Genomic DNA, 55,736 nt, shown 5'->3' with positions numbered 1-55,736 from the left:
ATCACCAATGCGCTGCGCGAGCGCATCGTCAGCGGCGAGATCGGCGTCGGCGAACGACTGGTCGAAGGCAAGCTTTCGGAAGAGATGGGCGTGTCGCGCATGCCGGTGCGCGAGGCGCTGCGCGAGCTCGCCGCCGAGGGCATCGTCACCATCGAGCCGCGCCGCGGCGCATCCGTCACCGTTTTCACCGAAGAGCAGAAGCACGAACTGGTGGAAGTGCGCGCGACGCTCGAGGCGCTGAACGCCAAGCTTGCGGCCAAGCGCCATGACCCCGAGCAGATTGCCGCCCTGCAGAAGATCCTCGACGACGGCGCAAAGCTCGCCGACACCGATGATCCCGTTCTTCTGTCGCGCCAGAACACCGAATTCCACGAGGCGCTGGCGACTGTTGCCGCCAATTCGGTGCTGCAGGACATGGTGCGCTCGCTGCGCGACCGCACGGTGATGCTGTTTGCGCCTGTCAGCAAGCGCCGCGGCCGCCAGAACTGGGAAGAGCATGCCGGCATCCTGCGCGCCGTGATCGCCGGGGACAGCGAACTCGCGGCCTTGCTCGCCGCACGGCATGTCTACAATGCCGCGGAAATTCCGCAGGATTAGGCGGCAGCGACCATCGGTTTTGCCAACGGCAAATGAAGTCGGCGCCATAAGCACCTGCGCCGTCCCATAGATGGCGTGGGCCATCCCTTTGCACTGTCAAGTCGTTCCAAATTGACGACTTGACGTAAACGCCTTCTTATCCGTATTTCTTGATGCCTTCGGCATGTAGTCGCAAGAATTCACCTTTCCTGTATTTGGTGTATCCATGCGCAATGTCCACCTTTTCCTGACAGCAGGTCTTGGGTGCCTCATCTTGGCGGGCATGACGATGATTTCGCCTGCCACAATCGTCTTCGACTTCATGGATCCCGAGAGGAGCGAGTGCTCCAGCCTGCTGAAAGGCTACAGCGACAGCCGCAAATGGCCGCAACCGAGCACGGCCGAATATGCTCGCTACATGCAATGCTACATGATCATATGCGAGCCAAGTCCACGGTGGTGGTAGACACCGAAGCACTTGTCTGGACGACATCGCCAGTTCGATCCTTTAATATCAAGTTTTCCTGAAATACCTTTGCGATTGCAGGCAGCATTCAGTTCTGATCATTTCGAGAAAAATATTCAGAACATTTGGAATGTGTAAGAATGATTCGTTTGGCTGCGCTCCTCGGCATCTCCGTAATTCTCGCTGGTTGCACCACCATGTCTCAAGGCGAATACAAGACCGCCCAGACGACTCTGGCCGGCAGCCCTGCCCTCAAGCGCGAAACGATGAACAGCTGCATCAAGGACGAGAATGCCCGCTCGGCCAAGGACAAGGCCGAGATGGCCGCGGTGTTCAACATCGATCCGAAGAACTATGCGGCCACCTTCTGCAAGCGCCTGATCAACGGCATGGCCAGCAACCGCATCACCTACCAGGACTACGTCAATCTCGATTCCCGCACGGCGGACAACAGCAAGCTGATCCGGGTTTTGCAGGGTCGCTGACCGCTATCGCCGGCGGGGCCGCCTTGAGCCCGCCGCAATCGGACCTATAGCTCCGCACCATCATGACCTGTTCTTTTGAGTCCCGCTAAAGCCCCGCTTCACGCATTGCGTGGACCGGGGCCGTGTTCAGCCAAATCGGTGAGCCCACAGCTTGCCATAATGGATGACGCCCGGTGCCTGGTCGCCGGGATTGCGGACACTCAACATCATGAACATCTCGAAGAAGGAGCGCAAAGCGCTCGAAGTGCTGTCGTTCGGCGGCACGATCATCCTTGAAAAGGACGCCAGGAACCGACCTCTGGAAGCATCGTTCGTCACCCGCGAGGGCTGGTCCCTCGAGGGCGCCGGCCTCGCCGAGTTCAAGGTGCTGAAAGCCAAGCGGCTGGTCGTGTCCCGAAATGGCGGCAACTACACGATCTCCAGGGACGGAGTGGTCAGCCTGCAGCAGGCTCGACAGGCCGCGAAGAAAGGGTAGAGGCAGACGATCGGCGCAGGCGCAATTTCAGAGGCGATGGCGCAGATTGTCGTCGTCCCAGCATGACTGCTGGACGACGGCTTGACCTGGGTCAAGGTCGGCCTCCATGCGCGGGCATAAATGGCCGAGAGCTTCACGCAGCCATGGATACCCCGATGTCAGTCCTGTCGTTTGTCGCCGCATCCCTGGCCATCCTGCTGACGCCGGGGCCGACCAACACCATCCTGGCCGCATCGGGCGCGGCGATGGGATTGCGCAAGGCGCTCCACCTGCCTCTGGCCGAGGCGCTGGGCTATGCACTTGCCGTCAGCCTGTTCCTGGTGCTCCAGGAGCAGTTTCACGGCACGCCAGTGGCGCTCGCCGTCATGAGGGCCATCGCGTCGGCCTGGCTGCTGGTTTCGGCGGCCAGGCTGTGGCGGCAGCCGGTCGTGCCCGACATCAAGGCGAGGCAGGGTGCATTCTGGCGCGTGATCGTGACGACTATGCTGAACCCCAAGGCGATGCTGGTCGGCACCATCGTCATCCCGGGTCTGATGGCAGACAGTCAGCCGGCCGGCGTGGCCTGCTTCGTGCTGCTTTCCTCGCTGGCCGGCATCGGCTGGACGGCACTGGGCGCGGCACTTCCGGCGGCGCTCCGCCGGCACTCCTACCGGGCGGCGGCCCTGATCGTCGGCGGCTTCTCGGTGGCCGCTGCCATCAGCGCGGCCCACGCCTGACGTCCACGGCTAGCCGCCGACGATCCGCCGATAAGCCAATCCGGCCAACGCGATGTCCTGCAAGCCGACACCGACGGACTTGTAGATGGTGATCTCGTCCGCGCTGGTGCGGCCGCGTGCTTTGCCGGCAAGGATCTCGCCGAGTTCGACGATCTTGTCCGGCGTGAGCGCCGCGGAATCTGCCAGCACGAGATCGCCGGCCTCGCGCAGGCTCTGTTCGCGCCATTCGACGGCGACAAGCGAAGCACGGGCCATTGCCCGGTCGTCGAGCTCGCGCGTGTTGGGCAGGCTCGAACCGACGGCGGCGATGAAAGACCCGGGCTTGAGCAGGTCACCGGAAAACAGCGCTGATGGCGAGCGCGAGGCGGTGATCAGAATGTCGACCTCTGACGCCGCCTGTTCTGCTGTGGCCAGTCGCGTAGGGACGCCGCAGGCAGCTTCCAACCCGGCCGCCAGGGCAGGATCGGACGAGCGGCTGACCAACAGCACACGCTTGAGCGGGAAGACTTCGGCCATCTGGATGGCATGTGCCCGGCCGAGCGGACCGGAGCCAAAGACCGCGAGCGTCGCAGCTTCCGGACGGGCAAGTTGCTGTGCTGCGATGACAGAGCAGCCGGCGGTGCGCAGCCTTGTGATGGCGCCGGCATCGAAGGTGGCGAGCGCGCGGCCGTCGACCGAGGAAAACAGCAGGATGATGAAGGAGAATTGGCCCTTGATGGTGGTGTAGACCTTGGCGCCAACCACGTCCTGACCGGGGATGACCGCGCCCAGGGTCGACAACTTGATGCCAGCGGCCTCGCTGCGGATGCGTGGCTGCATCGCCGCTTCCTCACGCCCGAAACGTTGGAAGGCATCGGCCAGCGTCGCGCGTGCATCGGCGGCGGAGACGGCTGCCTCGACCAGTTCATCCGTGATGTGAGGCAGGCTCATTGGACAACCGTCCTCGCGAGAATGCCAAGCGCACCGAGCCCGGACATGGTGAGCAGAAGCAAACGAACACCACGCGGCGAAAAATAGCGATGGAACCGGCCGGAGACGAAGAAGCCACCGAGCATCAGCGGGAACAACAGGATGCCGAGCCAGAGCTGCGGCAGTGTGAAACGGTCGACGTAAGCGAGCATCAGCAGCGACAGGATGGCGCCGGCGAAGAAGACACAGCTGATGGTCGCCCGCATCTGACGCGGCGGCACATATTGCATGACAATGGCGAAGGGCGGCGCGCCCGACGAGGTTATGGTGCCCATCAGCCCCGAGGCGAGGCCGGCGATCGCCATGTTGGGGTGAGATGCCCTGACCTTCCAGCCGGCGAAGCTGAGGCCGACGCCCGCGAGGATCAACAGAGCAAAGACGATCGAGAATGCATTGGTGGGCAAGGCCGCGAGCGTCGCGCCCGCAAGCAGCGTGCCGCCGGCACGCCCGACCATCAGCGTGGTGACGCTCGGCCAGTCGACGGCATCGAAATCGCGGAGCAGGCCAAGCAGCGCCAGGCCGGCACCGAGCACCAGCAGCGGCCCGGGCGCCATTTCGGGAAAGAACAGCACTGCAAGCGGCGCCGAAACCATGGCAAAGCCAAGACCGCCTATGCCCTGCAGCAAGGCGGCGACGAAGACCATGGCGCCCATGCCGAACAGATGGCCCGGCACGAAGTCGCCGGGCATCAGCTCAGTCAGGCGCTGGAGCATGTCAGGCCCCAAGATAGACGCTCTTGATGCGACTGTAGAAGTCCATGACGTTGGCGCCGCCCTGCTCCTTGGCCGCCTGGTTGCTCGAATGTTTGAGGCCGCCGAACGGCGCGTTGAGCGAGACGCCAGTCGTTGGGCTGTTGACCTTGACGATGCCGTGCTGGGTCTCGCGGGCGAAACGCAGCACCGACGGCAGATCGCCGGTCACCAGCGAGACGGCGAGGCCGTATTCGGTATCGTCGGCCAGCCTGATCGCCTCGTCTAGGCTGTCGATGGGACGGATGGCGACTACCGGTCCAAAAATCTCCTCACGCCAAAGGCGACTGGTCTCCGGCAGATCGGAGACGACGGCGGGGCGAACGAAATAGCCATGCGCAAGGCTCTGGTCGGCCTCGCGCAAAGCATCGCCACCGACGACGCGGCCGCCCTCCTCGCGGGCGATGCCGACATAGGCCAAAACCTTGTCGTATTGCGCCCGGGTGGCAAGCGGGCCCATCTGCACGCCGTCTGCCGTGCCCGGCCCGACCTTGATGGCGGCAACAGACTTTTCGAGCCGCGCCACCAGTTCGGCATAGAGCGGGCGAGCGACGAGCACACGGCTGGTGCCGGTGCAGGCCTGTCCGGTGAGGCCGAAGGCGCCGCGCTCGATGGTGGCGACGGCCTTGTCGATGCTGGCGTCTGAAAGCACGACGGTCGCGTTCTTGCCACCCATCTCGAGCTGGACGCGGGTGTCGGTGGAGAGCGACGCTGCGATCTGCTTGCCGACCGCATAGGAGCCGGTAAAGGTCAGCGCATCGACGCCTGCGCTCGCGGTGATCGCCTGGCCGACCTTGGCGCCCTTGCCCTGGACGAGCGCCACAAGCTTGGGCGGCAGGCCGGCCTCAAGAAGCACCTCGACGAGGCGCTGGCCCATCAGGGGCGTGACCTCGGACGGCTTGAAGACGACGCCGTTGCCGGCGGCAAGGGCCGGGCCAAGCTTGCGGGCGGCCATCGACAGCGGGAAGTTCCACGGGGTGATGACGGCGACCACGCCGACCGGCTGGCGCAGAGACAGCACCAGCTGGGCGCTTTCGCTCGGATAGGTCTCGCCATTGAGGCGCAGCGCCTCGCCGGCATAGAGGCGGAAGTTGGCGGCGATGCGCCTTGCCTCGTTGCGCGCCTCGTTAAGCGTCTTGCCTTCCTCGCGGGTCAGCTCTGCGGCGATCTCGTCGGCACGACGGGCCATGATGTCGGCGGCACGGAACAGCACGTCGGCGCGAACCTCCGGCGACTGCGCCGCCCAGGCCGGCCAGGCCGTTGAGACGCTGGCAACGGCGGCGGAAACATCGACGGTATCCGAATCCGGGAACAGGCCGATGAGGTCGCGCTCGTCGGCCGGATTGCGGTCCTCGAAAGTGGCGCCGCCGAAAGCGGGCTGCCACTCGCCGGCGATGTAGTTCAGGTGTCGCTCAGTCATTGGTCGTTTGCTTTCGGAAGTCGTTCTGCGTTCGAAGGCGCGTCAGCGTCCTTTTGGCACCCAGGAGACGGCGACGTCGCCGAGCACGAAGGTCTGGCAGGCCATGCGGAAGCCGGCGGCGAGATCGTCTGCCGTCAGGTGGTTGCGTTCCTTGGGCTTGACGGCATCGGTGTTCTCGATGCCGGTCTCGATCCGGCACTTGCAGGTGCCGCACAGCCCGCCGCCGCATTTGAAGGGGATGCCCCCCTTCTCGCGCAGCGACACGCGCAGCAGATTGCTGTTTTCGGGCGCGGACACCTGCTTGTTGTCGTTGGTGATGAAGGTGATGTTGATCATCGGCGCGTTCGATGCTGTTGGCCGGTCAGACCAGCTTGAGCTGGATGTCCATGCTGCCGTAGGTGGTCAGCGTCTTGAGCTCGTGGCGGGCTTCCTCGACGGACGAGAATTTCTCGAACAGCTTGCAGGGCACGTTGTTCTCGATCTGCGGCGGCTCGTCCTCGACGATGCGGATGCGCGTCTGGTCCTGATCGGTCAGCTTGGCGATGGTGAAGCTGGCGCGCTTGCGGCCGTAGAAGATGTAGTCATAGGTCTCGACCGGCTGTACGCCGGGGCTCATCTCGGTCCGGAATTCGCCCGGCTTGGTCGTCAGAACCACATACATTGTCCACCTCGTGCTGATTGCTGATCACGCCGACGCCACCGAAGCATTGCCGGCAAAATTGTTCGGGAAGTGCCGCGCCTTCCGGCTCGGCTGGCTCTGCTTTGCGCAATTCCGGACGGAAACCGCTGCGCACTTTTCCTGGAATTGCGCTAGGCCTGCTCCGTCACCTTCTCCTGGCGGAGCTCGATGTCGTTCTTGATCCACAGCTGGCAGACGAGCCGAAAACCCTCGTCGAGCTTGTCGCCGAGCTGTTTCTTCTCCTTCCAGTTGGGCGGCGGCAGGTGCTCGGCGCCGGCCAGGATGCGGCTGGCGCAGGTGCCGCATTTTCCCATGCCGCATTTGTAGGCGAGGTGCGGATAGGGAAACTGCTTGATGCCGGCGCGGACGACGAGGTTGGTGTCGTCCTTGACCTCACCTGTGAAGGCTTCACCGTTTTTGTGGATCACGACTGTCGGCATGTGCGAGCCTCAAACCCCGCCGATACCGGCAAGCTCCGGCTCCATGGGTGCGACGCGGCCGAGCTTCACATCCTCGGCGACATAGTCGTTGTAGAGTGCGGTGGTGTAGAGCAGGCGCATCTGGGCGCCGACCTCGCAGATCTTCAGGCAACGTTCCTGCATCTCGACCGTGCGGGCATGCTCCAGCACGATCTGGTAGCCGCGTTCGCCGTGGATTTCGTCGGAGACGATGTGCAGGTCGAAGAACTCGACTTCCTCGTCGGTAAAGCCGTAGCTGTCGCGCAACGTCGGCGTCTGCTTGCGGTAGATCGACGGCACCTGGGATTCGAGGCCGACGACAAGCCCGGCAACGGCGACGATCGGGTCCTCGCGCATCGCCACCGCGTAACACCAGCTCTGCAGGCCGCGCGTCGTCGGCGACATGTTTTCCGGGTCGGTCATGCGCTCACGAGATGTGCCGCAAGCCTCGCCGAAACGTATCAGCAGATCGGTGTGGCGGTCGCCGCCGATCTCTTCCTCATACATGTTGGCGAGCAGGAAATCCTTGGCCTCGACATACTGCTCGGGCATGCGGGAATAGATGTAACCGAGGTAATCCGCGAACGGCCCCACATAGTGGTAGTGGTTCTCGGCCCAGCGCGAGAGATGGTCGCGGCTCAGCTTGCCGCTGGCCCAGGCCATCGAGAACGGCGATTTGTTGGCGCTCTTGCCCTTGATGGCGTTTTCCAGCGCAGTGCGAAATTCATCCGGGTTCATCGGCACAGTCATCGGGTTCCCCTGTCGGCTGAATGGCTTTTTCAAATCTGATTTGGAATACTGTATACCAAATTGACATTGACGCAAGCCGCATTCTACAGTCGCTTCGTCCGCATGTTTCAAGCATGCGCATACAGTATGTCGTAGCTCGAATGACCGGAGCGAGGAAAGGAATGGCTGAGATGAACGATCCGGCGAACGGCGTACGTGGCCAGAACGCGATGGTGGCGACAGGCCATCCGCTGGCGGCGCGCACGGCAATCGACATGCTGGCGGCCGGCGGCTCGGCGGTCGATGCGGCGATCGCGGCCGACGCCATCCTCGGGGTGGTCGAGCCGATGGCAACAGGCATCGGCGGCGACCTCTTGGCCATGCTGGTCGAGCCCGATGGCCGTGGCACAAGCTACAACGGCACCGGCCGGGCGCCGGCGGCGCTGACCGCCGATATCTTGGAGCGGCTGCCCAACCGGCGCATCCCCGAACGACACGCCCTGTCAGTGACCGTACCAGGTGCCGTGCGCGGCTGGTTCGACCTGCATATGCGCCACGGCCGGTTGCCGATGGCGCAGCTGCTGGCGCCTGCCGTCGCGCTTGCCGCCGGCGGCTTCGAGGTGCTGCCCATTGCGGCGCGCGAATGGGCGCTGTTCGAACCGATCATCAAGGGCGATGCGGCCGCGGCCGCCATGTACAGTTCAGGCAACGCGCCGCGCGCGGGCGAACGCTTCGCCAATCCCGAACTGGCGAAAGTCCTGCAGGCTATCGCAGCCGACGGACCCGATACCTTCTATCTCGGCGACGCGGCGCAGCGCGCAGCTGCCGCCAATCAGGCATGCGGCGGCGTGCTGTCCGCAGGAGACTTCGCCGCCCATCGCGGCGATTTCGGCGAGCCGCTGCGTCGGAGCTTTCGCGGGCTGACCATGCTTGAATGCCCGCCCAACACCCATGGCGTGGCAGTGCTTGACGCGCTGGAGGAACTGGACGCCCTGCCGCTGGAACGTGACGACCCCGGCACCACGCTTGCCATGGTGCAGGCGGTGGGCCGGGCGCTGGCGCATGCCAAGGAGACGGTGGCCGATCCAGCCGGGAATACAGTGTGCACCGTGGTCGTCGACAGCGACGGCCTGGCGGTGACGCTGATGAGCAGCATCTTCAAACGCTTCGGCTCAGGCATCGGCGTGCCGGGTCATGGCTTCGTGCTTCAGAACCGTGGCTTTGGCTTTTCGGAACCGGGACATATCAACGGGCCGGGACCGTCGAAGCGCGCCTATCATACGGTCGTGCCGGCGGCAGCGCTGAAGGACGGCCGTTTCCACTGCGGCTTCGGCGTGGTGGGAGGGGCAATGCAGCCGCAGGGCCATGTGCAGATGATGGTGCGGCTGGCGGCCTGGAACGAGAAGCTCCAGGCGGCAATCGATGCGCCGCGCTGGCGGCTGGAAGGCGCGAAGCAACTGGCGATCGAGCCGGGCACGCCCGACAGGATCGCACGCGCCCTGCGCGACGCCGGCTACACCGACCCGGAAGGTGCTGGCGAGCTTGGTGGGCGCAGCGATTTCGGCGGCGCGCAGTTCGTGCTGCGCGACGCGGACGGCAGCTTGCTCGGCGGTTCGGACAAACGCAAAGACGGGCTAGCTCTGGGCGCGTGAGCCGTCAGCCTCTAGACATATTTCTCAACAGAACGGGGACAGGGATTTGGCCAGGACATTCGATCGCATCGTGCTCATCACCGGGGCGGCCAGCGGTATCGGCGCCGAGACGGCGCGGCGGCTTTCGGCGCCGGGCGTCGGCCTGGTGCTGCACACGCGCAAGAACGCCGAAGGTCTGGGCGAAGTGGCCGAGATCTGCGGGCGGAAAGGTGCCGTGGTGGACATGGTCGTCGGCGATCTGGCCGACCCCGACGTGCCGGCCAGGATGGTGGCGGCGGCACGCGAGCGCTTCGGCCGCGTCGACCAGATCGTCAGCAACGCCGCCCAGGCGGCGCGCTCGACGCTGGGCGAAGTGCAGCCCCAGGATCTGGAGCAGGCCTTCGCCACGATGCCAACGGCGCTGCTCAGGCTGGTCAATGCGGCCATGGCCGATCTCGATGCCTCCGAATGGGGCCGCGTCGTGGTGGTGAGTTCCTTCGTCGCCCATATCTTCGGCACCGCCGACATCCACTTCCCGGCGACCTCGGCCGGCAAGGGTGCGCTGGAGGCCCTGGCGAAATCGATGGCGGTCCAGCTCGCGCCCAAGGGCGTGACGGTGAACTGCGTGGTGCCCGGCTTCACCCGCAAGGACCCAAAGGGGCATTTCGCGGCCACCAGTTCGGCGCTGGAAAAGGCCATCGCGGTGACACCGACGGGCCAGCTGACCGAACCGGCCGATGTGGCCGCGGCGATCCAGTTCCTGTTGTCGCGGGAGGCGAGCCAGATCACCGGCCAGGCACTGCATGTCGACGGCGGGCTGACGTTGCCGTGAGCCGGTTTGCCATGGGTTGCCTAGCCGCCAAAGCGGGCCGGCGAAAAAGCCTCGACCGGCAGCGGCGGCTTCTGGCTCGCGACCAGGCTGGCAACGATAGCCCCTGTGGCCGGACCGTTTGCGAAGCCGATATGGCCGTGGCCGAAGGCGAAGACCAGGTGTGGATGGCGCGCGGCGCGACCGATAACCGGCAGCCCGTCAGGCGTCGACGGGCGGCTGCCCAGCCACGGCGTGTCCTCGACCGGCTGCGTGAAGGCCAGCGTCCTGCGCGCATCGGGCTCGACAGCCTCTATCTGGACGTGGTCAGGCGGATCGTCGGGCCGCGCCAGCTCGACGCCGCTGAGCAGCCTGACCTTGCCGTTCATCGGCGACAGTACATAACCGCCGGCAGCGTCATAGACCGGACGGCGCAGCTCGACACCGTCGGGCAACTCAAAATGTCGGTGGTAGCCGCGTTCGGCCGCCAGCGGGAAACGATAGCCGAGGGTTGCGGCAAGCGTTGCCGAACGTGCTCCGGCTGCCAGCACAACATGACGTCCCTCGATGCGGCGGTTGCCTGCCCGAACGGCCATTCCCCCCTCGGCCTCGATGATTGCATCGGCCGCTCCGGCGACGAAGGCGGCGCCCCGCGCCTCGGCGGCAGCGCGATACAGTTCGACCAGTTCGCCCGGGCTCTCGACCGAGCCGGTGTCGGGAAAGAAGATGCCGTGGGTGAAGCGGTGGGCAAGATGCGGTTCGAGCTGGCGGATCTCGTCCTCGTCGAGGCAGTGGAAGCTGACGCGCTGCTGGGCAAGCACCTCACGTTCGAGCCTGCTGCCGGCGAGCCCCTCGGCGTTGCGGTAGAGCCTCAACCAGCCATTGCGCTTGATGAGATGGCGGCCGCCGACCAGTTCGGCCATCGCGACATGACGGTCGAAGGCTTGCGCCACCATCGGGTCGAGAGCGGCGGCCGCGCGGCGCCAGGCGCCTTCCTCCGCAGCAACCAGGAAACGCGTCAGCCAGGGCAACAGATGTGGCAGCGAGCGCAAGCGGGCGCGGACGGCAATGTCGCGTCCAAGCGCATAACGCGGCAAACGGGAGCGGATGCCGGGCGCAGCCATCGGGAAGATCGAGCCACGGCTGAGCACCCCAGCATTGCCGTAGGACGCTCGGTCGGTGACCACGCCTGGATCGACTATGGCTGCCGAGAGACCGTGCGACTGGACTTCCAGAGCTACCGAAAGGCCGACAATGCCACCGCCAACCACCACGACGTCAAAGCGCTTTTCCAACAAATCCAATCTCTCTCCCTACATCCTCTAAATGCAGAATGCACATCAGATGTATACTGATCAATTCCAAATTTGCCTCGATGTGGAGGAACCATGCGTGAAGTGACCACGCCTCCCACGCCGACGCCGGCGGGCCCGGCGATCTCGTTGCCTCAGGAAGCATCTGCTGCCGAGGTCGCCGACTTCGCCCGCGGCACAGCCATCCTCGACCGGCTGGCCAGGCGCGTGGCCGAGCTGCTCGCCGAGCACGACAAGGGTGTCGGACGATGACGCCGTTCGAGCGCATGCCGATCGCACAGATCGCTTCAGGGGTGGCGCAGCGGGAGATTTCCGCGGTGGAGGTAACAGCCCATTTCCTCGACCGCATCGCGCGTTTCGACGGCGCGTTGTCAGGCTACGTCCATGTCGCGACTGATGCGGCGCTGACGGAGGCAAGGGCGCTCGACGCGCGGATCGCGGCCGGCGAGAAGGTCGGCCCGTTGGCCGGTGTGCCGGTCTCGGTCAAGGATATTGTCGATGTCGCCGGCATGCCCAACACCGGCGCTTCGCATTCGCGGCTCAGCAGGAAGCCAAAGGCCGACGCGCCAGTCGTGAGCCGCCTCCGAGCGTCAGGCGCCATCGTCATCGGCAAGGCCAATTGCCATGAGCTCGCCTTCGGAGGACCGTCTTTTGACCTGCCGTTTCCGCCGGCGCGCAACCCCTGGAATACCGAGATGTTTCCCGGAGGATCGTCGAGCGGCTCGGGCGTGACCGTCGCCGGCGGGCTGTGCAAGGGCTCGGTTGCAACCGACACGGCCGGCTCGATCCGCCTGCCCTCGACCATGTGCGGCATGGTCGGCCTGAAGCCGGGCTTCGGCGTCGTGCCGGTCGACGGCGTCGACACGCTTGCCCGCTCGATGGACCATTGCGGCCCAATCGCGGCACGGGTCGAGGACTGCCGCATCCTGCATGCCGTGATGTCGGGCACAAAATGGACGCGGCCGCCCTATGCCGACGAGCCGGGCTTCGCCGGCATGCGGCTCGGCATATCGCCAGACGGCTGGGGGCTTAGCGACAAGCTGAGGCCCGAGATGGCGGCGGCAATGGCCAAGACGCTTGAGCTTTTCGCCAGCCATGGCGGCGAGATCGTCGAAGTCGACCTGCCGCCGCTGGAGACCTTCCACGCGCCCGGCGCCATCGTGATGATGGCCGAGATCGCCACCCAATACGGCACCGAGGTGCGCAGCAATTTTTCCGCCTTCGGCGAAATGTTCCGCGGCCGCTCGCTGGCGGGTGAATGCCTTGCCGCAACCGACCTCGTGGCAGCCGAACGGCTGCGCGGCATCCTTAGGCACAAGCTCGATACGCAGCTGGCGCGGGTCGATGCCCTGCTGATGCCGGGGGCGCTCGCCTCGGCCGGACCGCTCAGGACAGTCGACAAGTTCTACTTTCTTGAGGAGCCAATCCCCAACATCCTGGCCAACCTGACCGGACACCCGGCACTTGCCTTTCCTTTCGGCAAGGCGGCAAGCGGTATGCCGGCAGGCGTGCAGATTCTGGGCGCAAGCGGGTCCGAGAACCGGCTGTTCGACATGGCTGCGGTGTTCGAGCGGTTGAACCCGGATGCCGTGCACCTGCCGCCGCGCTATTTCAGCCAGGCGTGACACCCGCGCCTAAAGAGGCGGGGAACAGCGCATTTCGAGCTGACCGGCGGCGACAAGCAGCGCATAGTCGCCGAGCAGGTAACCGACAAATTGGACGCCAAGCGGAATCTTGGTCAGTCAATATCCCAACTCGACCGGCGAAGCCCGATGCCAGGCATGATCCAAATGCCTGGTAGCCCTCGGTTCGCGAATTGCGATAGCAGCTGACGAAAGTCCGGAAGATTTATTGCCAGAATGAGGCGCGTCATCACCAATGACGTCAGCAACACGCATCCGAGAATAAAGTCGTCCCGGTAGACACGATAATACGAAACTGTGTCTGGTTGCATCGAAAACTCTTGATGCCAGGGTCGGTCCCGCGCTCTACTGGCACTCGGTCTTCCCCCTGGAAACAGCCATAACAGCGTCCCGTCTGGCCATTTCGTGGCCATTTTTGGTATACTATATGCAAGAAATGACCAGAAAGCTGGCTATCGCGATCTGCGCAGCTGCTATTCATGAACGAAATTTCAGCAATCGCGTTCTAAATTTTGAGCAATTTCAACTATTTGATTGATGTTTCAGGGCACCTTCAGTTGACTGCATCATGCCAGGCCAAAAGTTGATCAACATTCGCTTGACAGTCGATTGCATACAATCCACTCTTCTTGCCGAGGGATGTGGCGACCCGCGATATCAGCGCAGCTCAAGACTGCGCACTTCGCTCGCTTTTATTGTCATAGCTAATGGGTGGACCGATGAACTTATTGACGAGACTGGCAAGCAGTGCCGCCTTGGCGGCCATCATGGCGCTTTCGCCGCTGACGGCGGAGGCAGCAGACATCACCATCGCAATTGGCTCCGAGCCGTCGACACTCGATCCGCAGGTGCGCGACGACGGCGGCGAGCGCGCGATCAATGACAACGTCTATGAAACGCTGATGGCGCGCACGCCCGAGGGCGAGCTGGTCGCGGGCCTCGCGGCTGCGGCCCCGACGCAGGTCGACGCCAAGACCTGGGAGTTCAAGCTCCGGCCCGACGTCAAGTTCCACAATGGCGAGGCGTTCAATGCGGACGCCGTGGTCAACAGCGTCAAGCGCGTCATCGACCCGGCGCTGAAGTCCGAGCAGATGGCCTATTTCGGCACCATCACCGGCGCCGAGAAGGTCGACGACCTGACCGTGCGCATCCTGACTTCAGGTCCCGACCCGATCCTGCCGTCGCGCATGTACTGGATGAAGATGATCCCGGCCGCCTATTCGGGCGATGCCAAGTTTGCCGAGGCGCCTTCGGGCACCGGTCCCTACAAGTTCACCAGCTGGAACCGCGGCCAGGATATCGTACTGGAGAAGAACGCCGACTATTGGGGCGGCGCACCTGCGATCGACAAGGTGACCTACCGGTTCGTCGGCGAGTCCGGCACCCGCCTGTCGGGCTTGATGGCCGGCGAGCTCGACGTCATCACCAACCTGTTGCCGGAATTCGCCGAGCAGGCGCCGAAATTCGCGGCCGTCAGCGGCCTCGAAACGACGCTCATGATCGTGTCGACCGACAACGAGGTGACCAAGGACCCGCGCGTCCGCGAGGCCATGAACATTTCGGTCGACCGCAAGGCGCTGGCCGAGAGCCTGTTTGGCGGCTACGCCACGCCGGCCAAGGGACAGGTCGTCAACCCCAAGGCCTTCGGCTACAACAAGGCGCTGCCTGACTACGTGTTCGACGTCGACAAGGCGAAGGCCCTGATCAAGGAAGCGGGCGCCGAGGGCAAGACCGTCAAGCTCGTCGGCGAAGCCGGCCGCTGGCTCAAGGACCGCGAACTGATCGAGGCCGTCGGCGCCTATTGGAAGGATGCAGGCCTCAACGTCGACATCAAGATCGAGGACTTCGGCGAGTACCTCAACCAGCTGTTCGACAAGAACAAGCGGCCGGATGCGGTCTTCCTGTCGAACTCCAACGAACTGCTCGACGTCGACCGTGAAATGACATCGGTGCTACAGAGCAAGGCGAGTTCCGCGTCCAACAGCGACCAGGAAATGTCGGACCAGATCAACGCCGCCAGGATCGAGACCGACGTCGAGAAGCGCCAGGCCATGTACGACGCCATCACCAAGAAGTCGTACGATCTGTCGTATCTCGTCCCGCTGCTCAACCAGCAGGACATCTACGGCTTCTCCAAGCGCCTCGAATGGCAGCCGCGTGTCGACTCCAAACTCCTAGTCAAGGAGATGAAGGTCACGGAATAATATTGGAGAACGCGGGTCCGACATAAAAACATAAGCGGACCCCGGAAATTCTGAGGCCGGCTCGGGGGAGCCGGCTTCAGGCAATGGAGAGGACTATGGGTGGTTTTCTGCTCCGCCGCATCGGACAAGGCCTGCTTGTCGTTATCGGTGTGACTCTGATCGTTTTCATCGCCACCCGCATGGTCGGCGACCCGGTAAAGGTCATGTTGCCGCTTTCGGCAACCGACGCGCAGCGCGCGGCCTTCGCACAGCAATTCGGCCTCGACCGGCCGATGGGCGAGCAGTTCGTCGATTTCGTCGGCGATCTCGCGCGGCTCGATTTCGGCGAAAGCTTGTGGCAGCGCCGGCCGGCACTCGATGTCGTGCTCGAACGCCTGCCCAACACGCTGATGCTGATCGGCGCCGGCCTCGGCCTGGCGATCGTGCTGGCGCTGCCTTTGGGCGCGATCGCGGCACTAAGGCCCGGCGGATGGGTGGACCGTACCACTGTTTTCGTAGGCTTGTTCGGGTTGTCGCTGCCGCAATTCTGGTTCGGGCTCATCCTCATCGTGTTCTTTGCGGTGACGCTGAGATGGCTGCCGACATCGGGCATGGGCGGCCTGCCCTATTTCATTTTGCCGGCGATCACGCTCGCCATGCCGTCGCTGGCGCGGCTGGTGATGCTGGTGCGCTCGTCGATGATCGACGAGCTGAACCAGCAATATGTGCGCACGGCGCGCGCCAAGGGACTGCGCTTTCCGCGCGTCGTCATGGTGCATGCGATGCGCAACACGCTGGTGCCGTTCGTGACGCTGGCAGGTTGGGAGCTGATCAGTGCGCTGGCCGGCTACACCGTCGTGGTCGAGACCGTGTTCGCCTGGCCCGGCCTCGGGTTGACGGCCATGCAGGCGATCCAGAAGAGCGACCTGTTCCTGCTGCAGGCGATCGTCTTCACGGTGGCGGTGCTGATCGTGGTCATCAATGTCGGCCTCGACGTCATCTACAAACTCATCGATCCCCGGATAAGGTTGGCTTGAGATGGCTATCCCCATGCCTGTGACGACGCCGGTCGTGACCGCCAAGACCTCAAGGCGCGGCCCGTCCCTCTGGGCAAAGCTCGACGAGTTCGGCCGCGAGCTCTGGCCTGACAAGCTCGGCACGCTCGGTTTCGCCGTCATCGTGGCACTTCTGCTGATGGCGATCTTCGCTCCGCTGATTGCGCCCTACGATCCGGCAGCGCAGTCGGTCGTCTCAAGGCTCAAGCCGCCGGCCTGGCTGCCAAAGGGCAGCTGGGACCACATCCTGGGCACCGACCATCTCGGCCGCGACGTGCTTTCGCGCGTCATCTACGGCGCCCGCGCCTCGCTTTTGGTCGGCGTTGTCGTGGTGCTGTCGGCGGGAACCTTCGGCGTGGTGCTCGGCCTGTGGGCCGGCTTCAAGGGCGGTCGCGCCGACTCCATCATCATGCGCATCGTCGACGTGCAGGTAGCCTTCCCGGGCCTGCTTTTGATCCTGCTGGTGATCTCGGTCATCGGCCCGAGCATGACGACGATGATCATCGTGCTCGCGATCACCAACTGGATGGTCTATGCCCGCGTCGTGCGGGGCATCGTGCTTTCGGTGCGCCAGACGCCTTATGTCGAGGCTGCCGAAATGATCGGCTGCAAGACATCCAGGGTGGTGTTCCGCCACATCTTGCCCAATCTGATCTCGCCGCTTTTGACGCTCGGCATCCTCGAATTCACCAACATCGTGCTGGCGGAAGCAGCGCTCTCCTTCCTCGGGCTCGGCGTACAGCCGCCGGCGACGAGCTGGGGCCTGGATGTCGCCAACGGCCGCGACTACATCTTCGTCGCCTGGTGGCTGATCACCTTCCCCGGCCTGTCGATCGCCGTCACCGTGCTCGCCGTCAACCTCTTTGCCAGCTGGGTGCGCGTCACCACCGACCCGCAGGAACGCGAGAAGCGCTTCGCTTACCAGCGCGTCAAGCTGGCCGCCCGGCAGGCCCGCCGCGCCCCGAAGATGCAAAACCCCGAAGCCAAGAGCCAGGGAGGCCGCTCATGAACGTCAGCGCCAACAGCACGGGCATGCCGCTGCTCGAGGTCGAGAAGCTCAAGGTCGAGTTCGACACCCGGCGCGGCTTGGTGCACGGCCTGCGCGGCGTGACCTTATCCATCGGCCGCGGCGAGACGCTAGGCGTGGTCGGCGAATCCGGCTCGGGCAAGAGCGTGACGGCACAGGCGGTGATGGGGCTGATCGACATGCCCGGCCGCATCGCCTCCGGTGACATCAGGTGGAAGGGACGCTCGCTGCTCGGCACCGATGGCGAGCGCTTCGCCCGCGATATCAGGGGCAAGGAAGTGGCAATGGTCTTCCAGGACCCGATGACCTCGCTGAACCCGGTGCTGAAGGTCGGCACGCAGATCGGCGAGGTGCTGGAACGGCATCTTGCCATGACGCGCACCCAGGCGCGCAACCGCGCCGAGGAGCTGCTTGCGGCCGTCGGCATCAGCGCGCCGCGGCGACGGCTTGACCAGTATCCGCACGAATTCTCGGGTGGCATGCGCCAGCGCGTGATGATCGCCATGGCGATTGCCTGCGAGCCCGAGCTTTTGATCGCCGACGAACCGACGACAGCACTCGACGTCACCATCCAGGCGCAGATTCTCGAACTGCTCGCCGAACTGCAGCAGTCGCTCGGCCTTTCGGTGGTGCTGATCACCCACGATCTCGGCGTCGTCGCCGGGCTCTGTCACCGGGTTGCGGTGATGTATGCCGGCCAGATCATCGAGACCGGCCTTGCAGAGGACGTGTTCGAGCGCCCGGCGCATCCCTACACGCAAGGGCTCCTGCGCTCGACGCCGCGGCTCGACGAGGTGTCGGAGCGGCTGGTCTCGATAGAGGGAACGCCGCCCAATCTGGTGACACCGCCCGAGGGCTGCTCGTTCCAGCAGCGCTGTCCGCTGTCGGGCGAGGCCTGCCGCAAGGCGCCGCAGCTCGAACATATCCGCCCGAATGCGGAAGCCGCCTGCTGGCAGCCTTCGGTGCCGGCCTGGGCGACGCCGCTGATGTCGCCGTCCTTCCCCTGACAGGAATTATCGATGCTCAACCCCGTGCCAGCCCAGCCGCCAGCACCGCCGCTGCTCAGCGTGCAGGGGCTCGACGTAACCTACGAAACCGGCGCGCAAGGCTTCTGGGGGCGGCCCAAGGCGTTCAAGGCGCTGGAAGACATCTCCTTCGACCTCAGGCCCGGCGAGACGCTCGGGCTGGTCGGCGAATCCGGCTCCGGCAAGACCACCACCGGCCGCGCCGTGCTGCGCCGCATCAGGGCGTCGTCTGGCAAGATCGTCTTCCAGGGCAAGGACATCACCAACACCAAGGGTGAGGCGCTGCGAAAGCTCCGCCGCAACATGCAGCTGGTGTTCCAGGATCCGTATTCCAGCCTGAATCCGCGCATGCGGGTGATCGACCTCGTCGCCGAACCGCTGCTGGTGCACGGGCTGGTGCGCCATGTCGACGAGGCGCGCGACCGCATCACCGAACTGCTGCGCGTCGTCGGCCTGCCGGCAGATGCGCATGACCGCTTTCCGCACGCTTTTTCCGGGGGGCAGCGTCAGCGCATCGGCATCGCCCGGGCGCTGGCGTTGCAGCCCGAGTTCATCGTTGCCGACGAGCCGGTGTCGGCGCTCGACGTGTCGGTGCGGGCGCAGGTGGTAAACCTGATGCAGGACCTGCAGCGGGAGTTGGGCCTGAGCTACCTGTTCATCGCCCACGATCTCTCCGTCGTTCGCCACATCTCGCATCGGGTGGCGATCCTCTATGCCGGGCGCATGGTCGAGATCGCCGACCGGGACGATCTCTACGATCATCCTATCCATCCCTATACCGAGGCGCTTCTGTCGGCAGTGCCGGTGCCCGATCCGCGCACCCAGCGCCAGCGCAAGCGCATCGTCTATGGCGGCGAGATTCCCGACCTGGTCAACCCGCCGCCCGGCTGCCGCTTCTCGACGCGCTGCCCGTTGGCGTCGGACCAGTGCCGCAAGGAAGCGCCCAAGCTGTCGGAGCGCTCGCCCGGCCATCTCGTCGCCTGCTGGAACCGGTAGGTCGCGCGGACAGCAACCAATGACTGTCGGTCAGTCGCCGAACTTGGCGGTGGCAAGGGCCGCCCGGCCATATTTGTTGTTGGCCTCGAGCAACTTGATCAGCGTCGACAGGAACGCCTCGCGTTCCTTGTCAGCAAGCGTGTCGAGCAGCCTGTCCTGGGCACGGCTCATCGCCGGGTGCATGGCCGCCACAAGCTTTTCCCCTTCGGCGGTCAGCCGCGCCAGCACCATGCGCTTGTCTTCGGTGCTGCGGGTGCGCTCGATAAGCCCGCGCTGGGCCAGCCGTGACAGCACGTCGGCGACATTGGTGCGGTCGATGCCGAGCGCCTGGGCAAGGGAGATCTGGTCAGAATCGGGATTGCCGGAGAGGATGGTCAGCAGCCCGTATTGCACCGGGGTGATGCCGAAGCCCTCGCATTCCTCGAAAAACAGGGCGTAGTGCACCTGGTGCAGCCGGCGGATGAGATAGCCCGGCCGCTTCCACAATGGCAGCCTTTCGATGAGCTGCTGCAACTCGGGATTTGGCTGGTGCGGCTCGGCCGCCGCCTTTTTCCGTGTCCCTGTCGTCTTTGCCGACTTGGCTGCCACGCTTTTTCCCTCGCTTGCGATTACCCAATGTCTAGCTCTTGCCCGATCGGCGGGAAAGAGCGGTACCGCCGCATATTTTCAGCGAAGTAACAGGCCGATCGAAGGCAAGCCGACGGCTGCGAATCCCTTTCCCAGCAAGGCATTGCGCCTTGCGCATGCAATAAAAGGCGGTACACTGATGATTATTGGGAACACTGGAAAAGGAGAGCACCATGGCGCAGGAACCACTGGCGACGAAGGGTAACTTCCTTCACATCTACGACTTCCGCGTAGAGGCCGGACGCGAGGACGAATTCGTCCAGCTGTTCGAGGAATTCGACTATTCGGACGGCAACCCGATGCACAAATCCTGGGCCCAGGTGAAGGACGGCGTCTTGTGCCGCGACACCGAGGATCCGCAACGCTTCTTCCTCATTGCCGAGTGGTCGGACATCGTCGAGCACGCGAAGATCCGCAAGGTGCTGGCCGAAGAAATCAAGCCGGCTTTCGTCGGCCTGATCGAGGGCCGCAAGTTCATGCCCAAATATGTCGAGGTCGTCTCATCGACGCCCGACGAAATCCTCAACGCCGCGTCAAACTGACTGCCGCGGCGATGCGCTCGCTCCATACCTTCTTCAGGTCGTCGACCTCATACCGGCTGCGCATCGCGCTGGCGCTCAAGGGACTCGACTACGAGCCCCGCTTCGTCAGCCTGCCGAGGATGGACCACCGCACTCCCGACTACATGGCGCTCAACCCGCAAGGCCTGGTGCCGGCGCTGGTCGAGGACGGCCAAGTTTTCGCGCAAAGCCTCGCCGTGCTCGAATATCTCGACGAGACCCATCCCGAGCCGCCGCTTCTGCCCGCCGACCCGGTCGGGCGCGCCTACGTCCGCGGCCTCGCCCAGGTCATCGGCTGCGACATCCACCCGCTCAACAATGTCAGGGTGCTGAAATACCTGAAATCGCGCTGGACGCTCTCCGACGACGACACCAACGAGTGGTACCGGCACTGGATCGAGGAAGGCTTCCGCTCGTTCGAGGCGACGCTCAGGTCGGCCGGCCGCCATGGCCGATACTGCCTGGGCGATACCATCACCATCGCCGACATCTGCCTGGTGCCGCAGGTGGCCAATGCCCGGCGTTTCGACTGCGATCTTTCCGCATTCCCGCTGTCGGTGGAGATCTCAGGTTCTGCCGCAGCCCTGCCGGCCTTCGCGGTAGCCCACCCGAGCCTGCAGGGAGACGCGTTCTAGAGCAATTCCAGGAAAAGCACGCAGCGGTTTTCCGTCCGGAATTGCGCAAAAACAAAGAGACAGAGGGTTTCCGCGATTCGAAGAAAAGCAGAAATGCTTCTAGGCGCCGCTACCGCTTGAGCGCGACGATGAAGGGCCTGAAGTCGTTGCCCCTCGTCGAGTGGATTTCGGTGGCGAGAACGTCGAAGCCGGCCTGCGAAATGTGCTGAACAAGTGCAGCGGTGCTGAAGGCGCCGGCGTGCGGCGCAAGCCCGGTGGCACGCATGGCGGGCAACAGCGCCAGCCGGATCAGCGGGTTCATGTCGCCAAGGCGGGGCGTCTTGGAAATGAACAGGCCATCGGTCGACAGCAGCGCATGGATGCGCAGCAAAGTGCCGGAGAGATCGCGAACCAGATGGAGATAGTTGAAGCCGAGGACCGCGTCGAACTGGCCCGCCTCCAGATCGGACGAGTCGGCGGCGGCGGTAAGGAACTTGAGGCCCGATACAGGGTTCTTACGATGCTTTTCCTCGGCGATGTCGATCATGCCAGGCGAAAAGTCGGTGGCGAGGTAACGCTTCACATCAGCAGCGAGCAGCATCGCCGTTGTTCCGGTACCGCATCCCAGTTCCAGAACCCGATCGGTGGCGCCCAGCAGGGCGCGGGTTCGATCCAGGGTGCGCTGGTAGCCGTCCTGATCGGCAACCGCAGACCTGGCATATTTCCTCGAGGTCCGGTCCCAGAAGCGGGCGTCGCTCGAAATGCTCATCCAGCATGCTCCCTCACCAGGGTCGCGAAGCCAGGCAGCAAGAATTTCGATGCCGCCGAGGCACGCGATCCAGTCAAAACCGATGTGCAACAGCGCTTTCCGATAGACCTGAAGTCTTACGGCAACATTGCGATAAGCAACTTCTCGCAGAAGAGGCGATCGACTATTCCGCTGTCTTAATCCTGCTCTGCTGCCTCAAAGCGACTTGTGGCCGTTGGCGGAAAGAGCGCGACTATATCCGAGGCTTGGCCTTCTTGCGGGTCTTGACCGCAGTTTCCGCCTCCGGGGCCGGGACCATGGCCATGCGCGCGGCGCGTAGACGCTCGGTTTTGGCCTGTCGCGCCTTGGCCTCGGTGTCGATGATCTGCTTTGCAAACCGTGTGGTTGCATCGCTCTTGGCTTCTGCCTTGTTCGGGGCAGGCGCAAAAAGGTTGTCTTTACTGACGGGATCCGCCATTGCATTCTCCTTCCGCATGGGCCCGAAAAAATGAAAGAGGCCGGGAGCTCGCGACCTTCTCCAGATTGCCTCGACGGCTACTGCCAGTACATCCGTGGTCAATAGCCGGAGACAGATCCTTATGCAGCCTGGATGTTCTCTGCTGCGTTCTTGCCGGTCCTGTTGTCGCGAACGACGTCGAAGCTGAGCTTCTGGCCTTCAACGATCGTGCGCAGACCCGCACGCTCAACGGCCGAGATGTGAACGAACACATCCTGTTCGCCGGTGTCGGGCTGAATGAAGCCGAACCCCTTGGTGGAGTTAAAGAACTTCACGGTTCCAGTTGCCATGACGATAACCTTTCAATCGATACAACAAAGTAATCACCAAGCAATATGCGAGGCGACCGTTCAAACTCGATTTTGAGGGGGAAGATCGTAGAGGCGCATCAGCGCGCGGAACAAAGTTCGACAGCAAGATCGATCCAAAATAGATAATCCACGAATGAGTAGATATCAAGGCCGCTGAACCATGGCGGAAAAGAGGACTTGCCATTTCGCCTCGCAAGCGCCATATAACGCTCATCGGCTGGTTCGCCGGAGCGAGATGCTCATCGAGATACGATGCTGGATTTTGCCGCGAACCGTCGTATTTGCCCTGATTGATGGCACGTCGACCACGAATGTACCGGCGGCGCGCAAGTCTCAGGAGCCAGAGGGAAGCGGGCATTGCCCGCTTTTTTCTTATCTGCATATCCGCAACGAAAATCAGACTACACCGGCCCGACTTGCTCCAACTGCCTAAGATGAACGTCCCTCAGGCCTCCGCCATTCGATCGGACGCTTTGCCGTCACGATCCAGACGGCCGCCTCAAGCTCCCGCCGAACCGGGAGAAGATGGCGGCAGTCGGGCGCATCCGCTTCGATGAGCTTGACCTATTCGAGCGAGCTGGTCCTTTGCAGCTATTCATTCCCGAAGTCATGCTGCAGCCATGAAACGACCAGAAATCCTCGACCCAGCCGCTGTTGGTGCTCTCGCAAGAGCCGGTTTTTCGCGTGCTTTTATGTCCGACACCAAGTGGCGGAAACTGGTCGCTATCGTGCGCGCTGCGCGCGAAGATGTGCATGGCATGACGGTTGAATTCATTGATGCCGCTGGCGCGGCAGATGCGCTTTCCGCCTGAACTGCGCTGCCCTTGGCCTTACATCGACACCATCGAATACGGGCCGGTCGAACTTCGGTCCATCGAATGGATGGAATTCGACGCCGACCTGACCGATGTGCTCGACCCGATCGGCAAGTTTCCGATCGAGCTGCACGACGGCAGGACCAGAATAGTCGGCTATCTGGTCTGAGCAGCCCGTCTTCACGCCCGCCGCCGCTCGGCCACCGTCGCCTTGTCGTAGCCGGCGACCTTCTTGTAGCTGTTGGACAGCGTTGCCAGCTCCTCCTGGCTGATGACATCTTCAAGCCGCACAAAGGGCCGGTCGCCGGTGCGCTCATAGACCTCCTTGAGGATGACGTCGGGCGGGGTGGTGCGATTGGTGCGCACGACCGCTGCGGTTGCCTCCAGCCGCTTGTCCTCATAGGCCTTGAGCACGCCCGATATGTCGCCACCCGCCGCAAAGCTGTCGGCCAAAGCGCGGGCGTCGAGGATCGCCTGTCCGGCGCCGTTGGAGCCGCGCGGATACATGGGGTGCGCCGCGTCGCCGAGCAGGGTGATGCGGCCAAAACTCCAGCGCGTCAGCGGGTTCTTGTCGACCATCGGGTATTCGAGGATCGCATCAGCGCCGCGGATGAGGCCGGGCACGTCTAGGAAATCGAAGTTCCAGTCGGCGAAGGCATGGATGAAATCGTCGAGCCGGCCACGGCGGTTCCAGTCCTGCTGGTGATAGTCTGATGTCTCGATTTCGGCGACCCAGTTGATAAGCTGGCGGCCCTCGGCATCGAGCTTGTTGCGGATCGGGTAGATGACCATCTTGCCGTGAGTCAGCCAACCAGCGCGAACATAGGACGCGCCCGTAAGATAAGGTTTCCACCATGTCGTGCCGCGCCACATGTTGACGCCCGAATAGATCGGCGCGCCGTCATCAGGCACCAGTTTGCGGCGTACCAGCGAGTGGATGCCGTCGCAGCCGACGATGGCCGCGCCATGCTGTGCCGGGCGATCCTCACCGGTGCGGCTGTCGACAAAGCGCGCGGCGGCCTCGGTGTTGTTTTGCTCGACGGCAACACATTTCCAGCCGGTGACGACGCAACCAGGTCCGGCGCGCGCGACGAGGGCGTTATAGAGTATCTGCTGCAGGTCGCCCCTGTGTATCTGGAACTGCGGATAATCGTAGCCGGCAAAAGTGCCCACCGGCTCCTTGTAGACGAGCTGGCCGAAGCGGTTGAAGAAGCAGGATTCGCGCGCGGTAACCGCAACTTCGGCCAGTGCGTCCTGCAGGCCGAGTTCGGTCAGTTCGCGGCTGGCATGCGGCAGGATGGAGATGCCGACGCCGATCGGCCTGATCTCCTGGGCGCTTTCATAGACGCGGAAAGAAATGCCGGCCCGTTGCAGCATCAAGGCCAGCGTCAGCCCGCCAATGCCTGCTCCAATGATGACGACGTCCATGCGGCTCTCCAAACATTTTAAACAGTATACTGAGTATTTAGCTGGCGATTCTCTTCTGCCCGGCTTGCCTAGACCGCCTCGCGGAACGGCAGTTCGAATTCCTGGCGGGCGTTGCGGTCGAGGATCTCCTTGGCGAGCGCTGCCACCACGCCCGCGGGCTCGCTGGCCGCACTGGTGAGGATGAACTCGACCTCTTCGAGCTGCGGCAGCTGTGGTGTCGTCGGCAGCACCATCAGCCCCGCCGAGACCATGCTGCGTGGCTGGACCATGACGCCGAGGCCCGCGCGGGCCGCCGCCTGCAGGCCGCTCAGGCTGCCGCTGGTGCAGACGATGCGCCAGGGAATGCCCTTGCGGTCGAGCGCCTCCATGGCGGCGATGCGGGTGATGCCGGGGCGCGAGAACAGGATGAGCGGCAGGGGTTTTCCGGGCTCGACCACGGAGGGATCGCGCGCCGCCCAGACCAGCCGCTCGGTGCGGACGGCAACGCCGCTGCGCGCCTCGCGTTGCTGGCTGAGCCCGACCCGGCGCTTGGCGATGACGAGGTCGAGCGAGCCCTCGTCAAGCAGGTCGAACAGCGTGCTCGACAGCGCCACCGTCAGCTCCAGCTCGACGGAAGGGTGCCGCTCGGTGAACTTGTGCAGCACGTCGGCGAGCCGGGTGGTGACAAAGTCCTCCGACGCGCCGAAGCGGATGCGGCCGCTGAGCCGGGCGCCCTGCAGATAGCTGCGGGCGCGCTCGTTGGCGTCGAGGATCGAGCGGGCAAAACCGAGCATCGCCTCGCCGTCGGGCGTCAGCATCACCGAATGGGTATCGCGCACCAGCAGCCGGCGCCCGGTGCTGACCTCGAGGCGCCTGATGTGCTGGCTGACCGTCGACTGGCCGAGGCGCAGATGCACCGCAGCACCGGTGAAACTGCGCGAACCGGCAACGGCTACGAATGTCTGGAGGAGCACCGGATCGAACATGATCCCTCTCTGTGTTCACGAAACGAAATGAGCATCATTCCTGTATGCGCCATTCCCAATAGCACCCTCATTTGGCATACTGTATACAAATTTCATTCGCTGCCAAGGGATCACGCGCTTGTTCGCACGCTTTCGTCCAGATACCTTCATCGTGCTCATGATCGCCTGTGTGGCGCTGGCTTCGATTCTACCGGCGCAGGGTAGCTTCGCCGTCCATTTCGGCACCGTGACCAATCTCGCCATTGCGCTGCTGTTCTTCCTGCACGGGGCGCGGCTGTCGCGCGCAACCGTGATTGCCGGCATGACCCATTGGCGGTTGCACCTCGTGGTTTTCTCCTCGACCTTCGTGCTGTTCCCGATCCTCGGGCTCTTGCTTGGGCTACTGGTGCCGAGCGTGCTGCCGGCGGCACTTTATGCCGGCGTGCTGTTCCTGTGCGTTCTGCCGTCGACGGTGCAGTCGTCCATCGCCTTTACAGCGCTTGCCGGCGGCAACGTGCCAGCTGCCGTTTGCTCTGCCTCTGCCTCAAACATCATCGGCATGTTCCTGACGCCGCTCTTGGTCGGGCTGCTGTTTGCCAAGACGTCGGGAGGTGGTGTGTCGCTGTCGGCGATCGAAGGCATCATGCTGCAGCTTTTGGCGCCGTTCGTACTCGGCCAGCTCGTCCAGCCCTGGCTCGCCGGCTGGCTCGGCAGGCACAAATGGCTGACGACGGCAGTCGACCGCGGCTCAATCCTGATGGTGATCTATCTCGCCTTCTCCAAGGCGATGGTCGCCGGCCTCTGGCACCAGCTGCCGGCCCAGTCGCTGCTGGTGCTGGCGCTGATCGCGGCGTTCCTTCTGTCGACGGTTCTGGGGATCACCATATTCGCCTCCCGCCTGCTCGGCTTCTCCAAAGCAGACGAGATCACCGTCGCCTTCTGCGGCTCGCACAAGAGCCTGGCCTCTGGCGTGCCGATGGCCAACGTCATCTTCGCCGGCCAGGAAATCGGCGCCATCGTCCTGCCGCTGATGCTCTACCACCAGCTGCAGCTGATGGTCTGCGCCTGGATGGCCAGGCGATATGCCGAGCGGAGCGCCGCGGAAAGAGCGTCGACGGCAGAGAAGATGGGAGCCGACCAGGTCGAGCCCGCCTGACCCTCCTTGAATGGTCGCAGCGGGTTTCCCAACTCACCGGCATGACGCAAAAGCACAGCGAACTCAGGCTCTTTGCAGCGACGGATTTCGCCGAATACCTGTCGTGGTATGCGGACCCCGAGCTCAACGACCAGCTCGGGCCGATGGACCACGAGTGGCTGGACTTCGTCCTGACCGACCAGGACGGCCGCCAGTTCAGCTATCTCGAGGACGGTCGCCTGTCGGCCGTCATCGGCGTCGCACCCGATCCGGACAAGGATGTGTGGGTGGTCACCGACCTCGCCGTCAATCCGGCGCTGCGCCGGCACGGCATCGGAAGGCGGGCGATCGCGGCTGTGACCGGCTGCGACGAGTTCCGCTCGCGCCCGCGCTGGCTCGCCTATGTGATGAGCGACAACCCTGCCGCCCATCGCTTCTTCACCGCCCAAGACTGGCAATGCGTTGCCGAACCTGAAGGGGAGGACGGCATGTACAGCTTTCGGCGAGACCTTGCCGACGGCGCCCCCGAGGAGACGCCATCAACCGGATAGCCGATGGTGGCCGGCGGCACAGCACTCAGGCCGCGTTTGCCAGGGCGACCGCATCTGCCCCTGCCGGGAAGCGCAGCTGCCCGGTCAGGTCGGTGGCGGCGCGCCAGACGGCGTCGGCCACGTCGCTCTCCCTCGTCACCAGCGCCGGCTTGGCAAACTCAGCGAAGATCGGCGCAGCGAATTCGGCATAAGCGGCTGGGATCAGGTCCTCGACGCTGACCTCGGTGTTGGCGGCGAAGGCGGTCGTCGGCGCATATCCCGGTTCGACCAGCTTGGTGCGAATGCCAAAATGGGCGAGTTCGTGGGCCAGCGATCCGGTGAAGCCAAGGATGGCCTGCTTGCTGGCAGTATACGCGGCCGCGAGCGGCATCGGAGCCAGCGTCACGCTCGACGTCACGTTGACGATCACGCCTGATCGGCGGGCGCGGAACTGCGGGATGACGGCCTGGGTCATGGCCATGACGCCAAAGGTGTTGGTGTCGAACACCTTGCGGATGTGGGACATCGGCGTCGCCTCGAAAGCGCCGACGACGCCGATGCCGGCATTGTTGACCAGCACATCGATCGGGCCGGCAGCCTCGAGCGCCGTTGCAATGCTTTCAGCGCTGGTCACGTCGAGCGCGACGAGGTGCAGGCGATCGGAAGCAGGCAGGATATTGGCACGCGGCGTGCGCATTGTGGCGACGACGTTCCAGCCCTTGGCGAGGAAGTGGCGCGCCGTTTCGAGGCCGTAACCCGACGAGCAGCCGGTGATGAGGACGGTGTTCATTGCTGTCTCCTTGTTGGTTGATGTCCTCATGCTAGGCCCGCAATTCCGGACTATCTACAATTGATGGTCCGCATTTTGTTTGCTATCGTCCGGATCATGTCTGATCCACTCTCAGAAGTCATAAGACTGCTCAGGCCCCGCGCCGTGTTCACCAAGGGCATCAGCGGCGCCGGCCGCTGGGGCGTGCGTTATTCCAGCTTTGGCCATCCGGGCTTTTGCGCCGTGATCGAGGGATCGTGCCGGCTGGCTGTCGACGGCCAGCCAGCGCTCCAGCTGGAGGCCGGCGACTTCGTCCTTTTGCCGACGACGCCCGGCTTCACCATGTCGGGCTTCGAGCCCGTGGTTCCACAACTCATCGACCCGCGTGTCGCGGCATCAGCAGAAGGCGAAGTGCGGCACGGCACCCAGGACGGGCCGCCGAGCGTGCGCCTGCTGGGCGGCTACTTCACTTTCGAGAATGATGATTCCGGCCTGCTGGTGTCGCTGCTGCCGACGCAGGTGCATGTGCGCGGCGTCGAGCGGCTGTCGGTGCTGGTGCGGATGCTGGTCGACGAGGCACAGGAACAGCGCGCCGGCCGCGATCTGGTGCTCGGCCGGCTGGTCGAGATCTTGCTGGTGGAGGCGTTGCGCCTGACCCAGACGCAGGACGCGCCGGCCGGCCTGCTGCGCGGCCTGGGCGACGGGCGGCTGGCCGCGGCGATCCGCCAGATGCACGCCGAACCGGCATGGCCCTGGACCATGGCACAGCTGGCCAAGGCCGCTGCGCTGTCGCGCTCGACCTTCTTCGACCGCTTCACCCGCCATGTCGGCATGCCGCCGATGGAATACCTGCTGGCCTGGCGCATGGCCCTCGCCAAGGAAATGCTGCGCGACAAGCGAACCGACATCGCCACCGTGGCCGAACGCATCGGCTACGGCTCCGCCAGCACTTTCAGCACCGCCTTCAGCCGACATGTCGGGCAATCCCCGGGACGGTATGCGCGAAGCACAACATAATCGACAGCAGGCGGCGGTTCTGGCAGAACGCCAGGCGGCTTCAGAGACGACATGCCATGCCGAGGGTAGCTAAGCCTTCGCGGACAAAGTCACCGATGACAGGAACAGCTGTCTCAAGGAAGCGCCGAACCGCGGCTTGGCGAGCGACCCAATAGCGGCATTCATATTTTTCGGCCACCGGCTTTGTTCAGAGTGGCAATCAAGCACGAGCCGATGATCAACGTTGCACCGGCCAGCGTCCATCCCGAGGGGGTCTCGCCGAAGAAATAGTAGCCGAGGATGATGGCCCAGACGAAGGCGGAGTACTCCATCACGCCAAGTTGCGCAGCTTGCCCGCGGGCATACGCCCATGCGAGGCAGAAGTGACCACAAGTACCGACAAGACCGACTATCGCGGCCAAGAGCCAGTGCGTTGCGGCAACAGGCTGCCAGGTCCAGATTCCGGTTGGCGCAACAACGAAGAATGCGATGCAATTCGAAAGAAAGACGATCGTAAAGATCGAGTCGTGCGCGGTCTGCCGCCGCATCAATATCATCGAGAACGCATAGAGGATGGCGTTGGCCAAGGCGGCGGCGATCCCGATCAAATCCAACCCTCCGGCATCGCCACGCTGCTGGCCGAGCGCGATGATGACAACACCGCAGAAGCCGACAAGAGCGGCGCACAGGACGAGCCTGGATGCCGTTTCCCTCAGGATCAGGCGTCCGAGCAGCGCCATGAACAACGGTGAAAGAAAGGTAAGTGCCACCGCCTCCGCCAGGGGCAGCCGCCTTATGGCAACGAAAAAGCACAGCGCCGTACCAACGACGATCAAGGCTCTGACAGCATTGCGTCCAAGGGCAGCCAGACTGGGCACCTGGGCCGAATAGACGAGGTAAATAATCGTCGCGAACGCAGCACCAGTGCCATACCGCATGGTGGTGGCCTGCATCAGTGGGTAACTTTGCAGGATGACTTTCATCGCCGCGTCGAGCAAAGCGAAGAATGTTACGCCCAGTCCGGCCACCAGTGGCGGACCAAGCGACACTTCAGTTCTCATAAACTGAAAACTCCTGAGTTCGATTATGCATTCAGCGCACGCCCGTAGGCGTCGAGCACGCTTTCCTTCATCGTTTCCGAGATCGTCGGATGCGGGAAGATGGTGTGCATCAGCTCTTCTTCGGTCGTCTCCAGGTTCATCGCCACGACAAAACCCTGGATCAGCTCGGTGACTTCAGCGCCGACGAGGTGCGCGCCGAGCAGCTGGCCGGTCTTCTTGTCGAAGATCGTCTTGACCATGCCCTGGTCCTCGCCGAGCGCGATCGCCTTGCCGTTGGCGACGAAGGGGAAGCGGCCGACGCGGATGTCCTTGCCTTCGGCCTTGGCCCTGGCTTCGGTCAGGCCGACGGAGGCGACCTGCGGATTGCAGTAGGTGCAGCCCGGGATCTTGAGCTTGTCCATCGGGTGCACATTGGGCAGGCCGGCGATCTTCTCGACGCAGATGACCGCCTCGTGCTCGGCCTTGTGGGCCAGCATCGGCGGGCCGGCAACGTCGCCGATGGCGTAGATGCCGGGAACGTTGGTCTTGCCGTAGCCGTCGATGACGATGCAGCCGCGGTCGGTCTTCACGCCGAGCGCTTCGAGGCCGATGTTTTCGATATTGCCCTGGACACCGACGGCCGAGATCATGCGGTCGGCGGTGATCTTCTCGATCTTGCCGTCCTTCATCTCGACATGGGCGGTGACCGAATTGGCGCCCTTCTCGACATTGGTGACCTTGGCCTCGAGATGGATCTTCATGCCCTGCTTTTCGAACTGCTTCTTGGCGAAGGCTGAGATCTCGGCATCCTCGACCGGCATGACGGCAGGCATGACCTCGACCACGGTCACGTCGACGCCCATGGTGCGGTAGAACGATGCGAACTCGATGCCGATGGCGCCCGAACCCATGACAAGCAGCGACTTGGGCATTTCCGGCGGCACCATCGCCTCGAAATAGGTCCAGATCAGCTTGCCGTCGGGCTCGATGCCGGGCAGCGCGCGCGGACGGGCGCCGGTGGCGACGATGATGTGCTTGGCCGAGTAGGTGCCCTCGCCCAGCGTGTTCTTGGGCAGCGGCGCCTGCGGTTCCATCGGCTTCTTCGACGACTTGGAGACGACGATCTGGCCGGGCTTGGTGAGCTTGGCTTCGCCCCAGATGACGTCGACCTTGTTCTTCTTCATCAAGAAGCCGACGCCGCCATTCATGCGCTGGGCGATGCCGCGCGAACGCTCGACGATGGCCTTGAGGTCGGGCGAGATCGAGCCTTCGAGCTTGAGGCCGTAGTTCTTGGCGTGCTCGGCAAGGTGCAGCACTTCGGCCGAACGCAGCAGCGCCTTGGTCGGGATGCAGCCCCAGTTGGAGCAGATGCCGGCAAGGTGCTCGCGTTCGACAACCGCCGTCTTGAGGCCGAGCTGGGCCGCGCGGATCGCAGCGATATAGCCGCCCGGGCCAGAGCCGATGATGATGACGTCGTATGAGGTGGTCAAAGCCTGGTCCCTCCGAATTGCGAAATGGCTGGCCTCAAGGGACGGATACCGCTCAATCCGGCCTGGCGCCGTAAGCGACTGCCGCAGTCTGTTGGGCCGAGGGACGTTCGTCGACGCGCGCGAACCAGCCGGCAAGGCGTGCCAGCGCCGGGTCGAACGGCAAGGCCGCGCGGCGAGCGGCAAAATCGGCAAAACAGTAGAGCACGATGTCTGCAAGGCTGAAGCGGTCGCCGGCAAGGTAAGTCCGATCGCCGAGCTGGGCATCGATCCAGGCAGTATTCTCGCGCACGATTTCCGCCATATCGGCCGCGGCATGGGGAATGCAATGGACGCGATCCTTGAACACGCCGAGCCCGGGGCCATAACGGAAGGCGGCGGTCACCGGTTCGCAAAAAGCGAGATCGACCCGCCTCGCCCACATCCGCACCCGGGCGCGTTCCTCTGCGCTCTCGCCCAGAAGCTTCGGTCCCGCCGACGTCTCCTCCAGGAATTCGCAGATGGCCATCGTTTCGGCGATGACCTGGCCAGTCGACGTCTCGAGAACCGGCAGCTGGCCGGCCGGATTGATCGACATGAATGGTGGTTTGCGGTTTTCGCCGGCAACGAGGTCGACCCATTGCTCCAGAAACGAAATCCCCTTTTCGGCCGCGAACATGCGCACGACACGCGGATTTGGGCCGACCGAAATATAGAGCTTCATTCCAGGTGTGCTCACTTGCGCCAGCTCTGCGCCATCGACCACTCGATCGCGTTGCGCACCAACAGCCGATAGTTCGGATTTTCAAACGTCCTCGAGAAATGGCCTGGCTGGATGTAGGCCACGGCGCTGTTGATGCTGCGCTTGGTCCAGGCGACGACGTTGCTGCCAGGCGGCCGCTCCCAGCCACGGTTCGACCGTCGCTCGCCAGTCATTGCCAGCTTCAGCGAATAGAGATGGCGGCAGCTGAATTCGACGTCCGAGCGTGCAACGGGATCGACGCTGTCTTCGAACACCTCCATGAGGTAGGCCTCGTCATCGAGGGTGAAGGATGCAGGCAAACCCGCGAACAGAGGATGGGCAGGATCCTCCGCGCTGATCGTCATGGGGACATCGAACCGGGTGCCGCCGTCCATGACCGGCTCGCCACGCACGGAGCCGGGGAAGTGGAGCAGAATGCCGCCCAATGCCTCGGCATAGTCGGGCCAGGACGTCCACGCCGCGATAGCGTGATGCAGGGCCACGATGGGCATTCCAGCTTCCAGCAATGCGTGGAAGCCACGTTTGAATTCAGCGGACGGCTGGACCTCGTAGCCCGGGCCAGCCCACGGATTGCCACCAGGCATGTCGTAGAGCACCACCGCGTCGACATCGCTCAGGCTTTGCGGATTGAGCACGCGCTCCGCCAGCGGATGCTCGACCAGGAACGCCTCCGTCCCCTCGAAGCTTTCGAACATGGCCATAAGGCCGGTGCGGTCGTAGGTGTGGCCATTGCCGACCACCAGAATGCGCGGCCTCACCTTGTAATCCAGAAATCCCATGAGTTCCTCCCTGCAAAGATCCGGGGTAGAGCTCCCGGACTTGATGTCAGTCGCGGTACTCGATCGCGAAACTGACCTCGGGATCACGATGGGCGTCCCAGTAGCCCTTCCACAGCGCCTGGCTGATCGGCCCCACCTTGCCATCGCCCACCGGCTGGCCGTCGAGGGTGGTGATTGGCATGACGCCGCCGGCCGTCGTTACAAAGAGGAGTTCATCGCATTCATAGGCCAGCTCCACCGGCACGTCGTCGACCGCATAGGGGTAGCCAAGCTTGTCGGCGACAGCGAGCACGGACTTTCGCGTGACGCCCTCAAGCACGCCTTTCTTGGGCGTATAGAGCTTGCCGTCCTTGATCAGGATGATGTTGAATCCCGAGCCCTCGGTCAGGTTCGCGTCACCGTCGGTCAGGATCGGGTACATCGCGCCGCGGTCGCGCGCTTCCAGCAGGCCACGCGTGAAATCGCCCCACTGCAGGTTCTTCACCGTCGGGTCGATGGCACCTGGCGGCACGCGGCGAACGGTGCGGGCGATGACGGCACTGCCACCTGTCTTCTGCGTTTCCTCGTTCATGACCCACATGTAGGGCATGACCATCAGGTAGCAGAAATTCTCGCATTCCTCCGGCGCATACTGGCGAATGAAGCGCAGGCCACGGGTCACGATCAGCATCACATAGGCATCGCGGATGCCGCTTTTCGCGGTCATCTCGACCAGGCGGTCGCGGATTTCCTGGCGCGACAGCGGGCTCTTCAGCCGCAGGCGCTCGCAGCTGCGCTCGAAGCGGTCGAGGTGGTCGTCCAGGCGGAAGAAACGCCCATCCCAGACGGCCGGCACGTCATAGGTCAGGTCCGAGTGCAGGAAGCCCTGGTCGAGGATCGGAATGCGCGCTTCTTTCAGGGGCACATACTCTCCTTCGACATAGGCAATGCCTTGGGCGAAGGGGTTGTTGCTCGCCTCGAGCGCGTTAACGCGCTTCTTGTAGTCGACGAAGATATGGTCGGTGTAGGACATGGGCGAAGCCTCGGTCACGCTGGTTTCGGTGTGCTGCTTGACGTGAGCCGCGCCGCAGAATGCTCCGGCGCGGCTTGTGGCTTTTCACTCGGGCTGAAGTCCGAGTTCCACGACTTGCTTCATGGCTGCATCTGCGCCCTCGATCGCTCGGTCAATGTCGGCCGGTTGGTGAGCCGCGCACAGGAACATGTTGTGCTTCGGGTGCAGATAGACGCCGTGGCGGAGGGCGGCCGCGCAGAAGGCATTGGCGATCTGCAAATCCTTGTCGCCGTCAAACAGAACCATCGGCATCTGCGCCGGCCCGGTCTGGCGCAGGCTGAAGCCGTGCCGCCTGGCCACCCCATCGAGGCCTTCGCGGAAACGCTGGCCCATCGCCGCGGTGTGCACCAATGCATCGGTGTCGCGAAGGATTTGCACTGTCTTCAGGCTCGCAGCCATGGCTGCCGCGCCATACCAGAAGGACCCGGTGACGAAGACTTTCGATGCGCCTTCGCGCATGCGCTCGCTGCCGGCCACGGCGGCAAGCGGCCAGCCGTTTGCGATCGCCTTCGAGTAGGAGCCAAGGTCCGCCCTGACCCCGTATTGCGCCCAGCTTCCGCGCACATCCAGACGGAATCCCGCCCGTACGTCGTCAATGATCAATGCAGCGCCCGTCCTGTCGCAGATCGCGCGTGCATGTTTGAGAAAGCCTGGATCGGGCAGTTCCTGATCGCGGTTGACGTCATGCCGGAAGGCCGTGAGCATGATGCCGGCAAGGTCGTCGCCTGCAGTGGCCACCGCCGCGTCGAGGCTCGCCATGTCGTTGAAATCGAAGATGACCAGATGCGCCCGGTCTTCCGCGGTCACGCCAACCAGCGAGGGCGAGCACCACGGCACCGCGCCATGATATGCGCCGCGCGCGACCAGGATCTTGCGCTTGCCGGTCGCGGCGCGCGCGATCGTCACACAGGCCGTGGTGGCGTCGGTGCCATTCTTCTGGAACATCGCCCAGTCGGCATGGTCGACGGTGTCCACCAGCAGCTCGGCGAGTTCGACCATGACCTCGGTCGGACCGTTGCTGATGTCAGCGTTCTTGAGCTGCGCCATCGCCGCAGCGTCTACTTCGGCATGATGGTAGCCGAGGACGTTGGGGCCCCAGGCGCACATGAAGTCGATGTATTCGTTTCCATCGACGTCCCAGACCCGGCACCCTTCGGACCTGGCGAAGAATTGGGGATAGCCCGGCCCGATGGCGCGGGTCGCCATATGACCCCACATGCCGTTCGGCACGACCCGCTGGGCGCGCGCCAGAAGTTCGGCGTCGCGGCTGTTCGGCAGGCTGATGTTCATGATGTCCTCCATGGAAAGGAAGGGAGGCTTGCGAGCCTCCCTTCCAGTACCGATCAGTTCGAGATTTCGGCCAGCGGCAGGTTGCAGCAGGCACTGTAGCGCATGCCCTTGACGTTCGGACCATGTGCCAGGATCAGGTTCGGGCTGACCATCGGGATGATGATCCGGTCCTTGGCCATCTGCTGGCCGGCTTCGAACCACAGCTTGTCGGCATCCGCGACTGTCGAGGCTGCAAGAGCCTGCTTGAGCAGCTTGCCGGTTTCGTTGTTGACGAGTGTCGGATCAGTGGCGGCGCCAGCGCGCTTGGCCCAGACAGAGCCCTCGGACAGCCCGAAGACGTCGACATATTGCGAGCTGCCGTAGAAGTCAGGGGCGAAGAACACCGCGGTCAGCGGAATGTGGTCGCCATTGGCGGCCTCACGCCAGTTCGCGAACGGCACCGGCGAGAGCTCGACCTTGATGCCGACCTTGGCCAGATCCTGCTGGATCTTCTGCATCATCAGCGAGAAGTCGACGCCATAGACGTTCATGTCGGGATAGATCGACTTGATGGTGAAGCCGTCGGCTGCCCCTGCCTTGGCAAGCAGTTCCTTGGCGCGGTCGGGATTGTATGCCGGAATCTCGTGACCGTCGCCGCCGGGGAAACCGAGCGGGATGGGGGTTGCAATCGGCCGGCCCGCGCCGCCGAGCGTAAAGTCGATCAACGAGGTGCGGTCGATGGCGATAGAGATCGCCTCGCGCACTTCCGGCGTCAACTTGACGGTGTTCGCCTTGGCGCCCGGCGACAGGGCGATGTAGACGTAGTTGTATGAAGGCACCTGCTCGACGGTGACGTTAGAGCCTTCCAAGGTCTTTGCGGTCTCGGGGTCGATCTGCATGGCGATGTCTGCGGCACCCGACTGCAGCATCTGCGCCTGCGCCACTGCGTCCTTGACCTGGCGGAACACGACTTCCGGCACCGCTGGCGCCTTGCGCCAGTAGTTCTCGTTGCGCTTGAGCCTGAGTTCGGCGTTCGGCTCATAGGACGCCAGCACGAACGGGCCGCTACCGGCGGAATGGGTCAGGAACCAGTTTTCCGAAGTGTCCTTGTCGACCGCCGTAACGTCGGAAAGCGCGCCTTCGGCCGAGGCGACGTCGCTGTTGATCACCGCCAGGAAGCCTGCGGCCGCCTGGTTGAGAAACTCTGAGTTGGGTGCCGACAGATGGACGACAACGGTCTGTGCGTCCGGGGTATCGATCGAAGCGATCGGGTCAGCCAGGAAAGCGCCGTTGCCCTTGATGTTCTTCAGCCGCTCGAACGACCATTTCACGTCCTTGGCTTCGACAGGCGAGCCGTCGGAGAATTTTGCAGCCGGATCCAACTTGAAGGTAAGCTGTGTCTGTTCCTTGTTGACTTCCCAGCTCTTGGCCAGGACCGGAACAACCTTGTTGTCCTTGTCGAGCGTCACGAGCTGCTCATAGACCGACGTGTTGTAGATCTGGCAGGTGTCGCACCAGGCGCGTGCCGGATCGAGCGAATTGACGTCCATATCGCGCGCGATCACCAGAGCACGCTCTTCCGCCTGCGCCGGGCCGTACAATACGGTCGCGGCAAGCGCCATCGACAGCAGGGCAATCTTGGATCTTCTCAGGCCTAGTCGTTTCACTGCTTGTACCTCCATTGTTGTCGGGCCGCGGATGCCCGTGTTCCACTATTTTTCCGCAATTCTCAGAAGAGCTTCCCTGACATCGCCAACCGACCCGAGCGCAGCACGGTTGAGGACCGCCGATACGGTCGGGGCAGCAAGCCCGCCCGCGACGCGCAGGACTTCGTGATCGAGACTGTCGAAGAAGCGTTCCTGAATCTCTGCCGCCCAGGTGGCGCCCATTGAAAGGCTGCGTGCCGTCTGCTCGGCGATGATCACGCGGCCGGTCTTGTCGATCGACGAGCCGATCAGATCCCAGTCCATGCCGTGATGGTCGATGTTGCGCAGATCGATGATCTCGGCATCGACGCCGGCTTCCTGTGCCGCCTTCGCCGCATTCTGGACCATCACCGAGGTCGCAAGCACGGTGCAGGCGGCACCAGGTTTCACAATCCGGGCAGAGCCAAAGGGGATGCAGTAGTCGCGGTCGCCCTGCGGAACCTCGAACTCGCGCTGGTAAAGCTCGGTATGCTCGATGATGGCGACCGGATCGTTGCAGGCGAGAGCCGAGTTCATCAGCCCGATGTAGTCGAAAGCGGTCGACGGCGTGACGATGCGCCAACCCGGGAACAGGCCGAACAATGCCGACGGGTCGCCCGAATGCTGCGATCCGTAGCCGGTGTGCGGGGAAACACGTATGCGCATCACCAGCGGAACTGGAAAGCCATCGCCGAACATGTGGCGCACCTTGCCGACGCCGTGAGCGATCTGGTCGGCAGCGGTGAAGCAGAAATCGCCGAACATGATCTCGACGATCGGCCGGAGCCCGTTGAGTGCAGCGCCCAGCGCCACGCCGGTGAAGCCGTTCTCGGCGATCGGCATCGGCAGCACCCGCCCCGGCCAGCGCTCCAGCGCGCCCTTGGTGAAACCGCTGACACCGCCGCGCATCTGATGGACGTCCTCGCCCATGACGATGATGGTCGGGTCGCGTTCCATCGCAGCCGCGATCGTCTCGGAAGCCGCGGTTACGAACTTCACCTTTTCCAGCTGGTGACCGTTGAGCTGGTCGTGGTCCAGCATCCGCTTGCCCCCGAGTTCGGACAGGTCTCCCAGGATTCCCCGGTCCCGGCTGCCGGCATCCGGCCACAGGCCATCGGGTATGCGCAGCGCATTTCCACCGGGCACCGGTTCGGTCAAGCGCGCTGCTGCAGCGGCGACGCGGTCCGTCACCACCTGATCGATATGGGTGAGCTCTTCTGCAGTAAGATAGCCGAGCGACGTCAGTCTCTCCTTGGCGAGCGTGACAGGGTCCCGCTCGCGCCATTCGGCCTCTTCCTCCTTGGTTCGGTAGCCGAAATCGCTGCCGCTACGACCGCCGGACTGGTGGAAATGCCGGTAGCACAGCGCCTCTACGACAACAGGGCCTCGCTCCTCGCGGATCAGCCTGCGCGCCTCGGCCATGGCGCGGTGAACGGCCACCACATCCATGCCGTCGCATTCGATGGAGGTTATGCCCAGCATCGCACCGCGCGAAGACAAGCGTGTCTCCCGCGTCACGTCGGAAATGCGGGTCGAAACGCCGTAGAGATTGTTCTCGATGAAGAAGATAACGGGGAGGCTCTGGGCCGCCGCGATGTTCATTGCCTCGTAGCTTGCGCCATTCTGCGTGGCGCCGTCGCCGAAGAATGCGACCGAAACCTGGTCGCGCTCCAGCATCTTGTCGGCCAGCGCATAGCCGACCGCGTGGGGCGGGTTGCCGCCGACGATGGCCGACGTGCCGACAACGCCGGCATCGGCGAAGCGCATGTGCATGGAACCGCCGCGTCCACCGCAATAGCCGGGCGCCAGCCCCATGATTTCCGCCATGAAGCGATAGACCGCTTCGTCCATTCCCGGCGTGAACTCATCCTTGCGGATATCGAAGCCTTCCGGGACTTCGGTGTTGACCAGCTTCATCAGCACCTGGTGGTGCGCGCGATGCGTGCCGTTGATCTTGTCACCGGCACCAAGCACCGACATGGCACCGACCGCACCCGCTTCCTGGCCGATGCTGGCATGCGCCGGACCATGGATCAGGCCAGCCTTCTCCAGATCTAGCAGCTTCTCCTCGAAGCGTCGGATCAGCAGCATCTGGCCATACCAGTGGATCAGATCCTGTGCCTTCTCGTCCTTCCAGTCGGCCTCGTCGAGTTCCAGATGGAACCAGGCGGCCGACGGGGTCAGGGGTATCTGGCGGGCCATAGTTCCTCCGGTGCAGCCTTTGTCGGAGGGGCAGTGCCAAGATTTGCACTGCCCATCTTGTTTCTGGAAATAAATTCCGATTTCTGTTGAACGGCACACTAAGCTGTGCCAGCCTTTGGACGCAACAAAAATTTTCGGGTTCGATAAGGGATAGTTCGATGATCAGGGACGCCAGCCTGTTGGAAGCGCTGACGCACACTGTGCAGCGTTTCGTGCGCGAGCGATTGGTGCCGGCAGAAGCGCGGGTCGAAGAAGAAAACGCTATTCCTGCCGAACTCATCGACGAGATGCGCGAACTCGGCCTGTTCGGCCTGTCCATACCGGAAGAGTTCGGCGGGCTCGGCCTGACGATGGAGGAGGAGGTGACCGTGGCGTTCGAGCTCGGCTACACCTCGCCAGCCTTCCGATCGGTGATCGGCACGAACAACGGCATTGGCTCGCAAGGCATCATCGTCGACGGCACGGAGGCCCAGAAAGCATACTGGCTACCGCGCATGGCGACCGGCGAGGTCATCGGTTCCTTCGCATTGACAGAGCCTGACGTCGGTTCGGATGCCGGGTCGGTCAGGACATTGGCCGTCCGCGATGGTGACCACTACGTCCTGAACGGCACTAAGCGCTTCATCACCAATGCTCCCGTCGCCGACGTGTTCACCGTCATGGCACGAACAGGTGGATCGGGACCCAGCGGGGTCTCGGCGTTCCTTGTGCCAAGTAATTCGACGGGAATCAGCCTCGGAGCCATCGACAAGAAGATGGGACAGCGCGGCACGCGCACCTGCGATGTCATTTTCGAGAATTGCCGCGTACCGGCCGACGCCGTCATCGGTGGTGTTGAAGGCCAGGGTTTCAAGACGGCGATGAAGGTTCTCAATCGCGGTCGGCTGCACATCGCCGCGGTCTGCACCGGTGCGGCGCAACGACTCTGCGACGAATCCGTCTCCTTCGCCCGAAACCGCGTGCAATTCGGCAAACCGATCGCCGAGCATCAGCTCATTCAGGCAATGCTTGCCGACAGCGCAACGGAAACCTTCGCAGCCCACTCGATGGTGCTGGAGGCCGCTCGCCGATTCGATACCGGCGAGCGTATCATCCAGCAGGCCGCCAGCGCCAAGCTGTTCTGCTCCGAAATGGTTGGACGCGTTGCCGATCGCGCTGTGCAGATTCATGGCGGCGCCGGATACATGCAGGAATATCCGGTGGAGCACTTCTATCGCGATGTGCGCCTGTTCAGGCTCTACGAAGGCACCTCGCAGATCCAGCAGATCATCATTGCGCGCGAAATGATGAACGCCTGAGGCACCCCATGAGCCGGTTTCTCGGCATTGTCGCGGACGACTTTACGGGTGCGCTCATGGTGGCGGGCTACATCGAAGGTGCTGGGATCTATTGTCCCGTCGTCTTCGATGCGGCCGCCGTCACGTCCGATGCGCCAGTGATCGTCGCCGGCACGCGGACCCGTACCATCCCACGCCCGGACGCCTTGTCCGATCTGGCCCGCATGGCCGACGCCTTCGTCGAAGCCGGCTATGCACGGCTCGCCTATAAGGCCTGCGCATCGTTCGATTCGACCGAAGACGGCAACATCGGACCGGCCGCTGACTACCTCGCGGACCGGCTAGGGTTGCGCCCCGTTCTGATGAGCGCGGGCTTTCCCCGCTACGGCACGACGGTGCATCAGGGCTATCTCTTTTATCGTGGCCGCCTCGTGTCGGAATCGATCAAGCGTTTCGATCCGCTGACTCCGATGCCTGACGCGGATCTCGTGCGGTTCCTGTCGCTGCAGACGCAACATCCGGTCGCACTCGTCAACCACGCCACCCTGCTCAAGGGCGCCGATGTTGTGAGAGAGGCAGTCAATGCCTTTGCGGCGGACAGCGTTGGCCACGTGTTTTTCGACATGACAGACGATGGCGACGTCGACGCCGCTGCCGAACTGGCGTGCTCTCGGCCTAGTGTGGTGGTGGCAAGCGATCCGCTGATCATCGCCTATGCCTGCCGGCTCGCAGCGCCCGCACGTGCGAGACCCGTGCCAGCGCCGCGCCACGCCGAAGGCCCGGCGGCAGTGATAGCCGGCACTGTCGGCCCGGTTATCCTCCGGCAGCTGGATGTGTTTGGCGAGGCCCATCCGGTCCTGACCGTGGACCTTCTCGATCCGCGCGGGCAACAGGCAACGATCGCAGCCGCGCTGGATTGGGCAACACCTCTCGTCGGCGCCAAGCCTTTCGCCATCTCAACGGCGACGGATACGGAAGGCGTGGAACGCGCTCAGCGGGCGCTTGGCGCGCTCGGCGCGGCGCGGCGGGCCGAACACCTGCTTGGCGCAATCTCGCAAGGGCTGCACGACCGGGGCGTCAACCGCTTCATCGTCGCCGGCGGTGAAACCTCAGGCGCGGTCGTCTCGGCCCTGGGCATCGGTTCCGTCCGCGCATTTCCCGAAGGGCCAATCGGCACGGGCTTCTGCGTGGCGGAAGGCCCGCGACCGATCTCGCTCTATCTGAAACCAGGCAAGCTTGGCGGTGAAGACATTCTCCCGAGAGCCCTGGAGCTCATGAAAGCCTAGTCGAAGGAAGCAAACAAATGCAGGCTCCATCTGATCCGCGTGTCGCGCTGGTCGAAGCCACGTTGAAAACCGTCGAGTTGGAGCTCAACAGCGGCACGGCCGGCAATCTGAGCCTCCGCCATGGCGAGGGAATGCTGATCACCCCCACCGGCATCCCGCCCCGGGAGCTCGGCCCGGAGCAGATCGTGGAAATGGACCTCGAGGGAAACTGGGAGGGCCGCTGGAAACCCTCTTCCGAATGGGCGATCCATTCCCGGCTTTATCAGACGACGCCGGCCGGCGCCGTCGTTCATGCCCATCCCGACAATTGCGTGGCCCTGGCAGCACTCAGGCGGCCCATGCCGCCCTTTCACTACATGATCGCGGGCTTCGGCGGAAACGTCATCCCATGCGCGCCTTATGCCTGCTTCGGCACACCGGCGCTTGCCGAGACAGTCGTCGCAGCCATGGGCACGACCTACGCCGCCTGTCTCATGTCGAACCACGGCATCGTGACGACGGGTCGCGATCTTGCTTCGGCGCTCGCGCGGGCTGAAAAGCTCGAGATGCTGGCGCGCCAGTACCTTCTTGCCTGCTCGGCAGGCGAACCGGTGCTGCTGTCAGAGGAAGAGCTGACCGAGGTGCACAGCCGCTACGGCACCTACGGCCAGCAATAGGCCTCAGGCGCTGCGCCAGACTTCGCTGAGGATACGCAGCGCCAGCTCCGGCTTTTCCAGATGGGGCATGTGCCCGCAGCGATCGAAGGCGTGCAGGGCCACGTTGTCGGGCAATCCGCGTGTCGATCCAAAGGGCAGCACGCGGTCCTGGCGCCCGAAGACGATACGGACGATCTGCGACAGCTTGGCGATGTCAGATGCTACCGAGAAGCTCTGCGTCCCATCGGGGAAGAAGCGGTTGGCAAAACCCGTCATGGCCGTCGTCAGACCCCCATCCTTGCGCTGCTGAACGACCGAACGCACGAAGGCGTCTGAAATCGTCGCCGGGTCGTGAACCAACGTTTCCAGCCACGGCCGCAGGCTTTCGGTGCTGCGCGCTCTCAGGATGCCTTCGGTGAACGGGGCATTGATCTCCGGCCCGAGACCGGCGGGAGCGAAAAGGCAAAGGCCGCGTATATCGACCTGGGCCCGCCGAGCGACGCGTGCCGCAAGCGCTGCGCCAAAAGAATGGCCTGCAAGAACCATCGGTCCGATCTTTTCGGCGGCAAGCGTCGCCTCGACCAACTCGGCCATTTCATCCAGATCATCCGGAACGCTGCGCGGAGACTGCCCATGGGCGGGCAAGTCGAGTGCAAGAGCCGGGAACTCGCTGCGCCCGCCCGCAAAGATGCCACGCCAGTTGTTCAGGTCGCCGCTGAAGCCGTGCAACATCACAACCGGCAGCCCTGCGCCCTGACGCAGCCAAACCGCATTGAGAAGCTGGCCACCTCCACGCCCAGGAAGTGAAGGCCGCGTATCCGCATCGCCGGAAGCCGCTGGCGCTGCCGTCGCGACACCTGCAAGTCCGGCCAGAACATCCTTCTTCTGTACCCGCCCATGCGGCCCCGTGCCCTTCAGCCCCTCGAGGTGAATGCCATGCTCCTGCGCAAGGCGGCGAGCGAGCGGTGTCGGGTTGGGACCACGACGCGACGTGGAACGGGCCGGCGCCGCGGCATGCTGTGCGGCGGCGGCCGGCCCGGCGGCCTCCGGTTCCAGTGTCCTGGCCGGAGCCGCAGGCATATCGGCGCCGACCTCGTCCAACGCGAAGATGCGTGCGACTTCGGCGCCTACGTCGACCTCGGTGTCGCCTGCCAAAAGGTTGCGGATGATCCCTGCGCCCGGAGATTCCACCTCCACGGCGGCCTTGTCGTTGTCGATCTCGAAGAGAACCTGTCCTGCGGCAACCGTGTCACCTTCCTTGACGTGCCAGCGTGAAATGCTGCCGCTTGCCATTTCGAGGCTAACCTTGGGGAAGATGACATTGACTGGCATGACAGATCCTTTGGAGCGAAGCCTATTCCGCCGAGGTGTTCCAGGCGGGAGTAGAGACTGGGAAGGGCAAAAGGTCCGGTTGTCCGGCCAGGCTGGCGCGCAGGCGTTGTGTCAGGCGCACCAGCTCGGGGCCAACCGTGTTGCGGGACAGGTCCTTCGGCAGAAGGTCGACGATGCCGCCGCATGTCAGTGCGACCAATGGCGACCCGTCCGTTGGCCGGAAAGCGACGCCGACGGCATTGATGTAGCTGTGCCACGTGCCGAAAACGCTGACGAAGCCGTCCCGCCGGTAGTCCTCGAGCGACTTGTCGATGAGCGCCACCAGCGCGTCCTTGTCCTTTTCGGCCTTCAGCAGCTGCTCCACCACGGAGGCGCGAATGTCCGGATGCATCTCGGCCAGATATGCCAGGCCCATGGCTGTCCGGCAGATCGGAACCCTGGAGCCGATGTTCAGCCGCAGCGTCACCGGCGACATCGACCTGCAATTGGCCAGGTAAACCATCTCCAGCCCGTCGCGCGTGCCTAGCGCCACGGCCGCACCGGTTTTGTCGGCCAGTTCCTGCATAAGCGGCCTGGCCAGATGGATCACCGGATTGGAGCTCAAGGCAGAATAACCGAGCGATATGGTCGCCGGACCAATGCTGTAGCGGCCGAGCGTATCGTCATAGTTGAGATAACCAAGGTTCACGAGCGTGGCCGTCAGGCGCGAGACTGTCGCCTTAGGCAGTCCCGTCCGTTCGAGCAGGTCCTGGTTTCCGAGAGTGCCGTCGTCGGCCGTGAAGGCACGCAGGATCTCAAGCCCGCGCGTCAACGATGCCGCGGGGTTGCTACCTTCGGCAACATCTGCCCCGTCGACCGGTTTTGTCCGCTTACGCATTTTCGACCTCTCCCCAGTGCCGCCGCCATACCAGAGAATCTCGACCGCTCGTTCGGCCACTATTGGAATTTAATTTCATTTATGTTGACGCGCGCTCCGGCTGTTGTCAATATTGTCGTCATACCCGTCGCCCGCATCCGACCGGCGCACGGGGAATCCCGGCAAAAGGATCAGTTCCTTGATACGTTACATACTGCGCCGCCTCATCACTATGCCGTTCTTGGTGCTGGGCATCATCACGCTTGCCTTTCTGCTGACGACCGTGACCAAGGGCGATCCGCTGGCTGCCATCGTCTCTGACAGGCAGATGAATGACCCGGAGGCCGTCGCCGCCGCCAAGGCTCGCTGGGGCCTCGATCGGAGCTTGCCGGAACGATACCTGATCTATGTCCAGAACCTCGTCACCGGCGATATGGGCACGTCGTTCATCACCCGCCGTCCGGTCGCACAGGACGTCATGTTCCGGCTTCCCGCCACGATGGAACTGGTGATCGCCGCCATGATCGTGGGCTCGACGATCGGCATATCGCTCGGCATGCTGGCCGCCTACTACCGAAACACGCCTATCGATCATCTGGCGCGCTTCTTCGCGCTCTTCGGATCCTCGATACCCGTGTTCTGGCTCGGGTTGGCGCTTCTCTACGTATTCTCCGTCAAGTGGGGCATCCTGCCGGGTCCCGGCCGGCTTGATCCGCGCGCCGCACTGCCGCCCCGGGTCACCGGCTTCATGACCATCGACACGTTGCTGGCCGGAAACGTCAAGCTCTTCGCCGATGCCCTGTGGCACCTGATCCTGCCGGCATTCGTGCTTGGCTGGGCTGTGGCGGGCACTATCTCGCGCCTCGTGCGCGCCAATATGCTCGAAGTCCTAGATCGCGAATTCATCCTCACCGCCCGCTCCAAAGGGGCTGGCGAACTGCGCGTCGTCATCCGCCACGCGCTCCGCAACACGCTCGTGCCCACCCTCACCGTCATCGGCTACTCCTTCGCCTACCTGCTGACCGGCGCGGTGCTGACCGAGACCATCTTCTCTTGGCCGGGCATGGGATCCTACGCGGTGGATGCAGCGAGGGGCCTCGACTTCCCTGCCATCATCGGCGTGACCATCGTCGGCGGCGTCGTCTTCCTGGTGACCAACCTCATCACCGACGTCGCCTACGTCATCGCCAACCCACGCGTCCGTCTGGGATAAGACCATGACCGCATTGACACTCTCCTCGCTGAGACGGGCCCACTGGATTTCACTTCCACTGGCGATCGGTTTCGCAATTGTCCTCTTCTGGCTGGCAGTGACCTTTCTCGCGCCGCTTATGACCTCGTACAATCCGCTCGACATGGTGGGTCGTCGGCTGCAGGCGCCGAGCTGGGAACACTGGCTGGGAACCGACGCACTGGGGCGCGATGTGCTCAGCCGCACACTTCATGGCGCGCGGCATTCGCTGCCCATCGCCGTGGTCGTTGTCACCCTTTCGGTAGGGATCGGCGCGGCCCTTGGCGCTATTTCCGGATTTGTCGGCGGCGTGTTCGGATCGGCAATCATGCGGCTGGTCGACGTCACCTTGTCATTCCCGCCGATGCTGCTTGCCATGGCGGTTGCGGCATCGCTCGGGCCCGGCCTCGAGAATGCCACGGTCGCCATGATCATCGTGTGGTGGCCGGTCTATGCCCGCCTCATGCGCGCCCAGGTCCTGGAAGTCCGGGAGCGCGAGCATGTCGAGGCCGCCATCGCCGCCGGCGCAAGCAAGCCGCGTGTGCTGCTCAAGCATATCCTGCCGCTGTGCTGGACGCCTGTGCTTATCAGCGCAACGATGGATCTCGGCCAGGTCATCCTGCTTGCCGCGTCGCTGAGTTTCATCGGTCTTGGTGCCACGCCACCCACTCCCGAATGGGGGTCGATGATCTCCGATGGCGCGTCCCAGTTCTATTCCTGGTGGGTCGCGTTCGGACCGGGCCTTGCCATCCTGACGATCGTGCTCGGCTTCAACTTCATTGGTGACGGTCTGCACGACTATTTCGACCCGAAGTCCAAATGAGGCCCGACATGCAGCAAGAACCGCTCTTCTCCGTGCAAGACCTGCGTGTCTCCTTCGGCCGCCATGGCCACCATTTCGAGGCCGTGCGCGGCATCAGCCTTCACGTCGATCACGGCGAGGTACTGGGCATCGTTGGCGAGTCGGGCTCCGGCAAGTCGGTCGGCATGCTGGCTGCGCTCGGCCTCCAGGCAAAGACGGCACGGGTCCAGGGGTCGGCCAGGTTCAAGGGCCAGGAGCTGGTCGGAATGCCCAGGCGCGAGTTGCGCAAGCTCCGTGGCTCGCGCGTTGCCATGATATTTCAGGATCCGCTTTCATCGCTGAATCCGGTCATGACCGTCGGCGCCCAGATCGCCGAGGCCATCCTCCTGCACCATCCGGAAGTCTCCAAGAAGGCCGCACTCGACCGCGCGGTCGAGCTTCTGGCGCTCGTCGCCATCCCGCAGCCGGACCGCCGCATCCATCAGTACCCACATGAGTTTTCGGGCGGGATGCGCCAGCGCGTCATGATTGCCATGGCGGTAGCGAACGACCCGGACCTTTTGATCGCAGACGAGCCGACCACAGCGCTCGACGTGACCGTCCAAGCCCAGATCATGGATGTCCTGAGCGACCTCCGAAAGCGGCTGAACCTCGGCCTGATCCTCATCACGCATGATCTCGGCGTCCTTGCCGGCCATGCGGACCGCGTTGCCGTCGTCTATTCGGGAGAAGTGGTGGAGCAGGCGAGCATCGACGATCTCTTCGAACGCCCGAGCCATCCCTATACGCGTGGCCTCATCGCCTCCATTCCCGACATGGCCGAGGAAAAGGACCGGCTCTTTTCCATCGAGGGTTCGCCGCCCCCCTTGGGCAAGCTTCCGGGCGGCTGCGCCTTCCATCCGCGCTGCCCGCAGGTGCAGGCCATCTGCCGAACCACTGCGCCCGTGCTGCGGGACTTCGGAGGCCACAGCGCCTCCTGCCACTTCGCCACCCTTCCAACCGAGAGCGCAGCGTGATGCAACAAGCCATTCTCTCCGTTCGAGAACTGACCAAGCGCTTCCCGGTCACGGGCGGCCTCCTGTTCGAGCGGGAAATCGCGCATGTCAACGCGGTCGCGGGCGTATCGTTCGACGTCAATGCGGGTGAGACACTCGGGCTCGTCGGCGAGTCCGGCTGCGGAAAGTCCACCCTCGGCAGGTGCATCCTGAGGCTGATCGAGCCAAGCAGCGGCGAGACACTCTTCCATGGCCAGAACATCAACCTGGCCAATGCCACCGAAATGCGGCGGCTGCGCCGCAACATCCAGCTTGTCTTCCAGGACCCCTACGCCTCGCTCCACCCACGTATGCGGGTGGCCGAAAATATCGCCGAGCCGCTTCGCATCAGCGACCTCAATGCTGCGCAGCGCAAGGTTCGCGTGGCCGAAATGCTGGAACTCGTTCGTCTGAACCCAGAACACGGGCAGCGCTATCCGCACGAACTCTCGGGCGGCCAGCGCCAACGTGTGGTCATCGCCCGCGCACTTGCACTGAAGCCGGAACTGCTGGTCCTCGACGAACCCGTATCGGCGCTCGACGTGTCAGTGCAGGCCGGCGTGCTCAATCTGCTCAAGGACATCCAGCGCGAGATGGGCACGGCCTATGTGTTCATCGCCCATGACCTGTCGGTCGTGCAGCACATCTCGCACCGGGTGGCGGTGATGTATCTCGGAAAGATCGTCGAGATCGCACCCAAGTCGCTCCTCTATGGGGCGCCAATGCACCCGTACACCCAGGCGTTGATGTCGGCGGTTCCGCTTGCCAACCCGAAGCTGGAGAGGACACGCTCGCGCATCGTGCTCAAGGGCGATCTGCCGAGCCCCCTCAATCCACCGTCGGGCTGTCGCTTTCGCACACGCTGCCCCATGGCACAGCCCATCTGCGCGCAGGAGGAGCCCCCCCTCGCCGACCATGGCGGCGGGCACTCGGTAGCCTGCCACTTCCCCAATGCAATCGACACTGGTTTGTCGGCCCGCGCCTGACGCGGAGCCGGGAGGACGACATGACTGAACAAAAGCTGCCACTCGAAGGCATACGCGTGCTCGACCTGACCCGCGTCCTGGCCGGACCATGGACCACCATGAGCCTTGCTGATCTGGGCGCAGAGGTCTGGAAGATCGAGAACATCAAGGGTGGTGACGACACGCGCGCCTGGTCGGTGCCCAACTACAAGGGCGTCAGCACCTATTATCTGTGCGCCAACCGCGGCAAGCAGAGCATCGCGCTCGACCTCAAGGCATCGGAGGGACGGCAGATCGTGCTCGATCTGGCGGCAAAGGCCGATGTGATCGTCGAGAATTTTCGCGCCGGCACCGTGGACCGGCTTGGTATCGGCTATGAGGACATCCGGAAGATCAACCCGGGCGTGGTCTATTGCTCGATCTCCGGCTACGGCCAGTCCGGTCCCGAGCGGGATCGGCCGGGCTACGACTTCATCATGCAGGCGGAAAGCGGCCTGATGTCGATCACCGGCCAGGAAGACGGCCCGCCGAGCCGCCTGGGCGTTGCCTTCACCGACGTGGTCGCCGGCATGATTGCAACCCAGTCGATCCTCGCTGCGCTCTACCAGCGGCGCGACACGGGGACCGGGCAGTACATCGATGTCGCGCTGCTCGACGCTACGCTCAACATGCTGATCAATGTCGGAACCGGCTATCTGAATGCTGGCGTCGAGCCGACGCGATTTGGCAATGCCCACCCGACCGTCGTGCCATATCAGGTCTTCGATACGGCCGATGGTGTCTTTGCACTGGCCGTCGGCAACGACCGCATGTTCATCGATTTCTGCGAGCAAGTGATCGGTAGACCGGAGCTTGCCCGCGATCCCCGCTTCGTCACCTCGCACCAGCGGGCGGTGCACCGGGACGAATTGCTGCCGACGTTGGCAGACCAGATGCGCGAAAACACCTGCGCCTATTGGATCGACGCCTGCCGCAAGGCAAGTGTTCCTGCAGGCCAGGTGAAAACAGTCGCCGAAGCGCTGGAGAGCCCAAGCGTGGTGGAGCGCGGCGTCGTCGAGCAACTCGAACACGCCGAGCTTGGCCCGATCTCGCTCATCCGCGCCGCGCATGGCCTCACCGCGCAGCGTTCGCATAAGGCAAAGGCTCCGCCCCTGCTTGGAGAGGACACGCGCGACGTCCTGCGCGATGTCCTTGGCCTGGAGGACTACCATATCGACAAGCTTGCGGCCTCGGGGGCGATCGCCTGTCGCGAAGCCGGTACCTTTGTGCCCGTCGAACCGGCGGGAGCAACCGCATGAGCGTGCATGTCGAGCAGCGCAGCGGGATTGCGATCGTCACCATCGACAATCCGCCGGTCAACGCAATCAACCTGGCCGTCCGCACGAAGCTTTTGGCCCTGGCCGACGAGTTCGACGCCGACAGCAGGGTCCGCGCTGTCGTACTGACGGGAGCAGGAAAGCTTTTCGTTGGCGGGGCCGACATCACTGAATTCGACCGCCCGGTCGAGCCGCCTTCCTTGCCCGACCTGATCGGACGGATCGAGAGTGCCGCAAAACCCTGGATCGCAGCGATACGCGGCGCGGCCTTCGGCGGCGGGCTGGAAGTGCCGCTCGGCTGCCGCATGCGGGTCGCAACCGAGGACGCGAAATTCGCACTGCCCGAGGTCAATCTCGGCATCATCCCCGGCGCGGGTGGGACGCAGCGCCTGCCGCGGCTGATCGGCATCGAAACAGCACTCCGCGTGGCCGCGGAAAATCTGCAGCTTGATGGCGTACGCGCGGCCGAACTCGGTCTTGTCGATCGCCTTGTCCGGGAGCCGCTTGTCGATGCCGCCGTCGACTTCGCACTCGAGGCTCTTGAAAGCCCCTTGCCGGAACCGGCCTCGCGCCGTCCCATGGTCGCCGCCGATCCAGCGACCTGGGAGGAAGCCGGACAACGCATCCGCCGATCCGCTCGTGGCGCATCCGCCCCGTTGCTGGCACTCGATGCCTTGCGCTTTGGCGTCGAGAACGGCTTCGACGCTGGACTTGCCAATGAACGCTCGATCTTCCTGAAGCTGCGCGCCAGCGAAGAAGCGGCAGCGTTGCGCCACCTGTTCTTCGCCGAACGCGCCGCACCACGCCCCGCAGACCTGCGCGGCACAGCGCCGCTCCCTCTGGCGAGCGCTGGTGTCGTAGGTGGCGGCACAATGGGCGTGGGCATTGCTGCGGCTCTGCGCAATGCCGGCATCCCGGTCGTTCTGGTCGAGCGCGACCAGCAGAGCCTCGAACGGGGCCTGGCAGCCTTGAAAGCGATCTTCGAGGCGGCGCGGAAGGAGGCGAGTCTGACCGACGAGGAAGCTGAAGCCCGGATGCAAGACGTCACCGGCGCGGTCGGCTATGAAGCGTTTGCCCGTTGCGACCTTGTCATCGAGGCAGTGTTCGAAGACGTTGCCATCAAGCGCGAGGTCTTTGCCTCGCTCGGGCGCATCTGCCGGGCAGATGCCATTCTGGCGACCAACACCTCCTACATCGACCCGAGGCAGATTGCCGAAGGCCTGCCTGATCCCGGCCGGTTCATCGGCCTGCACTTCTTCAGCCCCGCGCAGGTGATGAAGCTTCTCGAGATCGTGCCGACGCCGGAGACCCGGCCTGACGTCGTCGCCACCAGTTTCGAGCTCGCCCGCAGACTGGGAAAGGTTCCGGTGCGTTCCGGCATCTGCGACGGGTTCATCGGCAACCGCATCCTGCGCCGTTATCGTGCCGAAGCGGAGGCGCTGCTCCGCGACGGCGTCGCCCCTGCAGCCGTCGACGCCGCCATGCGCGGCTTCGGCTATGCGATGGGACCGTTCGAAATGCAGGATATGGCAGGGCTCGACATCTCCTTTATGCATCGCGAGGCGGCGCGCGCCCGCGGCGAGCAGATCGCCGAAACACCAGGAGACCTTCTGGTCCGCGCCGGGCGAAAAGGCCAGAAAAGCGGCGGCGGCTGGTACGACTACGCGCCTGGCGAGCGTTCGCCCGTTCCCTCGCAGGAGGCCGCGCGCATCATCGCCCCGCTTGTCGGTGCGCCGATCGAGATTGCTGCCGATCGCATCGTCTCGCGTCTGATCGCTGCCATGGCGTCGGAAGGCCAGGCCATCCTGGACGAAGGCATCGCTGCCTCGCCGGCCGATATCGATCTTGTCGAGGTGCATGGGTACGGCTTCCCGCGCAAGCGCGGCGGTCCGATGTTCCTCACCAAACGCCAGACCTCTTGAACGTGACGAAAGACAATCGGATGATCACCTACCCCGATACACTGCTGTTCATCGACGGAACCTGGCAGCCTTCTGCCAGCGGCCGTAAGATCCCAGTCATCAATCCCGCGACCGCACAGCCGATCGGCACTGTCGCCTGGGCCGACAGGAGCGATCTCGACGCAGCACTTGAAGCCGCCAGCAAGGGTTTCGCCATCTGGAGCAAGACCTCGGCTTTCGATCGGGCGAAGGTCATGCGCCGCGCCGCCGAGATTCTTCGCAGCCGCGTCGACGACATCGCGGTCATGCTGACCCTGGAACAGGGCAAGCCGCTGTCACAAGCGCGGTTCGAGACACTCTCAGCCGCCGACATCATCGACTGGTTTGCCGGCGAGGCACAGCGCACATATGGGCAGGTCATCCCGTCGCGTGCGCCCGATGTCGTGCAGATGACGCTGAAGCTGCCGGTCGGCCCGGTCGCTGCCTTCACGCCGTGGAACTTCCCGCTCAATCAGGTGGTGCGCAAACTTTCGGCCGCCATTGCCGCTGGTTGCTCGATCATCGTCAAGGCGCCTGAGGAAACCCCGGCTTCGCCGGCGGCGCTGATCCGCGCCTTCGCTGACGCCGGGATTCCGGCGGGTGTCGTCAACCTTGTCTACGGCGTGCCATCGGAGATTTCCGAGTACCTGATCCCGCATCCTGTCATCCGCAAGATCAGCTTCACCGGATCGACTCCTATAGGCAAGCAACTCTCGGCACTCGCTGGCCTGCACATGAAGCGCGCCACGATGGAACTGGGCGGTCATGCGCCGGTCATCGTCGCCGAGGATGCCGATCTCGAGCTTGCGACAAGCCTGATGGTGCAGAACAAGTTCCGAAATGCCGGCCAGGTCTGCGTTTCACCGACGCGCTTCCTCGTGCATGAGAAAATCGCAGATGCCTTCATCGACGGCTTCACCGCGGGTGCCAAGGCGATCCGTGTCGGCAACGGCCTCGACCCCGACGTCGATATGGGACCGCTCGCCAACGACCGGCGCATCCCCGCACTGGAAGGCCTGATAGCTGACGCCGTCTCACGCGGCAGCCGCCTGACGACAGGCGGCCGTCGCATCGGCAACGAGGGCTGGTTCTTCGAACCGACAGTGCTCGCCGACGTGCCGGTTGATGCGCGCATCATGAACGAGGAGCCGTTCGGCCCCGTGGCGGTCATCAACCGCTTTGCGACGCTGGACGCGGCGATTGCCGAAGCCAATCGCCTGCCCTTCGGCCTGGCCGCCTTCGCCTTCACCCAGAGCAGCGCCACCGAAACACGCATCAGCAACGAGGTGGAGGCCGGCATGACCAGCATCAATCACCTGGGCCTTGCCCTGCCTGAGGTTCCCTTCGGCGGCGTCAAGGATTCCGGCCATGGCACCGAAGGCGGCTCGGAGGCGATCGAGGCCTATCTCGATACAAGGCTGATCACCCGCAAGGGATGATCGCTTGAGGGAGGATGGCCATGCGCATCACCAACATCCGCACCTATGCGATCAGCTACGCTGACAGCAATGACTTCGGCCGCATCAAGGCGACGGTGCTCGTTCGCGTTACCGCCGCTGGCGGCGCGGTTGGATGGGGTGAGGGCGTGACGCTTGCGCCGGAAGCGGCGCGAGCCACGAAGGTCCTTGTCGACGAGGGCTTCGCCCCGCTTCTTCTGGAGGCTGGGGACATCGGCGTCGAAGACACCTGGAACCGCATGCGCGCCCATTGCTGGTGGTATGGCGAAGGTGGCCTTGCCACCATCGCCTACTCGGCGATCGACATGGCGCTTTGGGATATCGACGGCAAGGAGCGCGGCCTGCCGCTCCATGCCCTTTTGGGCGGCCGCCTGCAGGAGAGCCTGCCGGCCTATGCCAGCAGCCACGTCAACAAGGCGACGCTGGACGAGAACATCGCCGAGGTCGTCGGCTTCAAGGATGCGGGCTATGCCGGCTGCAAGCTTGGGATCGGCAAGAAAGGCCTCTCTGATATCGGCAAGAACCCGGAGCAGGATGTCCTGTTCGTCAAGCTGCTGCGCGAGGCGGTCGGCCCTGACTTCCCGATCCTGATGGATGCCGGCAACGGCGTCGTCTGGGATCGCGAAACGGCAATCCGCACCGTCAGCCGCATGGCCGAGCACGAGATCGGCTGGATCGAGGAACCATTCTATCCGACCCGCATCGACGACTACCGCGCCTTGAAGGCTGCCCTGTCGGTTCCGATCGCAAGTGGCGAGCGTGAGTACACCGTGACCGGCTATCGCGACCTGATCGCGACCGGGACAGTCGATATTGTCGGCGTCGATCCGGCGCGCTCGGAAGGCATTACCGGCTTCCGCAAGGTCGATGCGATCTGCTCGCAGACAGGCACCGTCATGAACGCCCACGCCTGGAGCACCGCAGTGCTTACCGCGGCAAGTCTCCACCTGTCGCTCGCTTCGCCCAACACGAAACTGTTCGAGCTCAAGCCATTTGCGGTCTCTGTGCAGACGGATCTGGTCGATGAGCCGATCGGATACGCAGCCGGCGTGGTGCGCGCATCGGAACGGCCTGGCCTTGGCATCGAGGTTCGGCAGGACATCGTCGAAAAATTGGAAATGCACTGACGCGTCCACGGCCCCGTTCAAAGACGTGCACTGGGAGATCACCCTGACATGCAGATCACCGGCAAGACCGCGATCGTTCTGATGCTTGCCGATCCGGTCGACCACATCAGGGGCACCTTGCTGATAAACGACCAATTCGTCGCCCTTGGCCTCGATGCAGTGATCGCTCCAATCCATGTCCAACCGGGTGATCTTGCCCAATGTCTCGATGCCGTCAGGCTGATGCACAATGTGCGCGGGCTCGGCATCACCATTCCGCACAAGATTGCGGCCGTTCCCCTCATGGACGAGCTGAGCCCCTCCGCCCGGCGGCTGGGCGCTGTCAACTTCATCCGCCGCAACCCCGACGGTACGCTGGCCGGCACCAACACGGACGGTATCGGCTTCGTTACCGGGCTCGCGGTCAACGGCGTCGAGCTTAACGGCAAACGCGCGCTTGTCGTCGGCGTGGGCGGCGTCGGCCGCGCCATTGCGTTGGCGCTGGTGGACAAGGGGTTGCAGGAACTTGTGCTCGCCAATCGCGACGCGGCCAAGGCGGAAGCCCTGGCGCGCGAGATCGCCGAACTCGCGCCCGCCTGCCGCGTTCGCGTGGTGGAGGCGCACGGTCCGGACGCGCTTGACGGTATCGACCTGCTCGTCAACGCCACGTCGCTGGGCATGCGGCAGGGCGATCCGCTGCCGCTGTCGCTCGACCGGTTGGGCCGGGAAACCGTTGTTGCCGAGGTCATCGTCAACCCGGCCATGACGCCACTTCTGGAGGCCGCCACCGCACGCGGCTGCAAAATCGTCGGCGGCGCCGAAATGCTCAAGCCGCAGCCCCGCCTCG

General features: G+C 63.8%; 57 protein-coding genes (2 of these 57 only partly in view). 32 read left to right on the top strand and 25 right to left on the bottom strand.

The annotated features are described in order from the left end of the window. The 4 genes from B015_RS0101385 to B015_RS0101360 form a co-directional block, all read left to right on the top strand. Positions 1-597 carry the 3' portion of a GntR family transcriptional regulator gene (locus B015_RS0101385; RefSeq protein WP_026226768.1) on the top strand. The gene continues 45 nt to the left of window position 1, outside the view, so only the last 597 of its 642 coding nucleotides appear in the window; its start codon lies beyond the left edge, outside the window; it ends in the stop codon at positions 595-597. A 585-nt stretch (positions 598-1,182) separates the two neighbouring features. Then, positions 1,183-1,527 carry a hypothetical protein gene (locus B015_RS0101375; RefSeq protein ID WP_018425854.1) on the top strand — a complete coding sequence of 115 codons (345 nt, stop codon included), beginning with the start codon at positions 1,183-1,185 and terminating at the stop codon, positions 1,525-1,527. Positions 1,528-1,735: 208 nt separating this feature from the next. Next, on the top strand, positions 1,736-2,002 hold the full coding sequence (locus B015_RS0101370; RefSeq protein ID WP_026226767.1) for a YjhX family toxin: 267 nt from the start codon (positions 1,736-1,738) through the stop codon (positions 2,000-2,002). Positions 2,003-2,157: 155 nt separating this feature from the next. Next, positions 2,158-2,718 carry a LysE family transporter gene (locus B015_RS0101360; RefSeq protein WP_018425852.1) on the top strand — a complete coding sequence of 187 codons (561 nt, stop codon included), beginning with the start codon at positions 2,158-2,160 and terminating at the stop codon, positions 2,716-2,718. A gap of 9 nt (positions 2,719-2,727) precedes the next feature. Here the strand turns inward: B015_RS0101360 and B015_RS0101355 are convergent, their stop codons facing one another. From B015_RS0101355 to B015_RS0101325, 7 genes are all read right to left on the bottom strand, one after another. Further along, a complete protein-coding gene (locus B015_RS0101355) occupies positions 2,728-3,648 on the bottom strand; it encodes an ornithine cyclodeaminase family protein (protein WP_018425851.1) in 921 nt (306 codons plus the stop codon). Continuing rightward, the gene (locus B015_RS0101350; RefSeq protein ID WP_051091881.1) at positions 3,645-4,400 is read right to left on the bottom strand and encodes a sulfite exporter TauE/SafE family protein; all 756 of its coding nucleotides are present in this window, start codon (positions 4,398-4,400) and stop codon (positions 3,645-3,647) included. The genes B015_RS0101355 and B015_RS0101350 overlap by 4 nt, the downstream gene beginning before the upstream one ends. A 1-nt stretch (position 4,401) precedes the next feature. Continuing rightward, on the bottom strand, positions 4,402-5,856 hold the full coding sequence (locus B015_RS0101345) for an aldehyde dehydrogenase family protein (RefSeq protein WP_018425849.1): 1,455 nt from the start codon (positions 5,854-5,856) through the stop codon (positions 4,402-4,404). A gap of 42 nt (positions 5,857-5,898) precedes the next feature. Beyond that, positions 5,899-6,192, bottom strand: a complete 294-nt coding sequence (locus tag B015_RS0101340) for a 2Fe-2S iron-sulfur cluster-binding protein (RefSeq protein ID WP_018425848.1) — start codon at positions 6,190-6,192, stop codon at positions 5,899-5,901. A 25-nt stretch (positions 6,193-6,217) separates the two neighbouring features. Further along, a complete protein-coding gene (locus tag B015_RS0101335) occupies positions 6,218-6,517 on the bottom strand; it encodes a hypothetical protein (RefSeq protein WP_018425847.1) in 300 nt (99 codons plus the stop codon). A 149-nt stretch (positions 6,518-6,666) separates the two neighbouring features. After that, positions 6,667-6,975, bottom strand: coding sequence for a 2Fe-2S iron-sulfur cluster-binding protein (locus B015_RS0101330; protein ID WP_018425846.1), 309 nt, complete (start codon positions 6,973-6,975; stop codon positions 6,667-6,669). Between the two features lie 9 nt (positions 6,976-6,984). After that, complete coding sequence (locus tag B015_RS0101325; RefSeq protein WP_018425845.1) at positions 6,985-7,743, bottom strand: iron-containing redox enzyme family protein; 759 nt, start codon at positions 7,741-7,743, stop codon at positions 6,985-6,987. 161 nt (positions 7,744-7,904) lie between these two features. On the opposite strand from B015_RS0101325, the gene B015_RS0101320 reads away from it, so the two are divergent. Together B015_RS0101320 and B015_RS0101315 are read left to right on the top strand one after the other, a co-directional pair. Then, entirely contained in the window at positions 7,905-9,374 is a 1,470-nt protein-coding gene (locus B015_RS0101320) for a gamma-glutamyltransferase (protein WP_018425844.1), read from the top strand. A 46-nt stretch (positions 9,375-9,420) separates the two neighbouring features. Beyond that, entirely contained in the window at positions 9,421-10,185 is a 765-nt protein-coding gene (locus tag B015_RS0101315) for an SDR family oxidoreductase (RefSeq protein WP_018425843.1), read from the top strand. A gap of 20 nt (positions 10,186-10,205) precedes the next feature. Here the strand turns inward: B015_RS0101315 and B015_RS0101310 are convergent, their stop codons facing one another. After that, complete coding sequence (locus tag B015_RS0101310; protein ID WP_081623416.1) at positions 10,206-11,465, bottom strand: FAD-dependent oxidoreductase; 1,260 nt, start codon at positions 11,463-11,465, stop codon at positions 10,206-10,208. A gap of 84 nt (positions 11,466-11,549) precedes the next feature. Here B015_RS0101310 and B015_RS33495 point away from each other — a divergent pair, with 84 nt between their 5' ends. From B015_RS33495 to B015_RS0101275, 7 genes are all read left to right on the top strand, one after another. Beyond that, positions 11,550-11,726: a hypothetical protein gene (locus B015_RS33495; RefSeq protein ID WP_018425841.1), complete on the top strand. Its 177-nt coding sequence runs from the start codon at positions 11,550-11,552 to the stop codon at positions 11,724-11,726. Beyond that, on the top strand, positions 11,723-13,099 hold the full coding sequence (locus tag B015_RS30205) for an amidase (RefSeq protein ID WP_018425840.1): 1,377 nt from the start codon (positions 11,723-11,725) through the stop codon (positions 13,097-13,099). The genes B015_RS33495 and B015_RS30205 overlap by 4 nt, the downstream gene beginning before the upstream one ends. 785 nt (positions 13,100-13,884) lie before the next feature. Then, on the top strand, positions 13,885-15,321 hold the full coding sequence (locus B015_RS0101295; protein WP_018425839.1) for an ABC transporter substrate-binding protein: 1,437 nt from the start codon (positions 13,885-13,887) through the stop codon (positions 15,319-15,321). A 95-nt stretch (positions 15,322-15,416) separates the two neighbouring features. Next, positions 15,417-16,337 (top strand): ABC transporter permease, encoded by a 921-nt coding sequence (locus B015_RS0101290; RefSeq protein ID WP_018425838.1) that lies wholly within the window; start codon positions 15,417-15,419, stop codon positions 16,335-16,337. Between the two features lie 19 nt (positions 16,338-16,356). Next, on the top strand, positions 16,357-17,364 hold the full coding sequence (locus B015_RS0101285) for an ABC transporter permease (protein WP_343123000.1): 1,008 nt from the start codon (positions 16,357-16,359) through the stop codon (positions 17,362-17,364). Beyond that, positions 17,361-18,389, top strand: a complete 1,029-nt coding sequence (locus B015_RS0101280) for an ABC transporter ATP-binding protein (RefSeq protein WP_018425836.1) — start codon at positions 17,361-17,363, stop codon at positions 18,387-18,389. Before B015_RS0101285 ends, B015_RS0101280 begins: the two co-directional genes overlap by 4 nt. A 12-nt stretch (positions 18,390-18,401) precedes the next feature. Next, on the top strand, positions 18,402-19,403 hold the full coding sequence (locus B015_RS0101275) for an oligopeptide/dipeptide ABC transporter ATP-binding protein (RefSeq protein WP_018425835.1): 1,002 nt from the start codon (positions 18,402-18,404) through the stop codon (positions 19,401-19,403). Between the two features lie 30 nt (positions 19,404-19,433). On the opposite strand, the gene B015_RS0101270 is transcribed toward B015_RS0101275, so the two are convergent. Next, entirely contained in the window at positions 19,434-19,991 is a 558-nt protein-coding gene (locus B015_RS0101270) for a MarR family transcriptional regulator (protein ID WP_018425834.1), read from the bottom strand. 212 nt (positions 19,992-20,203) lie between these two features. On the opposite strand from B015_RS0101270, the gene B015_RS0101265 reads away from it, so the two are divergent. Next, positions 20,204-20,572, top strand: coding sequence for a hypothetical protein (locus tag B015_RS0101265; RefSeq protein WP_040455922.1), 369 nt, complete (start codon positions 20,204-20,206; stop codon positions 20,570-20,572). 11 nt (positions 20,573-20,583) lie between these two features. Beyond that, positions 20,584-21,225 carry a maleylacetoacetate isomerase gene (gene maiA / locus B015_RS0101260; RefSeq protein WP_018425832.1) on the top strand — a complete coding sequence of 214 codons (642 nt, stop codon included), beginning with the start codon at positions 20,584-20,586 and terminating at the stop codon, positions 21,223-21,225. Between the two features lie 109 nt (positions 21,226-21,334). On the opposite strand, the gene B015_RS0101255 is transcribed toward maiA, so the two are convergent. From B015_RS0101255 to B015_RS0101245, 3 genes are all read right to left on the bottom strand, one after another. Next, the gene (locus tag B015_RS0101255; protein ID WP_026226763.1) at positions 21,335-21,973 is read right to left on the bottom strand and encodes a class I SAM-dependent methyltransferase; all 639 of its coding nucleotides are present in this window, start codon (positions 21,971-21,973) and stop codon (positions 21,335-21,337) included. A gap of 232 nt (positions 21,974-22,205) precedes the next feature. Next, entirely contained in the window at positions 22,206-22,430 is a 225-nt protein-coding gene (locus B015_RS0101250) for a hypothetical protein (RefSeq protein ID WP_018425830.1), read from the bottom strand. Positions 22,431-22,549: 119 nt separating this feature from the next. Then, positions 22,550-22,759: a cold-shock protein gene (locus B015_RS0101245; RefSeq protein WP_018425829.1), complete on the bottom strand. Its 210-nt coding sequence runs from the start codon at positions 22,757-22,759 to the stop codon at positions 22,550-22,552. Between the two features lie 641 nt (positions 22,760-23,400). Here B015_RS0101245 and B015_RS33185 point away from each other — a divergent pair. Then, positions 23,401-23,592: a hypothetical protein gene (locus B015_RS33185; RefSeq protein WP_157632664.1), complete on the top strand. Its 192-nt coding sequence runs from the start codon at positions 23,401-23,403 to the stop codon at positions 23,590-23,592. Then, positions 23,576-23,764, top strand: a complete 189-nt coding sequence (locus tag B015_RS0101235; protein WP_018425827.1) for a hypothetical protein — start codon at positions 23,576-23,578, stop codon at positions 23,762-23,764. The genes B015_RS33185 and B015_RS0101235 overlap by 17 nt, the downstream gene beginning before the upstream one ends. Before the next feature lie 11 nt (positions 23,765-23,775). Here B015_RS0101235 and B015_RS0101230 read toward each other — a convergent pair whose 3' ends face one another. Together B015_RS0101230 and B015_RS0101225 are read right to left on the bottom strand one after the other, a co-directional pair. After that, on the bottom strand, positions 23,776-25,023 hold the full coding sequence (locus B015_RS0101230; RefSeq protein ID WP_018425826.1) for a flavin-dependent oxidoreductase: 1,248 nt from the start codon (positions 25,021-25,023) through the stop codon (positions 23,776-23,778). A 68-nt stretch (positions 25,024-25,091) separates the two neighbouring features. Further along, positions 25,092-25,988: a LysR substrate-binding domain-containing protein gene (locus B015_RS0101225; RefSeq protein ID WP_018425825.1), complete on the bottom strand. Its 897-nt coding sequence runs from the start codon at positions 25,986-25,988 to the stop codon at positions 25,092-25,094. 118 nt (positions 25,989-26,106) lie between these two features. On the opposite strand from B015_RS0101225, the gene B015_RS0101220 reads away from it, so the two are divergent. Together B015_RS0101220 and B015_RS30200 are read left to right on the top strand one after the other, a co-directional pair. Continuing rightward, positions 26,107-27,123: a bile acid:sodium symporter family protein gene (locus tag B015_RS0101220; protein WP_018425824.1), complete on the top strand. Its 1,017-nt coding sequence runs from the start codon at positions 26,107-26,109 to the stop codon at positions 27,121-27,123. Positions 27,124-27,164: 41 nt separating this feature from the next. Next, positions 27,165-27,653, top strand: coding sequence for a GNAT family N-acetyltransferase (locus B015_RS30200; RefSeq protein ID WP_018425823.1), 489 nt, complete (start codon positions 27,165-27,167; stop codon positions 27,651-27,653). 25 nt (positions 27,654-27,678) lie between these two features. Here the strand turns inward: B015_RS30200 and B015_RS0101210 are convergent, their stop codons facing one another. After that, positions 27,679-28,422, bottom strand: coding sequence for an SDR family oxidoreductase (locus B015_RS0101210; RefSeq protein WP_018425822.1), 744 nt, complete (start codon positions 28,420-28,422; stop codon positions 27,679-27,681). A gap of 96 nt (positions 28,423-28,518) precedes the next feature. Here B015_RS0101210 and B015_RS0101205 point away from each other — a divergent pair, with 96 nt between their 5' ends. After that, positions 28,519-29,418 carry an AraC family transcriptional regulator gene (locus tag B015_RS0101205; RefSeq protein ID WP_026226760.1) on the top strand — a complete coding sequence of 300 codons (900 nt, stop codon included), beginning with the start codon at positions 28,519-28,521 and terminating at the stop codon, positions 29,416-29,418. Between the two features lie 161 nt (positions 29,419-29,579). Here B015_RS0101205 and B015_RS0101200 read toward each other — a convergent pair whose 3' ends face one another. The 8 genes from B015_RS0101200 to B015_RS0101165 all read right to left on the bottom strand — a co-directional run bounded on the left by B015_RS0101200 (position 29,580) and on the right by B015_RS0101165 (position 39,652). Continuing rightward, a complete protein-coding gene (locus B015_RS0101200) occupies positions 29,580-30,458 on the bottom strand; it encodes a DMT family transporter (protein ID WP_018425820.1) in 879 nt (292 codons plus the stop codon). A gap of 23 nt (positions 30,459-30,481) precedes the next feature. Continuing rightward, positions 30,482-31,927 carry a dihydrolipoyl dehydrogenase gene (gene lpdA, locus B015_RS0101195; protein ID WP_018425819.1) on the bottom strand — a complete coding sequence of 482 codons (1,446 nt, stop codon included), beginning with the start codon at positions 31,925-31,927 and terminating at the stop codon, positions 30,482-30,484. Positions 31,928-31,979: 52 nt separating this feature from the next. Next, on the bottom strand, positions 31,980-32,627 hold the full coding sequence (locus tag B015_RS0101190; RefSeq protein WP_018425818.1) for a glutathione S-transferase family protein: 648 nt from the start codon (positions 32,625-32,627) through the stop codon (positions 31,980-31,982). A gap of 11 nt (positions 32,628-32,638) precedes the next feature. Beyond that, the gene (locus B015_RS0101185) at positions 32,639-33,445 is read right to left on the bottom strand and encodes a ThuA domain-containing protein (RefSeq protein WP_018425817.1); all 807 of its coding nucleotides are present in this window, start codon (positions 33,443-33,445) and stop codon (positions 32,639-32,641) included. Positions 33,446-33,491: 46 nt separating this feature from the next. Then, positions 33,492-34,475, bottom strand: coding sequence for an aminotransferase class IV (locus B015_RS0101180; RefSeq protein ID WP_157632663.1), 984 nt, complete (start codon positions 34,473-34,475; stop codon positions 33,492-33,494). A 66-nt stretch (positions 34,476-34,541) separates the two neighbouring features. After that, the gene (locus B015_RS0101175; protein ID WP_040456421.1) at positions 34,542-35,786 is read right to left on the bottom strand and encodes an aminotransferase class III-fold pyridoxal phosphate-dependent enzyme; all 1,245 of its coding nucleotides are present in this window, start codon (positions 35,784-35,786) and stop codon (positions 34,542-34,544) included. Between the two features lie 53 nt (positions 35,787-35,839). Continuing rightward, the gene (locus tag B015_RS0101170) at positions 35,840-37,387 is read right to left on the bottom strand and encodes an ABC transporter substrate-binding protein (protein ID WP_018425814.1); all 1,548 of its coding nucleotides are present in this window, start codon (positions 37,385-37,387) and stop codon (positions 35,840-35,842) included. Positions 37,388-37,477: 90 nt separating this feature from the next. Next, positions 37,478-39,652: an alpha-ketoacid dehydrogenase subunit alpha/beta gene (locus tag B015_RS0101165; RefSeq protein ID WP_018425813.1), complete on the bottom strand. Its 2,175-nt coding sequence runs from the start codon at positions 39,650-39,652 to the stop codon at positions 37,478-37,480. Between the two features lie 158 nt (positions 39,653-39,810). Between B015_RS0101165 and B015_RS0101160 the strand changes: the two genes are divergently transcribed. Genes B015_RS0101160 through B015_RS0101150 form a run of 3 tightly spaced genes read left to right on the top strand, consistent with a single transcriptional unit; the run spans position 39,811 to position 42,871 of the window. Next, complete coding sequence (locus B015_RS0101160; RefSeq protein WP_018425812.1) at positions 39,811-40,950, top strand: acyl-CoA dehydrogenase family protein; 1,140 nt, start codon at positions 39,811-39,813, stop codon at positions 40,948-40,950. A gap of 8 nt (positions 40,951-40,958) precedes the next feature. Beyond that, positions 40,959-42,215, top strand: coding sequence for a four-carbon acid sugar kinase family protein (locus B015_RS0101155; protein ID WP_018425811.1), 1,257 nt, complete (start codon positions 40,959-40,961; stop codon positions 42,213-42,215). A gap of 17 nt (positions 42,216-42,232) precedes the next feature. Beyond that, positions 42,233-42,871: a class II aldolase/adducin family protein gene (locus B015_RS0101150; protein WP_018425810.1), complete on the top strand. Its 639-nt coding sequence runs from the start codon at positions 42,233-42,235 to the stop codon at positions 42,869-42,871. A 3-nt stretch (positions 42,872-42,874) separates the two neighbouring features. Here the strand turns inward: B015_RS0101150 and B015_RS0101145 are convergent, their stop codons facing one another. Further along, positions 42,875-44,182 carry an acetoin dehydrogenase dihydrolipoyllysine-residue acetyltransferase subunit gene (locus tag B015_RS0101145; RefSeq protein WP_018425809.1) on the bottom strand — a complete coding sequence of 436 codons (1,308 nt, stop codon included), beginning with the start codon at positions 44,180-44,182 and terminating at the stop codon, positions 42,875-42,877. A gap of 22 nt (positions 44,183-44,204) precedes the next feature. Beyond that, positions 44,205-45,059: an IclR family transcriptional regulator gene (locus B015_RS30195; protein WP_051091880.1), complete on the bottom strand. Its 855-nt coding sequence runs from the start codon at positions 45,057-45,059 to the stop codon at positions 44,205-44,207. Between the two features lie 178 nt (positions 45,060-45,237). On the opposite strand from B015_RS30195, the gene B015_RS0101135 reads away from it, so the two are divergent. The 9 genes in view from B015_RS0101135 to B015_RS0101095 are tightly spaced (at most 48 nt apart) and all read left to right on the top strand, a layout consistent with a single transcriptional unit that may run on beyond the window. Next, the gene (locus B015_RS0101135; RefSeq protein ID WP_085941079.1) at positions 45,238-46,251 is read left to right on the top strand and encodes an ABC transporter permease; all 1,014 of its coding nucleotides are present in this window, start codon (positions 45,238-45,240) and stop codon (positions 46,249-46,251) included. Between the two features lie 4 nt (positions 46,252-46,255). Next, a complete protein-coding gene (locus B015_RS0101130; protein WP_018425806.1) occupies positions 46,256-47,092 on the top strand; it encodes an ABC transporter permease in 837 nt (278 codons plus the stop codon). Between the two features lie 8 nt (positions 47,093-47,100). Next, the gene (locus tag B015_RS30190) at positions 47,101-48,087 is read left to right on the top strand and encodes an ABC transporter ATP-binding protein (protein ID WP_245262102.1); all 987 of its coding nucleotides are present in this window, start codon (positions 47,101-47,103) and stop codon (positions 48,085-48,087) included. Continuing rightward, positions 48,087-49,091: a dipeptide ABC transporter ATP-binding protein gene (locus B015_RS0101120; RefSeq protein WP_018425804.1), complete on the top strand. Its 1,005-nt coding sequence runs from the start codon at positions 48,087-48,089 to the stop codon at positions 49,089-49,091. Before B015_RS30190 ends, B015_RS0101120 begins: the two co-directional genes overlap by 1 nt. Positions 49,092-49,111: 20 nt before the next feature. Beyond that, entirely contained in the window at positions 49,112-50,368 is a 1,257-nt protein-coding gene (locus B015_RS30185; protein WP_051091879.1) for a CaiB/BaiF CoA-transferase family protein, read from the top strand. After that, positions 50,365-52,308: a 3-hydroxyacyl-CoA dehydrogenase NAD-binding domain-containing protein gene (locus B015_RS0101110; protein ID WP_018425802.1), complete on the top strand. Its 1,944-nt coding sequence runs from the start codon at positions 50,365-50,367 to the stop codon at positions 52,306-52,308. The genes B015_RS30185 and B015_RS0101110 overlap by 4 nt, the downstream gene beginning before the upstream one ends. Positions 52,309-52,328: 20 nt before the next feature. Continuing rightward, a complete protein-coding gene (locus B015_RS0101105; protein WP_018425801.1) occupies positions 52,329-53,765 on the top strand; it encodes an NAD-dependent succinate-semialdehyde dehydrogenase in 1,437 nt (478 codons plus the stop codon). Between the two features lie 20 nt (positions 53,766-53,785). Further along, entirely contained in the window at positions 53,786-54,910 is a 1,125-nt protein-coding gene (locus B015_RS0101100; RefSeq protein WP_157632661.1) for a mandelate racemase/muconate lactonizing enzyme family protein, read from the top strand. 48 nt (positions 54,911-54,958) lie between these two features. Beyond that, positions 54,959-55,736 carry the 5' portion of a shikimate dehydrogenase gene (locus B015_RS0101095; protein WP_018425799.1) on the top strand. Its footprint extends 29 nt past the window's final position, so the window shows 778 of its 807 coding nt (coding positions 1-778); the start codon lies at positions 54,959-54,961; its stop codon lies beyond the right edge, outside the window.

The sequence above is a fragment of the Hoeflea sp. 108 genome (assembly GCF_000372965.1).
Taxonomy (GTDB): domain Bacteria; phylum Pseudomonadota; class Alphaproteobacteria; order Rhizobiales; family Rhizobiaceae; genus Aminobacter.
The sequence above is the reverse complement of the archived record's forward strand: the minus strand, read 5'-3'. Positions and strand labels throughout refer to the sequence as shown.

Bases quoted from the DNA above. Each gene is read 5' to 3' on its own strand.
- B015_RS0101375 (WP_018425854.1), top strand. From the start codon at position 1,183: ATGATTCGTTTGGCTGCGCTCCTCGGCATCTCCGTAATTCTCGCTGGT.
- B015_RS0101370 (WP_026226767.1), top strand. From the start codon at position 1,736: ATGAACATCTCGAAGAAGGAGCGCAAAGCGCTCGAAGTGCTGTCGTTC.
- B015_RS0101360 (WP_018425852.1), top strand. From the start codon at position 2,158: ATGTCAGTCCTGTCGTTTGTCGCCGCATCCCTGGCCATCCTGCTGACG.
- B015_RS0101355 (WP_018425851.1), bottom strand. From the start codon at position 3,648: ATGAGCCTGCCTCACATCACGGATGAACTGGTCGAGGCAGCCGTCTCC.
- B015_RS0101350 (WP_051091881.1), bottom strand. From the start codon at position 4,400: ATGCTCCAGCGCCTGACTGAGCTGATGCCCGGCGACTTCGTGCCGGGC.
- B015_RS0101345 (WP_018425849.1), bottom strand. From the start codon at position 5,856: ATGACTGAGCGACACCTGAACTACATCGCCGGCGAGTGGCAGCCCGCT.
- B015_RS0101340 (WP_018425848.1), bottom strand. From the start codon at position 6,192: ATGATCAACATCACCTTCATCACCAACGACAACAAGCAGGTGTCCGCG.
- B015_RS0101335 (WP_018425847.1), bottom strand. From the start codon at position 6,517: ATGTATGTGGTTCTGACGACCAAGCCGGGCGAATTCCGGACCGAGATG.
- B015_RS0101330 (WP_018425846.1), bottom strand. From the start codon at position 6,975: ATGCCGACAGTCGTGATCCACAAAAACGGTGAAGCCTTCACAGGTGAG.
- B015_RS0101325 (WP_018425845.1), bottom strand. From the start codon at position 7,743: ATGACTGTGCCGATGAACCCGGATGAATTTCGCACTGCGCTGGAAAAC.
- B015_RS0101320 (WP_018425844.1), top strand. From the start codon at position 7,905: ATGGCTGAGATGAACGATCCGGCGAACGGCGTACGTGGCCAGAACGCG.
- B015_RS33495 (WP_018425841.1), top strand. From the start codon at position 11,550: ATGCGTGAAGTGACCACGCCTCCCACGCCGACGCCGGCGGGCCCGGCG.
- B015_RS30205 (WP_018425840.1), top strand. From the start codon at position 11,723: ATGACGCCGTTCGAGCGCATGCCGATCGCACAGATCGCTTCAGGGGTG.
- B015_RS0101295 (WP_018425839.1), top strand. From the start codon at position 13,885: ATGGCGCTTTCGCCGCTGACGGCGGAGGCAGCAGACATCACCATCGCA.
- B015_RS0101290 (WP_018425838.1), top strand. From the start codon at position 15,417: ATGGGTGGTTTTCTGCTCCGCCGCATCGGACAAGGCCTGCTTGTCGTT.
- B015_RS0101280 (WP_018425836.1), top strand. From the start codon at position 17,361: ATGAACGTCAGCGCCAACAGCACGGGCATGCCGCTGCTCGAGGTCGAG.
- B015_RS0101275 (WP_018425835.1), top strand. From the start codon at position 18,402: ATGCTCAACCCCGTGCCAGCCCAGCCGCCAGCACCGCCGCTGCTCAGC.
- B015_RS0101265 (WP_040455922.1), top strand. From the start codon at position 20,204: ATGGCGCAGGAACCACTGGCGACGAAGGGTAACTTCCTTCACATCTAC.
- maiA (WP_018425832.1), top strand. From the start codon at position 20,584: ATGCGCTCGCTCCATACCTTCTTCAGGTCGTCGACCTCATACCGGCTG.
- B015_RS0101255 (WP_026226763.1), bottom strand. From the start codon at position 21,973: ATGAGCATTTCGAGCGACGCCCGCTTCTGGGACCGGACCTCGAGGAAA.
- B015_RS0101250 (WP_018425830.1), bottom strand. From the start codon at position 22,430: ATGGCGGATCCCGTCAGTAAAGACAACCTTTTTGCGCCTGCCCCGAAC.
- B015_RS0101245 (WP_018425829.1), bottom strand. From the start codon at position 22,759: ATGGCAACTGGAACCGTGAAGTTCTTTAACTCCACCAAGGGGTTCGGC.
- B015_RS33185 (WP_157632664.1), top strand. From the start codon at position 23,401: ATGAAACGACCAGAAATCCTCGACCCAGCCGCTGTTGGTGCTCTCGCA.
- B015_RS0101235 (WP_018425827.1), top strand. From the start codon at position 23,576: ATGCGCTTTCCGCCTGAACTGCGCTGCCCTTGGCCTTACATCGACACC.
- B015_RS0101230 (WP_018425826.1), bottom strand. From the start codon at position 25,023: ATGGACGTCGTCATCATTGGAGCAGGCATTGGCGGGCTGACGCTGGCC.
- B015_RS0101225 (WP_018425825.1), bottom strand. From the start codon at position 25,988: ATGTTCGATCCGGTGCTCCTCCAGACATTCGTAGCCGTTGCCGGTTCG.
- B015_RS30200 (WP_018425823.1), top strand. From the start codon at position 27,165: ATGACGCAAAAGCACAGCGAACTCAGGCTCTTTGCAGCGACGGATTTC.
- B015_RS0101210 (WP_018425822.1), bottom strand. From the start codon at position 28,422: ATGAACACCGTCCTCATCACCGGCTGCTCGTCGGGTTACGGCCTCGAA.
- B015_RS0101205 (WP_026226760.1), top strand. From the start codon at position 28,519: ATGTCTGATCCACTCTCAGAAGTCATAAGACTGCTCAGGCCCCGCGCC.
- B015_RS0101200 (WP_018425820.1), bottom strand. From the start codon at position 30,458: ATGAGAACTGAAGTGTCGCTTGGTCCGCCACTGGTGGCCGGACTGGGC.
- B015_RS0101190 (WP_018425818.1), bottom strand. From the start codon at position 32,627: ATGAAGCTCTATATTTCGGTCGGCCCAAATCCGCGTGTCGTGCGCATG.
- B015_RS0101185 (WP_018425817.1), bottom strand. From the start codon at position 33,445: ATGGGATTTCTGGATTACAAGGTGAGGCCGCGCATTCTGGTGGTCGGC.
- B015_RS0101175 (WP_040456421.1), bottom strand. From the start codon at position 35,786: ATGAACATCAGCCTGCCGAACAGCCGCGACGCCGAACTTCTGGCGCGC.
- B015_RS0101170 (WP_018425814.1), bottom strand. From the start codon at position 37,387: ATGGCGCTTGCCGCGACCGTATTGTACGGCCCGGCGCAGGCGGAAGAG.
- B015_RS0101165 (WP_018425813.1), bottom strand. From the start codon at position 39,652: ATGGCCCGCCAGATACCCCTGACCCCGTCGGCCGCCTGGTTCCATCTG.
- B015_RS0101160 (WP_018425812.1), top strand. From the start codon at position 39,811: ATGATCAGGGACGCCAGCCTGTTGGAAGCGCTGACGCACACTGTGCAG.
- B015_RS0101155 (WP_018425811.1), top strand. From the start codon at position 40,959: ATGAGCCGGTTTCTCGGCATTGTCGCGGACGACTTTACGGGTGCGCTC.
- B015_RS0101150 (WP_018425810.1), top strand. From the start codon at position 42,233: ATGCAGGCTCCATCTGATCCGCGTGTCGCGCTGGTCGAAGCCACGTTG.
- B015_RS0101145 (WP_018425809.1), bottom strand. From the start codon at position 44,182: ATGCCAGTCAATGTCATCTTCCCCAAGGTTAGCCTCGAAATGGCAAGC.
- B015_RS30195 (WP_051091880.1), bottom strand. From the start codon at position 45,059: ATGCGTAAGCGGACAAAACCGGTCGACGGGGCAGATGTTGCCGAAGGT.
- B015_RS0101130 (WP_018425806.1), top strand. From the start codon at position 46,256: ATGACCGCATTGACACTCTCCTCGCTGAGACGGGCCCACTGGATTTCA.
- B015_RS30190 (WP_245262102.1), top strand. From the start codon at position 47,101: ATGCAGCAAGAACCGCTCTTCTCCGTGCAAGACCTGCGTGTCTCCTTC.
- B015_RS0101120 (WP_018425804.1), top strand. From the start codon at position 48,087: ATGCAACAAGCCATTCTCTCCGTTCGAGAACTGACCAAGCGCTTCCCG.
- B015_RS30185 (WP_051091879.1), top strand. From the start codon at position 49,112: ATGACTGAACAAAAGCTGCCACTCGAAGGCATACGCGTGCTCGACCTG.
- B015_RS0101110 (WP_018425802.1), top strand. From the start codon at position 50,365: ATGAGCGTGCATGTCGAGCAGCGCAGCGGGATTGCGATCGTCACCATC.
- B015_RS0101105 (WP_018425801.1), top strand. From the start codon at position 52,329: ATGATCACCTACCCCGATACACTGCTGTTCATCGACGGAACCTGGCAG.
- B015_RS0101100 (WP_157632661.1), top strand. From the start codon at position 53,786: ATGCGCATCACCAACATCCGCACCTATGCGATCAGCTACGCTGACAGC.